Annotated in this window: 57 protein-coding genes (1 of these 57 cut by a window edge); 31 read left to right on the top strand and 26 right to left on the bottom strand. The window is 71.3% G+C overall.

Translation table 11 applies throughout. The features are described from left to right. On the top strand, positions 1-70 hold the 3' end of the coding sequence (gene phnE / locus ACFFGY_RS08770; RefSeq protein ID WP_377044096.1) for a phosphonate ABC transporter, permease protein PhnE. Its footprint begins 824 nt before the window's first position; 70 of the gene's 894 nt are visible here — the last part of the coding sequence; the start codon falls outside the window, past its left edge; its stop codon occupies positions 68-70. Continuing rightward, positions 67-927, top strand: a complete 861-nt coding sequence (gene phnE / locus ACFFGY_RS08765) for a phosphonate ABC transporter, permease protein PhnE (protein WP_377044095.1) — start codon at positions 67-69, stop codon at positions 925-927. Before phnE (ACFFGY_RS08770) ends, phnE (ACFFGY_RS08765) begins: the two co-directional genes overlap by 4 nt. A gap of 34 nt (positions 928-961) precedes the next feature. On the opposite strand, the gene ACFFGY_RS08760 is transcribed toward phnE (ACFFGY_RS08765), so the two are convergent. Further along, complete coding sequence (locus tag ACFFGY_RS08760) at positions 962-2,080, bottom strand: Gfo/Idh/MocA family protein (protein ID WP_377044094.1); 1,119 nt, start codon at positions 2,078-2,080, stop codon at positions 962-964. Positions 2,081-2,383: 303 nt separating this feature from the next. Beyond that, the gene (gene phnF, locus ACFFGY_RS08755) at positions 2,384-3,106 is read right to left on the bottom strand and encodes a phosphonate metabolism transcriptional regulator PhnF (RefSeq protein WP_377044093.1); all 723 of its coding nucleotides are present in this window, start codon (positions 3,104-3,106) and stop codon (positions 2,384-2,386) included. A gap of 84 nt (positions 3,107-3,190) precedes the next feature. On the opposite strand from phnF, the gene phnG reads away from it, so the two are divergent. The 10 genes from phnG (at position 3,191) to ACFFGY_RS08705 (ending at position 11,921) form a co-directional block, all read left to right on the top strand. Continuing rightward, the gene (gene phnG / locus ACFFGY_RS08750) at positions 3,191-3,661 is read left to right on the top strand and encodes a phosphonate C-P lyase system protein PhnG (protein WP_377044092.1); all 471 of its coding nucleotides are present in this window, start codon (positions 3,191-3,193) and stop codon (positions 3,659-3,661) included. Beyond that, a complete protein-coding gene (phnH, locus tag ACFFGY_RS08745) occupies positions 3,658-4,260 on the top strand; it encodes a phosphonate C-P lyase system protein PhnH (RefSeq protein ID WP_377044091.1) in 603 nt (200 codons plus the stop codon). Before phnG ends, phnH begins: the two co-directional genes overlap by 4 nt. A gap of 4 nt (positions 4,261-4,264) precedes the next feature. Continuing rightward, the gene (locus ACFFGY_RS08740; RefSeq protein WP_377044090.1) at positions 4,265-5,371 is read left to right on the top strand and encodes a carbon-phosphorus lyase complex subunit PhnI; all 1,107 of its coding nucleotides are present in this window, start codon (positions 4,265-4,267) and stop codon (positions 5,369-5,371) included. Then, the gene (locus ACFFGY_RS08735; protein ID WP_377044089.1) at positions 5,368-6,294 is read left to right on the top strand and encodes an alpha-D-ribose 1-methylphosphonate 5-phosphate C-P-lyase PhnJ; all 927 of its coding nucleotides are present in this window, start codon (positions 5,368-5,370) and stop codon (positions 6,292-6,294) included. The genes ACFFGY_RS08740 and ACFFGY_RS08735 overlap by 4 nt, the downstream gene beginning before the upstream one ends. Continuing rightward, positions 6,291-7,061: a phosphonate C-P lyase system protein PhnK gene (gene phnK, locus ACFFGY_RS08730; RefSeq protein WP_377044088.1), complete on the top strand. Its 771-nt coding sequence runs from the start codon at positions 6,291-6,293 to the stop codon at positions 7,059-7,061. Before ACFFGY_RS08735 ends, phnK begins: the two co-directional genes overlap by 4 nt. Continuing rightward, positions 7,058-7,765, top strand: a complete 708-nt coding sequence (phnL, locus tag ACFFGY_RS08725; protein ID WP_377044087.1) for a phosphonate C-P lyase system protein PhnL — start codon at positions 7,058-7,060, stop codon at positions 7,763-7,765. The genes phnK and phnL overlap by 4 nt, the downstream gene beginning before the upstream one ends. A 7-nt stretch (positions 7,766-7,772) precedes the next feature. Further along, a complete protein-coding gene (locus tag ACFFGY_RS08720; protein WP_377044086.1) occupies positions 7,773-8,930 on the top strand; it encodes an alpha-D-ribose 1-methylphosphonate 5-triphosphate diphosphatase in 1,158 nt (385 codons plus the stop codon). Continuing rightward, positions 8,923-9,537 carry a phosphonate metabolism protein/1,5-bisphosphokinase (PRPP-forming) PhnN gene (phnN, locus tag ACFFGY_RS08715; RefSeq protein WP_377044085.1) on the top strand — a complete coding sequence of 205 codons (615 nt, stop codon included), beginning with the start codon at positions 8,923-8,925 and terminating at the stop codon, positions 9,535-9,537. The genes ACFFGY_RS08720 and phnN overlap by 8 nt, the downstream gene beginning before the upstream one ends. 115 nt (positions 9,538-9,652) lie before the next feature. Next, positions 9,653-10,489: a creatininase family protein gene (locus ACFFGY_RS08710; protein WP_377044084.1), complete on the top strand. Its 837-nt coding sequence runs from the start codon at positions 9,653-9,655 to the stop codon at positions 10,487-10,489. A 223-nt stretch (positions 10,490-10,712) separates the two neighbouring features. Continuing rightward, the gene (locus tag ACFFGY_RS08705; protein WP_377044362.1) at positions 10,713-11,921 is read left to right on the top strand and encodes a YncE family protein; all 1,209 of its coding nucleotides are present in this window, start codon (positions 10,713-10,715) and stop codon (positions 11,919-11,921) included. A gap of 110 nt (positions 11,922-12,031) precedes the next feature. On the opposite strand, the gene ACFFGY_RS08700 is transcribed toward ACFFGY_RS08705, so the two are convergent. Continuing rightward, entirely contained in the window at positions 12,032-14,092 is a 2,061-nt protein-coding gene (locus ACFFGY_RS08700; protein WP_377044083.1) for a glycosyltransferase family 4 protein, read from the bottom strand. Between the two features lie 267 nt (positions 14,093-14,359). On the opposite strand from ACFFGY_RS08700, the gene ACFFGY_RS08695 reads away from it, so the two are divergent. Beyond that, entirely contained in the window at positions 14,360-15,784 is a 1,425-nt protein-coding gene (locus ACFFGY_RS08695) for a glycosyltransferase family 4 protein (protein ID WP_377044082.1), read from the top strand. Next, complete coding sequence (locus ACFFGY_RS08690) at positions 15,781-17,196, top strand: MFS transporter (RefSeq protein WP_377044081.1); 1,416 nt, start codon at positions 15,781-15,783, stop codon at positions 17,194-17,196. The genes ACFFGY_RS08695 and ACFFGY_RS08690 overlap by 4 nt, the downstream gene beginning before the upstream one ends. Positions 17,197-17,261: 65 nt before the next feature. On the opposite strand, the gene ACFFGY_RS08685 is transcribed toward ACFFGY_RS08690, so the two are convergent. Then, positions 17,262-17,588, bottom strand: a complete 327-nt coding sequence (locus tag ACFFGY_RS08685; RefSeq protein ID WP_377044080.1) for an antibiotic biosynthesis monooxygenase family protein — start codon at positions 17,586-17,588, stop codon at positions 17,262-17,264. A gap of 227 nt (positions 17,589-17,815) precedes the next feature. Here ACFFGY_RS08685 and ACFFGY_RS08680 point away from each other — a divergent pair, with 227 nt between their 5' ends. Continuing rightward, the gene (locus ACFFGY_RS08680) at positions 17,816-18,043 is read left to right on the top strand and encodes a hypothetical protein (protein WP_377044079.1); all 228 of its coding nucleotides are present in this window, start codon (positions 17,816-17,818) and stop codon (positions 18,041-18,043) included. 123 nt (positions 18,044-18,166) lie between these two features. Here ACFFGY_RS08680 and ACFFGY_RS08675 read toward each other — a convergent pair whose 3' ends face one another. Further along, positions 18,167-19,564 (bottom strand): ammonium transporter, encoded by a 1,398-nt coding sequence (locus ACFFGY_RS08675; RefSeq protein ID WP_377044078.1) that lies wholly within the window; start codon positions 19,562-19,564, stop codon positions 18,167-18,169. 20 nt (positions 19,565-19,584) lie between these two features. Further along, complete coding sequence (locus ACFFGY_RS08670; RefSeq protein WP_377044077.1) at positions 19,585-19,923, bottom strand: P-II family nitrogen regulator; 339 nt, start codon at positions 19,921-19,923, stop codon at positions 19,585-19,587. Positions 19,924-20,065: 142 nt separating this feature from the next. Between ACFFGY_RS08670 and ACFFGY_RS08665 the strand changes: the two genes are divergently transcribed. The 3 genes from ACFFGY_RS08665 (at position 20,066) to ACFFGY_RS08655 (ending at position 23,633) form a co-directional block, all read left to right on the top strand. Then, positions 20,066-21,325, top strand: a complete 1,260-nt coding sequence (locus tag ACFFGY_RS08665) for a UbiH/UbiF/VisC/COQ6 family ubiquinone biosynthesis hydroxylase (RefSeq protein WP_377044076.1) — start codon at positions 20,066-20,068, stop codon at positions 21,323-21,325. A 65-nt stretch (positions 21,326-21,390) separates the two neighbouring features. Further along, positions 21,391-22,689, top strand: coding sequence for an MFS transporter (locus ACFFGY_RS08660; RefSeq protein WP_377044075.1), 1,299 nt, complete (start codon positions 21,391-21,393; stop codon positions 22,687-22,689). After that, complete coding sequence (locus tag ACFFGY_RS08655; protein ID WP_377044074.1) at positions 22,686-23,633, top strand: amidohydrolase family protein; 948 nt, start codon at positions 22,686-22,688, stop codon at positions 23,631-23,633. Before ACFFGY_RS08660 ends, ACFFGY_RS08655 begins: the two co-directional genes overlap by 4 nt. Positions 23,634-23,778: 145 nt before the next feature. Here ACFFGY_RS08655 and ACFFGY_RS08650 read toward each other — a convergent pair whose 3' ends face one another. From ACFFGY_RS08650 to ACFFGY_RS08625, 6 genes are all read right to left on the bottom strand, one after another. Beyond that, complete coding sequence (locus ACFFGY_RS08650) at positions 23,779-24,492, bottom strand: EF-hand domain-containing protein (protein ID WP_377044073.1); 714 nt, start codon at positions 24,490-24,492, stop codon at positions 23,779-23,781. 233 nt (positions 24,493-24,725) lie between these two features. Continuing rightward, positions 24,726-25,550 carry a transporter substrate-binding domain-containing protein gene (locus tag ACFFGY_RS08645; RefSeq protein WP_377044072.1) on the bottom strand — a complete coding sequence of 275 codons (825 nt, stop codon included), beginning with the start codon at positions 25,548-25,550 and terminating at the stop codon, positions 24,726-24,728. 79 nt (positions 25,551-25,629) lie between these two features. Next, positions 25,630-26,520 (bottom strand): NAD(P)-dependent oxidoreductase, encoded by an 891-nt coding sequence (locus ACFFGY_RS08640; RefSeq protein WP_377044071.1) that lies wholly within the window; start codon positions 26,518-26,520, stop codon positions 25,630-25,632. Continuing rightward, positions 26,517-26,960 carry a ribose 5-phosphate isomerase B gene (gene rpiB, locus ACFFGY_RS08635; RefSeq protein WP_377044070.1) on the bottom strand — a complete coding sequence of 148 codons (444 nt, stop codon included), beginning with the start codon at positions 26,958-26,960 and terminating at the stop codon, positions 26,517-26,519. Before rpiB ends, ACFFGY_RS08640 begins: the two co-directional genes overlap by 4 nt. After that, positions 26,957-27,700, bottom strand: coding sequence for a FadR/GntR family transcriptional regulator (locus ACFFGY_RS08630; protein ID WP_377044069.1), 744 nt, complete (start codon positions 27,698-27,700; stop codon positions 26,957-26,959). Before ACFFGY_RS08630 ends, rpiB begins: the two co-directional genes overlap by 4 nt. Before the next feature lie 138 nt (positions 27,701-27,838). After that, positions 27,839-29,314 carry an MFS transporter gene (locus tag ACFFGY_RS08625; protein ID WP_377044068.1) on the bottom strand — a complete coding sequence of 492 codons (1,476 nt, stop codon included), beginning with the start codon at positions 29,312-29,314 and terminating at the stop codon, positions 27,839-27,841. Between the two features lie 151 nt (positions 29,315-29,465). Between ACFFGY_RS08625 and ACFFGY_RS08620 the strand changes: the two genes are divergently transcribed. After that, a complete protein-coding gene (locus ACFFGY_RS08620) occupies positions 29,466-30,389 on the top strand; it encodes an EamA family transporter (RefSeq protein ID WP_377044067.1) in 924 nt (307 codons plus the stop codon). Positions 30,390-30,653: 264 nt separating this feature from the next. Here ACFFGY_RS08620 and ACFFGY_RS08615 read toward each other — a convergent pair whose 3' ends face one another. Together ACFFGY_RS08615 and ACFFGY_RS08610 are read right to left on the bottom strand one after the other, a co-directional pair. Continuing rightward, positions 30,654-31,025, bottom strand: coding sequence for a hypothetical protein (locus tag ACFFGY_RS08615; protein WP_377044066.1), 372 nt, complete (start codon positions 31,023-31,025; stop codon positions 30,654-30,656). 166 nt (positions 31,026-31,191) lie between these two features. Continuing rightward, on the bottom strand, positions 31,192-31,506 hold the full coding sequence (locus ACFFGY_RS08610) for a hypothetical protein (protein WP_377044065.1): 315 nt from the start codon (positions 31,504-31,506) through the stop codon (positions 31,192-31,194). Positions 31,507-31,872: 366 nt separating this feature from the next. Here ACFFGY_RS08610 and hemW point away from each other — a divergent pair, with 366 nt between their 5' ends. The 5 genes from hemW (at position 31,873) to ACFFGY_RS08585 (ending at position 36,680) form a co-directional block, all read left to right on the top strand. Next, positions 31,873-33,156 (top strand): radical SAM family heme chaperone HemW, encoded by a 1,284-nt coding sequence (gene hemW, locus ACFFGY_RS08605; RefSeq protein ID WP_377044064.1) that lies wholly within the window; start codon positions 31,873-31,875, stop codon positions 33,154-33,156. A 158-nt stretch (positions 33,157-33,314) separates the two neighbouring features. Then, positions 33,315-33,854 (top strand): RNA polymerase sigma factor, encoded by a 540-nt coding sequence (locus ACFFGY_RS08600; protein WP_377044063.1) that lies wholly within the window; start codon positions 33,315-33,317, stop codon positions 33,852-33,854. Continuing rightward, a complete protein-coding gene (locus ACFFGY_RS08595; protein ID WP_377044062.1) occupies positions 33,851-34,603 on the top strand; it encodes an anti-sigma factor family protein in 753 nt (250 codons plus the stop codon). The genes ACFFGY_RS08600 and ACFFGY_RS08595 overlap by 4 nt, the downstream gene beginning before the upstream one ends. Before the next feature lie 103 nt (positions 34,604-34,706). Beyond that, positions 34,707-35,141, top strand: coding sequence for a DUF305 domain-containing protein (locus ACFFGY_RS08590; protein WP_377044061.1), 435 nt, complete (start codon positions 34,707-34,709; stop codon positions 35,139-35,141). A gap of 30 nt (positions 35,142-35,171) precedes the next feature. Beyond that, positions 35,172-36,680 carry a YncE family protein gene (locus tag ACFFGY_RS08585; protein ID WP_377044060.1) on the top strand — a complete coding sequence of 503 codons (1,509 nt, stop codon included), beginning with the start codon at positions 35,172-35,174 and terminating at the stop codon, positions 36,678-36,680. A gap of 45 nt (positions 36,681-36,725) precedes the next feature. Here the strand turns inward: ACFFGY_RS08585 and ACFFGY_RS08580 are convergent, their stop codons facing one another. The 3 genes from ACFFGY_RS08580 to ACFFGY_RS08570 form a co-directional block, all read right to left on the bottom strand. After that, positions 36,726-38,291, bottom strand: a complete 1,566-nt coding sequence (locus tag ACFFGY_RS08580) for a GMC family oxidoreductase (protein WP_377044059.1) — start codon at positions 38,289-38,291, stop codon at positions 36,726-36,728. A 5-nt stretch (positions 38,292-38,296) separates the two neighbouring features. Then, positions 38,297-39,871, bottom strand: a complete 1,575-nt coding sequence (locus ACFFGY_RS08575; protein ID WP_377044058.1) for an ABC transporter substrate-binding protein — start codon at positions 39,869-39,871, stop codon at positions 38,297-38,299. Positions 39,872-40,062: 191 nt separating this feature from the next. Beyond that, a complete protein-coding gene (locus ACFFGY_RS08570; protein WP_377044057.1) occupies positions 40,063-41,820 on the bottom strand; it encodes an ATP-binding protein in 1,758 nt (585 codons plus the stop codon). Positions 41,821-41,961: 141 nt separating this feature from the next. Here ACFFGY_RS08570 and ACFFGY_RS08565 point away from each other — a divergent pair, with 141 nt between their 5' ends. Further along, the gene (locus ACFFGY_RS08565; protein ID WP_377044056.1) at positions 41,962-42,147 is read left to right on the top strand and encodes a hypothetical protein; all 186 of its coding nucleotides are present in this window, start codon (positions 41,962-41,964) and stop codon (positions 42,145-42,147) included. Positions 42,148-42,294: 147 nt separating this feature from the next. On the opposite strand, the gene ACFFGY_RS08560 is transcribed toward ACFFGY_RS08565, so the two are convergent. Together ACFFGY_RS08560 and ACFFGY_RS08555 are read right to left on the bottom strand one after the other, a co-directional pair. Continuing rightward, positions 42,295-42,654 (bottom strand): hypothetical protein, encoded by a 360-nt coding sequence (locus ACFFGY_RS08560; protein WP_377044055.1) that lies wholly within the window; start codon positions 42,652-42,654, stop codon positions 42,295-42,297. A 303-nt stretch (positions 42,655-42,957) separates the two neighbouring features. Continuing rightward, positions 42,958-43,752, bottom strand: coding sequence for an aldolase (locus ACFFGY_RS08555; RefSeq protein WP_377044054.1), 795 nt, complete (start codon positions 43,750-43,752; stop codon positions 42,958-42,960). A gap of 233 nt (positions 43,753-43,985) precedes the next feature. On the opposite strand from ACFFGY_RS08555, the gene ACFFGY_RS08550 reads away from it, so the two are divergent. Continuing rightward, positions 43,986-47,303, top strand: coding sequence for a PAS domain S-box protein (locus tag ACFFGY_RS08550; RefSeq protein ID WP_377044053.1), 3,318 nt, complete (start codon positions 43,986-43,988; stop codon positions 47,301-47,303). Positions 47,304-47,893: 590 nt separating this feature from the next. On the opposite strand, the gene ACFFGY_RS08545 is transcribed toward ACFFGY_RS08550, so the two are convergent. Continuing rightward, positions 47,894-48,346 carry a hypothetical protein gene (locus ACFFGY_RS08545; protein WP_377044052.1) on the bottom strand — a complete coding sequence of 151 codons (453 nt, stop codon included), beginning with the start codon at positions 48,344-48,346 and terminating at the stop codon, positions 47,894-47,896. 262 nt (positions 48,347-48,608) lie between these two features. Then, the gene (locus ACFFGY_RS08540) at positions 48,609-48,860 is read right to left on the bottom strand and encodes a hypothetical protein (RefSeq protein ID WP_377044051.1); all 252 of its coding nucleotides are present in this window, start codon (positions 48,858-48,860) and stop codon (positions 48,609-48,611) included. Positions 48,861-49,149: 289 nt separating this feature from the next. Between ACFFGY_RS08540 and ACFFGY_RS08535 the strand changes: the two genes are divergently transcribed. The 3 genes from ACFFGY_RS08535 to ACFFGY_RS08525 all read left to right on the top strand — a co-directional run bounded on the left by ACFFGY_RS08535 (position 49,150) and on the right by ACFFGY_RS08525 (position 50,737). Further along, a complete protein-coding gene (locus ACFFGY_RS08535) occupies positions 49,150-49,848 on the top strand; it encodes a Crp/Fnr family transcriptional regulator (protein WP_377044050.1) in 699 nt (232 codons plus the stop codon). 135 nt (positions 49,849-49,983) lie between these two features. Next, positions 49,984-50,220 (top strand): DUF6894 family protein, encoded by a 237-nt coding sequence (locus ACFFGY_RS08530; protein ID WP_377044049.1) that lies wholly within the window; start codon positions 49,984-49,986, stop codon positions 50,218-50,220. A 274-nt stretch (positions 50,221-50,494) separates the two neighbouring features. Then, positions 50,495-50,737: a hypothetical protein gene (locus tag ACFFGY_RS08525; protein ID WP_377044048.1), complete on the top strand. Its 243-nt coding sequence runs from the start codon at positions 50,495-50,497 to the stop codon at positions 50,735-50,737. A gap of 13 nt (positions 50,738-50,750) precedes the next feature. On the opposite strand, the gene ACFFGY_RS08520 is transcribed toward ACFFGY_RS08525, so the two are convergent. The 3 genes from ACFFGY_RS08520 to ACFFGY_RS08510 all read right to left on the bottom strand — a co-directional run bounded on the left by ACFFGY_RS08520 (position 50,751) and on the right by ACFFGY_RS08510 (position 52,179). Beyond that, the gene (locus ACFFGY_RS08520) at positions 50,751-50,924 is read right to left on the bottom strand and encodes a helix-turn-helix domain-containing protein (protein ID WP_377044047.1); all 174 of its coding nucleotides are present in this window, start codon (positions 50,922-50,924) and stop codon (positions 50,751-50,753) included. A 181-nt stretch (positions 50,925-51,105) separates the two neighbouring features. Next, the gene (locus ACFFGY_RS08515) at positions 51,106-51,657 is read right to left on the bottom strand and encodes a glycoside hydrolase family 108 protein (RefSeq protein ID WP_377044046.1); all 552 of its coding nucleotides are present in this window, start codon (positions 51,655-51,657) and stop codon (positions 51,106-51,108) included. 3 nt (positions 51,658-51,660) lie between these two features. Further along, entirely contained in the window at positions 51,661-52,179 is a 519-nt protein-coding gene (locus ACFFGY_RS08510) for a hypothetical protein (RefSeq protein WP_377044045.1), read from the bottom strand. Positions 52,180-52,363: 184 nt separating this feature from the next. Between ACFFGY_RS08510 and ACFFGY_RS08505 the strand changes: the two genes are divergently transcribed. Both ACFFGY_RS08505 and ACFFGY_RS08500 read left to right on the top strand, forming a co-directional pair. Next, complete coding sequence (locus ACFFGY_RS08505; RefSeq protein ID WP_377044044.1) at positions 52,364-52,570, top strand: hypothetical protein; 207 nt, start codon at positions 52,364-52,366, stop codon at positions 52,568-52,570. 314 nt (positions 52,571-52,884) lie between these two features. Continuing rightward, complete coding sequence (locus ACFFGY_RS08500) at positions 52,885-53,112, top strand: hypothetical protein (RefSeq protein ID WP_377044043.1); 228 nt, start codon at positions 52,885-52,887, stop codon at positions 53,110-53,112. A 23-nt stretch (positions 53,113-53,135) separates the two neighbouring features. Here the strand turns inward: ACFFGY_RS08500 and ACFFGY_RS08495 are convergent, their stop codons facing one another. Next, complete coding sequence (locus ACFFGY_RS08495) at positions 53,136-53,654, bottom strand: hypothetical protein (RefSeq protein WP_377044042.1); 519 nt, start codon at positions 53,652-53,654, stop codon at positions 53,136-53,138. Continuing rightward, positions 53,638-53,968: hypothetical protein (locus tag ACFFGY_RS08490; RefSeq protein WP_377044041.1), on the bottom strand; the 331-nt coding region annotated here is incomplete at its 5' end. The genes ACFFGY_RS08490 and ACFFGY_RS08495, both read right to left, overlap by 17 nt.

Genomic DNA, 53,968 nt, shown 5'->3' with positions numbered 1-53,968 from the left:
CGTGATGCTGCTCGACATGCTGACCGAGAAGGTGCGCCACCGCCTGATCGGCACGGAGGCCCGGCGATGAACCTGCGCGCCACCGCCCTCGCCGAGTGCGAGAGCATCGCCGCCCGCCACCCGGCGGCCTTTCGCGCCCTGCCCGCCGGGCGGCGCGACGCCCTGATCATCACCACGCTGATGCTGGCGCTGCTGGCGCTGGGCATCTGGCGCCTGGGGATCGAGCCCTGGCGCCTGCTGTCGGGCTTCGGGCAGCTGCTGCACTTCCTGACACTGATGCTGCCGCCGGACCCGGGGTCCTGGACGGCCTTTTCCAGCATGCTGCGGCTGCTGGCGGAAACCGTGGCGATCGCCTTTCTCGGCACGCTGGTGAGCGCGGTGCTGGCCCTGCCGCTGGCGCTGCTGGCGGCGCGCAACACCACCGTGAACCGGCTGGTGCAGTTCCTGTCGCGCCGGGCGCTGGACGGCATCCGCGGCGTGGACGCGCTGATCTGGGCGCTGATCTGGATCAGCGTCGTGGGGCTCGGCCCCTTTGCCGGGGTGCTGGCGATCGCCACCTCGGACCTGGGCACTTTCGGCAAGATCTTCTCGGAAGCCATCGAGGCCGATGACGGCCGCGCCGAGGAAGGCCTGCGCGCCGCCGGCGGCAACCCGCTGCACCGCATCCGCTACGGCGTGCTGCCGCAGGTGGCGCCCGTGCTGGCCGGACAGATCCTCTACAACTTCGAGTCCAACACGCGCTCCTCCGCGATCATCGGCATCGTGGGGGCGGGCGGCATCGGGCTGATGCTGTCGGAGATGATCCGCACGCTGGAATGGCAGAGCGTGTCCGCCATCGTGCTGCTGATCCTGGTCACCGTGGGGATCATCGACGCCGTGTCGTCCCGCCTGCGCGCCGCCATGGCGGACGGGGCGCGGCACCGCTGAGCCGGTGGCGCCGCCGCGCCACCGAAACCGGTCGTCAGGTGCACCAGGGCTGCGCCTCGCCCGACACCGCCTCGCCCCGCGCGGCGGCCTCGGCGATCAGCAGCGCCAGGTAGGCGTCCTGCAGGCCCTCCGCGGCGTCGTAGGGACCGGCGCCGCCGCCGGCGTAGTCCGCCATGGCCCGCAGCATCGTGGCGCCCGCGATCTCGTCGTCGCTGAGCGTCACGCCCGGAAAGGGGTTGCGGAACAGCCAGCGCTCGCCCGCCAGCACGCCGCGATGGGAATAAGGCTCCGGATTGGTGTCCTGCCCCGCATCCATCCGTCGCAGCCGCAGCTGCACCGGCGTCGCGAAGTCGGTGATCCAGCGCGCCTCCACCCCGTCCAGTTCCCCCCGATCGCCGCGCACCAGCACGCGGGGCCCGCGGATCCAGGACCGGTACTGCTCGTTCGCGAAGTCGTGGATGCCCAGCCGGTCGCCGAAGTCGAGCTGCGCGATCACCTGCGTGGACTGGGTCACCCGGTACTCGCGCGGTGGCCCCTGCCGGTCGGGTCCCGCCACCAGGGGTGCGGCGAAGCGGCGGGCGGTGACGCGCGGCATCCGGAAGCCGGTGTCGAGGAAAGCGCGCAACAGGCTCATGCCGTGGTAGTCGTGCGCCAGCGACACCTGCGCGTGCTGCACCTCGCCCAGCAGGCCGGAGCGCGCCAGCGCCAGCCGCGCGGCGTTCATCGGCTGCAGCCGGTACTGCTCCGCCACCTGCAGCCGGGCGCCCCCGCGCACCAGGGCCCAGACCTCGTGCAGCCCCGCGAGGTCCTCGGCGGGCGGCGTTTCGGTCAGCACCGGCAGCCCGGCTGCCGCGACCTCGTGCAGCACCGGCAGCGCCTGGCCGCGCGACACGCAGACCACCACGAAGTCGGGCCGCCCGGCCGCCAGCAGGTCGGCGAGGTTGGGATGCACCGGGACGTTCCAGCGGTCCCGCAGCGCCTCGGCACGGTCGGGGTCGCGCACCACCACCCCGCTGGCCCGCAGCTCCCCCGGCAGGGCGCGCGCGAGGCGCAGGAAATACTGGGCCCGGAAGCCGCCGCCCACGACGGCGAAGCGCGCGGCGCTCACGCGGCCGGACCGCACGACGCGGAAACGCCCGTCGCCTTCCGGCATCGCCCCGTTCCGCGCTGCCCTGCCCGGCAACGCGCCGCCTGGTGCCACCAGGGGCACCCCCTTGGGCGTCCCCTTGGGCGCCGCCCTGCCCGACGCTGTTCCACCCAACGCTGTTCCACTCGGCGCCGTTCCCGCCGCGGCTGTTCTGGCTCCTGTCGCGTCATGGCCGCACGTCCTCCCCGCCGCCCGTGCTGCCCCTCTGGCGGGGGCTCAGCCGCGGCCGGCGGAGCATGCGCCGCGCGGGCCGCGTGGTCGAGGCGCCTCTGCCCGCTCCCCTGCCCGCCCCTCTACCCGCTGGGCCCCCTAGACCGAGAGCGTGACCCGATCAGCGGCGAAGCAGGACCGCGTGGCCTGGATGACCGCGCCCTCGGCATCGGTGTTGACGCTCTCGATCACCAGCACGGCGCGCCCGGGCGCCAGTGCCAGCTGCGCGGCCTCGGCCGGCTCGGCGATGCGCGCGCTGATCTGCGTGCTCCGGCGCAGGTAGTCCGTGACGCCGTGCGCCGCGTAGGCCCGGGTCAGGGAGCCCGTTTCGGCGTAGAGCCGGTCGAAGCCCGCGAAGCGCGGCAGCGGCAGGTAAGTGACCCCGGCCGAGATCGGCACCCCGTCGGCCTCGTGACGGGAATGCAGCGCCAGCACCGGCGTGCCGGGCGCCAGTTCCAGCGCCTCGGCCACCCAGGGCTCGGCGAGCACCGTATGGGCTTCCAGCAAGCGGCCCCAGGCTTCGCGCCCGGCGGCCGTGGCGATCTCGGAGAAGCGCGTCCGCGGCCCGATCGGGTAGCGCAGGGGTGCGGCCTCCACGAAGGTGCCGCTGCCCTGGGCGGAGCGCACCAGCCCGCGTTCCGTCAGGGCCGCCAGGGCGCGGCGCACGGTGTGGCGGTTCACGGCGAAGCGGGTGGCGAGCTGCGCCTCGGTGGCCAGCTTCGCGCCGGGCCTGAGAGCGCCGGTGGCGATCTCGGCTTCCAGCGCGTCGGCGATCTGTCGCCAGGCGATCAGGCCCTGGCCTCGTTGCAGCACGGCGTTCATGCGGCCCGCATCATCGAAATGTCACTTCCTAAATTTGTCTAGTTGTCTATACTACAATCATACCAGCAAGGGGCGCGAGGCCGCATGAGCAGCGGAACACGAGAAGCCGAGCCGGCGCCAGAGGACCGGCAGTCCGTGATGGCGCTTTGTGCCGAGGCGCTGGCCGAGGAGCTGCACGACGCCTTGCGGGCGGTGGGTTACCGCGGTCCCGTGCGCGACCTGCGGCGGCCCGAAACCGGGCTGGTGATGGTGCGCGGCCGGGCCGGCGGTGACGGGCGGCGCTTCAACCTGGGCGAGGCCACGGTGACCCGCGCCGCGGTGACGCTGGAGGAGGTCGGCACCGGCTTCGCCTACCATCTCGGCCGCGACGCCGCGCGGGCCCGGCTGGCCGCCACGCTCGACGCGCTGTGGCAGTCGCCGCAGCACCAGGCCGCCGTGGTGTCAGCCCTGGCCCCGGTGCGGCGCCGCCTGAGCGAGGAGCGCGCCCGTGCCGCCCGGCAGGCCGCCGCCACGCGGGTGGATTTCTTCACCATGGTACGGGGAGAGGACGCGTGAGCACCACCAGCACGCTGACCCAGGGCTTCACCGACCCGGTGCGCGACGCGCAAGCCGTGTTCCGCGCCGTGATGGAGGCCACCGCCCGCCCCGGCACGATCCAGGCGCTGCGGGGCGTGGCCGAGGCGCCGGCCCCGCTGACGCCGGAACTCGCGGCCGTGGCGCTGGCGCTGGCGGACCACGAGGCGCCGGTCTGGCTCGACCCCACCCTGGCGGAAGCGCCCGCGGTGGCGGCCTTCCTGCGCTTCCACACGGGCGCCCCGATCACCGCCGACCCGGCCGCCGCCAGCTTCGCGCTGCTGGCGGCCCCGGCCAGCTGCCCGCCGCACACTCTCTTCGCGCAAGGCACGCCGGATTATCCGGACCGCTCGGCCACGCTGGTGCTGGCGGTGGACCGGCTGGAAGCGGGCAGCGGCTGGCGGCTGGAAGGCCCCGGGATCGACGGGCAAGCCCGCCTCGTCGCCGCGCCCCTGCCGGGCGACATGCTCGGGCGCCTTGCGCGCAACCGGGCGCTGTTTCCGCGCGGGCTGGACCACCTCCTCGTAGCCACGGGCCGCGTGGCGGCGATCCCCCGCTCCACCGTCGTGACGGAGGGTTGATCGCATGTACGTGGCCGTGAAAGGCGGCGAGGCCGCCATCGAGAACGCCCACCGCGCCCTGGCCGATGCCAGGCGCGGCGATCGCGCGGTGCCCGAGATCGGGGTGGAGCAGGTCGAGGAACAGCTTCGCCTGGGCGTGGACCGCGTGATGACCGAGGGCTCGCTCTACGACCCGGGCCTCGCGGCGCTGGCGCTGAAGCAGGCGCGGGGCGACCTGATCGAGGCGGTGTTCCTGGTGCGGGCCTGCCGCACCACCCTGCCCCGCTTCGGCGCCTCCGAGGCGATCGACACCGAGCGGATGGCGGTGAAGCGCCGCGTGTCGGCCACCTACAAGGACCTGCCGGGCGGGCAGGTGCTGGGGCCGACCTTCGACTACACGCACCGCCTGCTGGACTTCACCCTGGCTGCCGGGCTGGAGCCGCCGGCTGCCGCCGAAGCGCCGGCCGACATCAACGAGCCGATGCCGCGCGTCACCTCGCTCCTGGGCGACGAAGGGCTGATCGAGCCGAGCGACCCGGATACCGATGCCCCCGTGCCCGACCTGACGCGCGAGCCGGTGGGCTTTCCCGCCAGCCGCGACCTGCGCCTGCAGGCGCTGGCGCGCGGCGACGAGGGCTTCGTGCTGGCGATGGGCTATTCCACCCAGCGCGGCTTCGGCCGCACCCACCCCTTCGTGGGCGAGATCCGCGTGGGCGAGGTGGAGGTCGAGTTCGTGCCGGAGGAGCTGGGCTTCGCCGTGCCGCTGGGCCGCATCACCGTCACCGAGTGCCAAATGGTGAACCAGTTCAAGGGTTCCGCCGAAGCACCGCCGCAGTTCACCCGCGGCTACGGGCTGAGCTTCGGCCAAGGCGAGCGCAAGGCCATGGCCATGGCGCTGGTGGACCGCGCCCTGCGTGCCAAGGAACTGGGCGAGGAAGCGCGCGGTCCGGCGCAGGACGAGGAGTTTGTGCTGTCGCACTGCGACAACCTCCAGGCCACGGGCTTCGTGGAGCACCTGAAGCTGCCGCACTACGTCGACTTCCAGGCTGAGCTGGAACTGGTGCGGCGCCTGCGCGCCGAGCACGCGGCGCAACGCCCGACACCCGACGCACACAGGGAGGCCGCGGAATGAGCGCCGCGCAGAACACCGCCGAGACCGGCGCCATGGGCGTGGCGGGCTACAACTTCGCCTACCTGGATGAGGGCACGAAGCGGATGATCCGCCGCGCCATCCTCAAGGCCATCGCCATCCCGGGCTACCAGGTGCCCTTCGCTTCGCGCGAGATGCCGATGCCCTATGGCTGGGGCACCGGCGGCGTGCAGGTGACGGCGGCGATCCTGGGGCCGGAGGACCGGCTGAAGGTGATCGACCAGGGTTCCGACGACACCACCAACGCGGTGTCGATCCGCAAGTTCTTCCAGCACACCGCCGGCGTCACCACCACCACGCGCACGGCGGACGCGACCATCATCCAGACGCGCCACCGCATCCCCGAGGCGCCGCTCCAGGCCGGGCAGGTGCTGGTGTACCAGGTGCCGATCCCGGAACCCTTGCGCTTCCTAGAGCCGCGCGAGACCGAGACGCGGCGCCTCCATGCCCTGGCGGAATACGGGCTGATGCACGTCAAGCTCTACGAGGACATCGCGCGGCACGGGCACATCGCCACGACCTACGCCTACCCGGTCGAGGTCGCGGGGCGCTACGTGATGGACCCTTCGCCCACGCCGAAGTTCGACAACCCGAAGATGGACCATTCGCCGGCGCTGCAGCTCTTCGGCGCGGGGCGCGAGCGGCGCATCTACGCCGTGCCGCCCTTCACCACGGTGCGCAGCCTCGACTTCGAGGACCATCCTTTCGCGGTGCAGCGTTTCGCGCAGCCCTGCGCGCTCTGCGGGGACCGGCACAGCTACCTCGACGAGGTGGTGCTGGACGATCGCGGGGGCCGGATGTTCGTATGCTCCGACACCGACCACTGCGAAACGCGCCGCGCGGAAGGGCATCGCGGCACACTCGGCGTCGAAGCACCCTACGCCCGCACGGGAGATGCCGCATGAGCGCGCTGCTTCGCGTCGAGGGGCTGAGCAAGCATTACGGCCGCCGCCTCGGCTGCGCCGATGTCAGCTTCGACCTGGAGGCCGGCGAGGTGCTGGCGGTGGTGGGCGAGTCCGGTTCCGGCAAGTCCACGCTGCTGAGCCTGCTGGCCGCCGAGCTTCAGCCCGATCGCGGGCAGGTGCTGTTCCGCGATGCCAATGGTGAGGAACGCGACCTTTTCGCCCTGGGCGAGGCCGAGCGGCGCCTGCTGCTGCGCACCGAGTGGGGCTTTATCCGCCAGGACGCGACGCAAGGGTTGCGCATGTCGGTCTCGGCCGGCGGCAACGTGGGCGAGCGGCTGATGGCCACCGGCGCCCGGCACTACGGCAAGATCCGCAGCACCGCGATCGACTGGCTGGGGCGGGTCGAGATCGACGCCGACCGCACCGACGACACGCCGCGCGCCTTTTCGGGCGGTATGCGGCAGCGGCTGCAGATCGCGCGCAACCTCGTCACCCACCCGCGACTGGTGCTGATGGATGAGCCGACCTCGGGCCTCGACGTGTCGGTGCAGGCGCGCCTGCTCGACCTCGTGCGCGGGCTGGTGGCCGAGCTCGGCCTCGCGGTGGTGATCGTGACGCACGACCTCGCGGTGGCACGCCTCCTGTCGCACCGGATGATCGTGATGAAGGAAGGGCGCGTGGTGGAAACCGGCCTGACCGACCAGGTGCTCGACGATCCGGCCGAGCCCTACACGCAACTCCTGGTCTCCTCGGTGCTCGCGGCATGAACCAAGATCCTCTCGTCACGCTGGACGGCGTGCGCAAAAGCTTCACCCTGCACCTGCGCGGCGGCACGGTTCTGCCGGTGGTGCGGGACGTGTCCTTCGCGGTGCTGCCCGGTGAATGCGTCGTGCTGGGCGGACCTTCGGGTGCGGGCAAATCCTCGATCCTGCGGATGATCCACGGCAACTATCGCTGCGACGGCGGTGCCATCCGCCTGCGCGACGGCGAGAACACGGTGGACGTCGCCACCGCCGATCCGCGCCGTATCCTGCGGCTGCGCCGCGACGTGATGAGTTACGTGTCGCAGTTCCTGCGCGTCATCCCGCGCGTCGGTGCGCTGGAGGTCGTGGCGGCGGCCGGGCGCGATGGCGGCCTCGACGCCGCCACCGCCACCGCGCGGGCCGAGGGACTGCTGGCGGAGCTCAACCTGCCCGACCGGCTGTGGCACCTGCCACCCGCCACCTTTTCAGGGGGCGAGCAGCAGCGCGTGAACATCGCGCGCGGCCTGATCGCCGACCGGCCCGTGCTGCTGCTGGATGAGCCCACCGCTTCGCTCGACGCGCGCAACCGCGCCGTGGTGGTGGACATGATCGCCCGCAAGCGCGCCGCCGGCACCGCCGTGATCGGCATCTTTCACGACGAGGACGTGCGCGAGGCCGTGGCCAGCCGCGTCGTCGACATTTCCCGCTTCGCTGCCCAGGCGGCCTGAGAACAGCATGCCCGACACACCCCACATCCTCCGCAATGCCCGCATCGTGCTGCCCGATGCGGTGATCCACGGCTGGCTCCGCATCGAGGACGGCGTGATCGCCGGTTTCAGCGAGGGCGACGCGCCCGCCGGCAACAGCCTCGACCTGCGCGGCGACCTGCTGATCCCGGGATTGGTGGAGCTGCACACCGACCACCTCGAAAGCCACTACGCGCCGCGGCCCAAGGTGCGCTGGCACCCGCTGGGCGCCGTGCTGGCCTACGACGCGCAGATCGCGGCGTCCGGCATCACCACCGTGTTCGACAGCCTGCGCGCCGGCACCGACATCGACGGCGGCGGGTTGGGCAGCGAGCTGCTGGCGCTGACGGAAGCGATCGACGAGGCGCGCCGGGGCGACCTGCTGCGCGCCGAGCACCGCACGCACCTGCGCTGCGAGATCCCCTCGCCCGACGTGGTGGAGGTGGTGCAGGACTACGCCGCCCGCTTCCCCGTGGACCTGATCTCGCTGATGGACCACACGCCGGGCCAGCGGCAGTTCCGCGACGTGGAGAAGTACTTCACCTACGCCCGCCGCTCCGGCAAGTCGCTGGAAGAGATCAAGGCGCTCACCGAACTTCGCATGACCACCGGCGCGGAGCGTGCCGAGCGGAACCGCCCGCAGCTGGTGGAGATCGTGCGCCGCCGCTCGATCCCGCTTGCCAGCCACGACGACACCACGGCGGGCGACGTGGAGCAGTCCGCTGCCGAAGGCGCCACGGTGGCGGAGTTCCCCACCACCGTCGAGGCCGCCGCCCGCAGCCGCGCCGGCGGCATCACGGTGATGATGGGCGCGCCCAACCTGATCCGCGGCGGCTCGCATTCCGGCAACGTCGCGGCCGAGGAGCTGGCGCGCGAAGGGCTGCTCGACATCCTGAGCTCCGACTACGTGCCGGCGAGCCTGCTGATGGCGGCCTTCCAGCTGCCGGCGCGGGTGCCGGGCATCAGCCTGCCGCAGGCGGTGGCCACCGTGACCGCCAACCCCGCCGCCGCCACCCGCCTGCACGACCGCGGCCGCATCGCCGCGGGCCTGCGCGCCGACCTCGCGCGGGTGCAGCTCGGCGGCACGGCAGAGATGCCGGTGCCGGTGGTGCGGCAGGTGTGGCGCGAGGGGCGGCGCATTGTCTGACGACGCTTCGTCCGCCGCGCCGATAAACGCCGCACCCTCCATCCCCGGCGCGCGGCACGGCGCCGCAACGGGCGGCTTCGTGCTGGTGGTCGGTCCGTCCGGGGCCGGCAAGGACACGGTGATCGCCGGAGCGCGCGCCGCGCTGGCGGGCGACGACCGCTTCGTCTTCGCCCGGCGCGTGGTGACCCGCCCGTCCTCCGCCTGGGAGGACCATGACAGCCTGTCGCCCGAGGCCTTCGGCGAGGCGCGAGCCGCTGGCCGCTTCGCGCTGGACTGGGACGCGCACGGGCTTTCCTACGCGCTTCCCGCGCAGACCCTGCTGGACGCGCGGGCGGGGCGGATCGTGGTGGCCAACGTGTCGCGCCAGGTGGTGCCCGGGGCCCGGTCGCGGCTGCCCGGCGTTTCGGTGGTGGAGGTCACGGCCGCGCCCGAAACGCTGGCCCGCCGCCTGGCCGGACGGGCCCGCGCGGAGGACGGCGACCTGCGCGTGCGCCTGCACCGATCCGCCACCCTGGCGCCGGTCGCGGCGGAACTGGTGATCCACAACGACGGCCGGCCGGAGGACGCGGTGGCGCTGCTGCTCGAACACCTGCGCGGGCGGCGCTAGGACGCCCCCGGGCGCGGGCCCATGTTGCGGCGCCGGACCGGTCGCCGCCGCCGCTGTCGCGCCCCGGCCGGCCGGTGTAGTAAGGCCGCCTTCCGTGTCCGGGACCCCGCCGCACATGACATCCGCCTCGTCGCGCCGTCACGCATCGCTGCTCCTCGCCCTGCTGCTCGCGGCGCCGCTGCTGGCCGCGCCGCCGGCCGCCGCGCAGGCGCCCGACACGGTGCGGATCGAGCAGCTGACCTGGACCGAGGTGCGCGACGCCACGCGCGCCGGGCGCACCACCGTGATCATCCCCGTCGGCGGCACCGAGCAGAGCGGCCCCTTTATCGCGGTGGGCAAGCACAATGCCCGCGCGGCGGTGCTGAGCGAGCGCATCGCGCGGCAGCTGGGCAATGCGCTGGTGGCGCCGGTGATCGCCTACGTGCCCGAGGGCAACACCAGCCCGCCCTCCTCGCACATGCGCTTTCCGGGCACGATCAGCATTCCCGCCGACGCCTTCGAGCGCATGGTGGAAGGGGCGGCCGAAAGCTTCGCCGCGCACGGCTTCACCGACGTGGTGCTGATCGGCGACCATGGCGGCTACCAGTCCAACCTGCGCCACGTCGCGGAAACGCTGAACCGGCGCTGGAACAACGGCCGCGCCCGGGCGCACTACATCAGCCAGTATTACGGCGCGATCGAAACGAGCTTCGCCCCGGCGCTGAAGGCGCGCGGCCTCGGCGCGGATATCGGCACCCATGCCGACCTGATGGACACGGCGCTGACGCTGGCCACCGCGCCCGACCTCGTCCGCAGCCGGGAGCTTCAGTCGGCCCCCAAGCCCGGCACGGCGGATGGCGTGTACGGCGGCGATCCCCGCCCTGCCACGGCCGAGCTCGGTCGCCTGGGCACCGAGGCCATCGTGGCACAAACGGTGGCGGCGATCCGCCAGGCCACCGCGAAGCGCCCCTGACGCCCCCGGGGGAGCATTCCCGAGGGCACGCCCGCGACCTGCGCCCGGGCGCACCCCCGCCCCCAGCCTTTCCTGGAACCGTCATCCCACCCGACGGCCCTGGACCCACCCTCATCGCTCGCTTACAGGAACGATCTGCATGATCCGACCGTCCGCATCCCTTTCGCCGCGTTTCCGCCACCCGTGGGGAAGCCTGGCCGCCGCGCTGCTGGGCACGGCCCTCATGCTGCCGGGGCTGGCCCTGGCGCAGGCCCCCGCGGCTCAGCCCCCGGCCGCCCAGGCTCCTGCGGCCCAGGCTCCGGCGCAGTCCCCTGCCCAGGCGCCCGCCGCCCCCTCGACCGGGGCCGAGCCCGCGCGGGTGGACACCGTGCCCGGCATGCCGCCGGTCACCGACCCGCGCAACATCTACAGCGACGTCACCGGGCCGGCGCTCGACCCGCGCGTGCGCTCCGACCTGTCGCGCGTTTACGTGCCCAACCTGCGCTCCAACGACGTCTACGTGATCGATCCGGAGACCATGAAGGTCGTGGACCGCTTCCCCGTCGGGCGCTCGCCGCAGCACGTCGTGCCATCCTGGGACCTGCGCACCCTCTGGGTCACCAACAATGCCGAGGGCAAGCCGGACGGCAGCCTGACGCCGATCGACGCCGCCACCGGCAAGCCGGGTGAGCCGGTGACGGTGGACGACCCGTACAACATGTACTTCACCCCCGACGGCAAGGCCGCGATCGTGGTGGCCGAGGCGCGGAAGCGGTTGGATTTCCGCGACCCGCACTCGATGGAGTTGCAGTCCTCGCTCGACACGCCCAACTGCCGCGGCATCAACCACGCCGACTTCTCAGCCGATGGGCGCTACGCCATCTTCACCTGCGAGTTCGGCGGGCAGCTGGTGAAGGTCGACCCGATCAACCGCACCGTGATCGGCTACCTCAAGCTGTCGCGCGGCGGCATGCCGCAGGACATCCGCGTCGGGCCGGACGGGCGCACCTTCTACGTGGCCGACATGATGGCCGACGGCATCTTCGTGATCGACGGCGACACGTTCAAGGAAACCGCTTTCATCCAGACCGGCATCGGCACCCACGGCCTGTATCCCAGCCGCGACGGCACCAAGCTCTACGTCGCCAACCGCGGCTCGCACTCGGTGCACGGCAAGCGCGGCGGTCCGGGCGGCGTGTCGGTGGTGGATTTCGCGACCGGCAAGGTGGTGGCCAACTGGCCGATCCCCGGCGGCGGCAGCCCCGACATGGGCAATGTCAGCGCCGACGGGAAGCTGCTGTGGCTGTCGGGCCGCTACGACGACGTGGTCTACGCCTTCAACACCACCGACGGATCGGTGCGGAAGATCCGCGTGGGCGCCGAGCCGCACGGGCTGACGGTCTGGCCGCTGCCCGGCCGCTACTCGCTGGGCCACACGGGTATCCTGCGCTGATCGGCGGGCGGGGCTGCGCCGCGGCGTAGCCCCACGGGGCCTGTGCGGCCCCGCGGTGGGCAACCCCGCGCCGGGGTGGCTCGGCGCTGGGTGGCCCCGCGCTGGGTGGCTCAGCGCTGGGTGGCGAAGACCAGCTCCTGCGCTTCCAGCAGCCGCAGCCGGTCCTCCGCCTGACCGACCCTGGCCAATCCCACGGAGCGCAGCGCCACCGGGGTTTCGCCCTCCAGCTCCAGTTCCAGCACCTCGCCGCCGGCCGGAAGTTCCAGCGCCGCCTCGGCGCCTTCGGGCGGCACCCGCAGCGTCACCGTGTCTTCCGCGCCGTCGCGCCAGGCGGTGAGCCGAAGGTCCGCGGCTCCGGCCACCGGGGTGATTTCCAGCACGACGCGCAGCGCCTCGTCCGGGGCCCGCAGGCCCAGCGTCGCGGTGCCGCTGAACAGCCGGCCCAACGGCGTGGCGGCACCCCAGCCCTCGCCGCGCGGCAGGGTGCCGGCAAGGCCCGCTTCCAGCGAAGGCCGGCGTCCGGGCGGCGGCGACAGGCGCACCCGCAGGCCCGGCGGCAGTTCCGGCATCGCCGCCGCGCCGGCCTCGCGCAGCAGCGAACGGGCGGCCTCCAGCATCGATGCCGCAACCGCGCCCCAGGGGCGGCAGCCGCCTTTGGCCTTGATCGCCGCCGCGGCGGGCGCGGGATCGGCGATCAGCGACAGCGCCTTGGCCACGAAATCCGGCTCTGAGTTGGGCGCGAAGAACACCGCCCCGCCGGCACCGCTTTCCAGCAGCGCCGAGTGCGCCGCCGCCAACACCGGCCGGCCCAGCGCCAGCGCCTCGCTCACCGGCAGGCCCCAGCCCTCGGCATGGCTGGCGCACACGGCGAAGCGGCAGTTCTCGGTCAGCGCACGCAGCGTGGCGTCGTCCACGTCATGGAGGATCATCACCCGCGCCTTGAGCTCGGGCGAAGCGTCGAGCAGCGCCATCGCGCCCTCCGCCCGCCAGCCCGGCCTGCCGACGCAGACCAGCACCGGGCAGGCGGGGCCCAGCTGCCGCAGGATGTTCAGCCAAGCCTGGAAGATCAGCGCGTGGTTCTTGCGCCCCTCGATCGTGCCGACGCACAGCACGTAGGACCGCTCGCGCAGCGCCGCCGGCACCTCGCCCGGAAGTTCCGGCGCGGCGGGAATGCCGTTCAGCGGCACCACGGCCACGGGCGGCAGCGGCAGTTCGGGCAGGTAGCGCCCGGCGAAGCGGCGCAGATCCGCGGCCGTCGCCTCGGAGTTGCACAGGATCGCGTCGGCCAGGATCGGCAGGGCCGAGAACCAGCGCGCGTATTGTTCCACCGTGGACGCGTTGCACCATTCGGGCACCGCCAGCGGCATGGCGTCGTGCAGCAGCGGCACGTGGCGCACCCCGGCGGCGCGCGCCGCGAGCAGCCGCGCAGAATACTGCGGCAGCACCCAGGCCGTGCCGGGGCAAAGGATCAGCGCGCCGGGCGCCAGCACGAGGTCCGGCGCGCGCGCCAGCCAGTCGCGCAGCAGCACCGCCGCTTCCTGCCAGATCTCCTCCGAAGCATCACTGCCGCTCGCCGACAGCCGGCGCAGCCGCTCCAGCAACGGCTTGGGCCATTCCCGCCAGCCGCCGCCCACGCCCTCCGCGCCAGCGGGCAGCATGGCGCAGAACACCACCGATTCGTCGGCCAGGAGGCCTGCCGCAACCTCGTACTGCACGCGCTGAATGCCCGAGGGTGCGCGCCGGTCGCCCAGGATCCACACCGCCAGGTCCGACAGGTCGAGCGCCACGCCGGTGACGCGGCGTACGGCCGGCGTGCTGCGGTGTGCCAGCGCGTGCCATTCCACCCAGGTGTCGGCCGCGGCCGGCTCGATCGCGCTGGCGCGGGCGTAGCGCGCCAGCGCCTCCGCCTCGCGGCCCAGGAGCTTCAGCGCGTGGCCCATCTGCAGGTGGATGTCGGCCTCGGTGTCGTCCAGCGCCTCGGCCTCGGCGTAGAGGGCCAGGGCCGCGGCGGGGTCGCCGGCTTCCTTGACCATGTGCCCGCGCTGCACGATGACGCCCCGGTCATCCGGGCGCAGCGCGAGGTATTCGCCGTAGAGCGCCGCGGCCGCGCTCCACTGGCGCGTGTCGCGGGCGGCATTGGCCTGGCTGAGGAGTTCGGCGGCGTCGGGCATGGGCGATGCGCACCATGCCCGCTGCGCCGCGTCAAGACGAAGGCTGGCCAGCCAAGGCGCTTTGCAGCCCACAAACGTTCCGGCGCCGCGCCGCGATCCCGTGCCCCGCGCTTCGCACCGGGCCGCTGGCTACCGGGGGTTGCGCCGAGCTCCTCCCGGCATCGCGCGTGGCGCCGCCGGTGCAGCGGAGGTCTGGCGGGGTACGGCGGGCGGATTTCTCCCGGCTGCGCGATATGCCGGGCCGCCGATCCGCTCTAGCCTTGGACCATGGCGCCCAGAATCACGATCGACGGATACAATCTCGGCCTGGAGCAGGGGACGGGCGTGGCGACCTACGCGCGCAACCTGTCCTTCCGGCTCGGCGCCATGGGCGCGGAGGTGGACGTGCTCTACGGCACCCGCGCCAGCCCGGCCAAGGACCCGCTGATCCGCGAGATCGCCTTCTTCGACGGCCGCGTCGGCGCGCCCAGCAAGCCCGGCCGCATGATCCGCACCTTCCGCCGGCTGGTGCTGCCGATGATCGGCAACAAGGCGGAGCCCGTGCCGATGACGGGTCGCGTCATCACCCGCACCTTCGACGCCCGCCTGCCGCACTACGACCGACTGTGGAACATCGAGGAGCTGTTCAGCCTTTCGGCCAACCACTTCAAGTGGCACTACGAGCGGCTGAAGGTGCGCCTGCCCGAGCGTCCCGACATCATGCACTGGACCTACCCGGTGCCGGTGGTCGCGCGGGGCACGCGCAACATCTACACGCTGCACGACCTGGTGCCGCTGCGCCTGCCCTACACCACGCTGGACCACAAGCGACGCTACCTGCGGCTCAACCGGCTGCTGGTGCGCGAGGCCGATCATATCGTGACGGTCAGCGAGGCTTCGCGGCAGGACATCATCAACCTGCTGGGCTGCCCGCCGGAGAAGGTCACCAACACCTACCAGTCGGTGGAGCTGCCGGCGAAGCTGGCGCGCAAGCCCGAGCCCGAGGCCCGCGACGACGTGATGGGCTCCTTCGGGCTGGAATGGAAAGGCTACTACCTGTTCTTCGGCGCCATCGAGCCCAAGAAGAACGTGGGCCGCATGATCGAGGCCTACCTCGCCTCGGGCACCGAGCTGCCGCTGGTGATCGTGGGCAAGCAGGCCTGGAAGAGCCAGGAGGAGCTGCGCCTCCTTTACGAGGACCACCAACGCTGGATGCTGCCGCAGGGTGGCGGCGAGCCCCAGACGCTGATGCAGCGCAAGCTGCGCGACCGCATCGTGCTGCTGGACTACGCCCCCTTCCGCCTGCTGCTCAGCCTGATCCGCGGCGCCCGGGCGGCGCTGTTCCCCTCGCTCTACGAGGGCTTCGGCCTGCCGGCGCTGGAGGCGATGAGCCTGGGCACGCCGGTGCTGACCTCCAACACCTCCTCGCTGCCCGAGGTCGTGGGCGACGCGGCGGTGACGGTGGACCCCTACGACGTGCGCGCCATCACCGAGGGCATCCGCGCGCTGGATGGGCAGCCGGAACTGCGCGAGCACCTGGCCATGGTGGGGCCGCAGCGCGCGGCCCTGTTCTCGGCCGAACACTACGAGCGCCGCCTCACCGATCTCTACGCCCGCCTCGGCGTCCGGCTCGACGGCGCCCCTGCCCGGGCGGGGGCAGCGGCCGCACCGGCCGCGGCGTCGCGGACCCTGGCATCCGGCAGGGCCGCATGACCGCCGGCCCCGCCCGGACGCAGGCGGACCACCGGCCCGCCATCCAGGAGGAATTCCACCCCGACGGGCTGCCCATGCCGCAGCGCTTCTGGGCAGCCCTCGCGGTGGCGGTGTCGGTGATGATGGCGGTGCTGGACGGGGCCATCGCCAACGTCGCCCTGCCCACCCTGTCGCAGGAGCTGCAGGTCGCGCCCTCGACCTCGATCTGGGTGGTCAACGCCTATCAGCTGGCGATCACCGTCACGCTGCTGCCGCTGGCGGCGCTGAGCGAGATCGTGGGCTATCGCCGGGTCTACGTGGTGGGGGTGGCGGTGTTCGTGCTGGGCTCGGCCGCCTGCGCGCTGTCGGGCTCGATGACGGCGCTGACGCTGTCGCGCGTGGTGCAGGGCCTGGGCGCCTCGGGCATCATGTCCACCAACGCGGCGCTGATCCGCTTCACCTATCCCCGCGCCATGCTGGGCCGCGGCATCGGCGTCAACGCGCTGGTGGTGGCGACCTCCTCGGCGCTGGGCCCCACGATCGCGGGCGGCATCCTGCTGGTGGCGAGCTGGCCCTGGCTCTTCGCGGTGAACGTGCCGATCGGGCTGGCGGCGCTGTTCCTGGGCTGGCGCAGCCTGCCCCTCAGCCCGCTCGCGAAGCGCCGCTTCGACTGGGTCAGCGCCCTGCTCTGCGCCGCGACCTTCGGCACGCTGATCACCGGGCTCGACAGCATCAGCTACGGCGGCTCGCTCACGGAAACCGTGGCGCAGTTCGCCGTGACCCTGCTGGCCGGCGGGTGGCTGCTGTCGCGGCAGGTCTCGGCCTCGGCGCCGCTGCTGCCGGTGGACCTGATGCGGATCCCCATCTTCGCCCTGTCGGTGGGAACCTCGGTCTGCTCCTTCCTGGCGCAGATGCTGGCCTATGCCTCGCTGCCCTTCCTGCTGCAGAACGGTGTCGGGCTGTCGGCGGTTCAGACGGGGCTGATGATGACGCCCTGGCCGCTGGCCACCGCCGTGGTGGCGCCGATCTCCGGCCGGCTGGCGGACCGCTACAGTCCCGGGCTGCTCGGGGGCGCGGGGCTGGCGCTGTTCGCGCTGGGGCTGCTGTCCCTGGCCTTCCTGCCGTCGGCGCCCGCGGCCTGGGACATCGGCTGGCGGATGGCCCTGGCCGGCGCCGGCTTCGGCCTGTTCCAGAGCCCCAACAACCGCGCCATGCTGGGCTCCGCCCCGCGGGAGCGTTCGGGCGGCGCCGGCGGGATGCTGGCCACAGCGCGCCTGCTCGGCCAAACGGTCGGCGCGGCGCTGGTGGCGCTGGTGCTGGCCCGCTTCGGCGCCGTGGGCCCGACCACGGCGCTGCTGCTGGGCGCCGGTGCCGCCGCCCTGGCGGCCGTGGTCAGCATGCTGCGGCTGCTGCCCTCCACCGCCCACCGCTGAAGGGTCGGGGCTGAAGGGTCCAGGACTGAAGGACCGGGGAACCTCCCCCGGTCCGGGCCGGATGCTCAGCGCCCCGGGTCGGCGCTGATGGCCTGCACCGGCTCGAACCCTTCGAACTGCGGCGGCCCGAGGTAGAGCGGCTTGGTGCCGCCGGCGCTGCGGTGCGCGGCGCGAAAGGCGTCCGAGCGCGTCCAGTTCTCGAAATCCCCCCGGCTCGCCCAGACTGTATGCGAGGCATACAGCACGTGGTCCTCCGCCGCCGGGCCGCGCAGCAGGTGGAACTCCACGAAGCCCGGCACCTCGCGCAGGCGGGAGTCGCGGGAACGCCAGACCTCCTCGAACTCGGCCTCCGAGCCAGGAAGAACCTTGAAGCGGTTCATGGCGATGAACATGCGGCGTTATCCCTCGGCTGCGATCCGTCGCCCAAGCTGAGGGGCAGGCGAGGCGCTGCCAAGCAGGCCGCAGCAGTTGCTCACGAAGATGTCGGCCCTCCAGACGTTCCGATTAACGGAACATCAACCATAAGCTGTGTTCATCATTGCAACCGCAACGTCGCCACGGCGTCATGAAATCGCTGATGCGGACGTTTTCAAAGAACAGGCACGACCAGGGAACAGCGATGGCAACCAAGGATTGGACCGGTACACCGCCCGAGGAATGGCGCGCGGTGGAAGCGTGGCACTGGATCAAGCTCAACCCGCACGTGCACCACGCCGGTTCCAAGCCGGTTCCCCTGCTCTGGCAGCCCGAGGACGGCGTCTGGACCAACGAGGGATTGTGGGACCAGGAACGCATCGAGGTTTCCGCCCAGGACATCCAGGGCCGTTACCTGGAGCCGCTCCGCTAAGAGCTTAGCGTAGGTTGCCGGCGGTCCTGACCGGCCGGCAGATGGCAGCGGACATGAAGAAGGCGCCGGCGGATCCCTCCGCCGGCGCCTTTTCCCGTCGCCCCGCCTGGTGCGCGGCCCGGATTACTCCAGGCGCTCACCATGGAGCACGATGTCGAGGCCTTCGCGCTCTTCCTCGGTGGTGACGCGCAGGCCGATCACCACGTCGATCACCTTCAGGATGATCCAGGTCGCGACCGCGGTGTAGATAAAGGTCGCCGCCACCGCGTAGAACTGGATCAGCAGTTGCGCCGCCGAGCCCGAGGTACCGTCCGGCAGCGCCGTGGTGGCCGAGAGCGGGCCGTAGGCGAAGACACCGGTCAGCAGGGCGCCCACGATGCCGCACAGCCCGTGCACGCCGAAGGCGTCGAGGCTGTCGTCGTAGCCACACCAGTGCTTCAGCGCGGTCGCGCCCCAGAAGCCGGTCAGGCCCGCCACCACGCCGATGATCAGGCCCGGCATCGGCAGCACGAAGCCCGAGGCCGGGGTGATGGCCACGAGGCCCGCCACCGCGCCCGAGATCGCGCCCAGCACCGACGGCTTGCCCTTGATGGCCCACTCGGCGAAGACCCAGGCCAGCGCCGCCGCGGCGGCCGCCACCTGCGTCACCAGCATGGCCATGCCCGCGCGCCCGCCGGCGCCCCCGGCCGAACCCGCGTTGAAGCCGAACCAGCCCACCCAGAGCAGCGAGGCGCCGATCACGGCCAGCCCGAGGTTGAAGGGCGACATGTTGTCGTGGCCCAGGCCCACGCGCTTGCCCAGCACCACCGCGCCGACCAGGCCCGCGACGCCGGCGTTGATGTGCACCACCGTGCCGCCGGCGAAATCCAGCGCGCCCAGCGCGAAGATCCAGCCATTGGGATGCCACACCCAGTGCGCGATCGGCGAATACACGATCAGCGACCAGAGGATCGTGAACACCACCAGCGCCGAGAACTTCATGCGGTCGGCCCAGGCGCCGGTGACCAGCGCCGGGGTGATGATCGCGAAGGTCATCTGGAACATCAGGAACACGGTTTCGGGGATGGTGAAGGCCACCGCCGCGTCGCCCGAGCCCAGCGTGAAGGGGCTGTTCCAGTTCTCGGCCACGTTGCTGAGCAGGAACTTCGACAGGTCGCCCACGTAGGCATTGCCCTCGCCGAAGGCCAGCGAGTAGCCCGCCACCATCCACACGATCGTCACGATCGCCGTGATGGCGAAGGACTGCATCATGGTCGCCAGCACGTTCTTCTTGCGCACCATGCCGGCGTAGAACAGCGCCAGGCCCGGCACCGTCATCATCAGCACCAGCGCGGTGCTGGTCAGCATCCAGGCCGTGTCGCCCGTGTCGGGCGTGGCGGGCGCCGCCGTCGGTGCCGGCGTGGCGTCCACCGCGCCGGGCGTCCCCTGCGCCAGCGCCGGCAGGGCCAGCATCAGCATCGGCAGCGCCGCGCAGCCAAGTGCTGCGGCGCGTCGCAGACGCGCCTTGGTCAACTCACTCATCTGTCCCCTCAAGGCCCCCTTCAGATCGCCGCGTCGTCGGTTTCACCGGTGCGGATGCGCATGGCGCGCTCAACATCCATCACGAAGATCTTGCCATCCCCGATCTTGCCGGTCCGGGCCGTGTTGGCGATCGCCTCGACGACCGCGTCCACTAGGTCGGCCGGCACCGCAACCTCGATCTTGAGCTTCGGCAGGAAGCTGACGTGGTACTCCGCGCCGCGATAGATCTCGGTCTGGCCTTTCTGCCGCCCGAAACCCTTGACCTCCGTCACCGTCAGCCCCTGCACTCCCAGCGGCGTCAGTGCCTCGCGCACCTCGTCCAGCTTGAAGGGCTTGATAATCGCCATGACCAGCTTCATGCGCCGCGGCCCCCTGTTCCTCCGCCGGGGCGGCAATGCGAAGCCCATGCCACGCCCGCGTGCATGGCCTGCGGCCTCTTCCACGTAACGGATTGTTCTCACCCCCTGCCCAAATCCTGTGCATTGCGGCAGGATAGGCGGCATGAGCAAGCGCATCGAGGTAGAGGTCTGCGTCGTCGGCGCGGGCCCGGTGGGGGCCACGCTGGCGGCGACGCTGGCGGCGGCGGGGATCGAGACGGCGGTGGTGGACACGGCGCCCCTGCCGCCAATGGAGATGCCGGAATTCGACGGCCGCGCCTACGCCATCGCCGCGACGTCGCGCAACCTGCTGGTGGCGGCGGGCGTGTGGGACCGGCTGCCGGACTTCCCTTGCCCGATCCGCGAGATCCGCGTCAGCGACGGCCGCCCGGGTGAGCCGCCCTCGCCGCTGCACCTCCACTTCTCGGCCGATGAGCTGGGCGAGGAAGCCTTCGGCTGGATGGTGGAAGCCCGCTCGCTGCGCGTGGCGCTGAACGCCGCGCTGCCGAGCCTGCCGCACCTGCAGGTCTTTGCCCCGGCCCGCCCGGCGGTGGAGCGCGCGCCTGAGGGCGCCACCGTGACGCTGGAGGACGGCACGGCCATCGCCGCGCGGCTGGTGGTGGGCGCGGAAGGCCGCCGCTCCCCGCTGCGCGAGGCGGCCGGCATCGGCACCACGCGGTTCGACTACGGCCAGACCGGCATGGTGATGGCGGTGGCCCATGCGCGGCCGCACCGGGGCGTGGCGCTGGAACACTTCCTGCCCAACGGTCCCTTCGCGCAGCTGCCGCTGGCCGGCACGGCGCAGCATCCCCATGCCTCGGCCATCGTGTGGTCCGACCGCACCGCGCTGGCGCAGCGCTTCCTCGCCATGGACGACGCGGCCCTGTCGCGGGAGGTCGCGCGTCGCCTGGGCCCGCAGCTGGGCGCGGTGCAGGTGATCGGCCGCCGCTGGTCCTATCCCCTCAGCGCCCTGCAGGCGCAGCGCTTCACCGACACCCGCCTCGCCCTGGTGGGCGACGCGGCGCACGGCATCCACCCCATCGCCGGCCAGGGGCTGAACCTCGGCTTCCGCGACGTGGCGGCGCTGGCGCAGTGCGTGATCGAGGCCTGCCACGCCGGCACCGACCCCGGTGGCCCGGAGGCACTGGCCCGGTATCAGGCGGCCAGGCGCCCCGACGCGCTGCTGATGCTGGGCGCCACCCACGCGCTGGAGCGCCTCTTCGGCAATGACCTGCCCCCCGTGCGCATCGCCCGGCGGCTGGGCATCGCGGCGGTGCACCGGGTTCCGTCGCTCAAGCGCTTCTTCGCCCGCCGCGCGATGGGCTTCGGCGGCGGCGCCCTGTCCGGGCTGCTGGAAGGACGCGGACTGCTTCCCGCCGGGTAAGTGGCGACTCCCCGTTGAGCGAAGAAGTCTGTATTCATACATAAGACTTCTTCGGGGAGAGAACCATGCAGTCCAGCATTGGCGGCCACCAGGAACGCAGCGGGGTTCGCTGGCGGATCTTCGCGATCATCGGCCTCCTCACGGTGATCAACCTCGCCGACCGGACGACGCTCTCGGTGGGCATGCCGACCCTGGCGCGCGAGCTCGACCTCTCGCCCACCATGCAGGGGCTGATCCTCAGCTCCTTCTTCTGGACCTACGCGCTGCTCCAGGTGCCCGGCGGCTACCTGATCGACCGGCTGGGGCCGAGCCGCGTGATCACCGCCTCCACCCTGCTGTGGGGCGTGTTCCAGACCGCGGCCGCCTTCGCCACCGGCGGGCTGTCGCTGCTGCTCACCCGGCTGGGGCTGGGCGCGGCCGAGGCGCCGCTGTTTCCGGCGGGCGGCAAGCTGAACGCGCTGTGGCTCTCAGGACGCGAGCGCGGGCGTGGGGCGGTGCTGATGGACAGCGGCTCCTACCTCGGCGCGGGCCTGGGCGGCGGCGCCATCGCCTGGCTGATCTTCACCTTTGATTCCTGGCGCATCGCCTTCGCCGTCGCCGGGCTGGTGACCATCGGTGCCGGCCTGCTGGCCTGGTGGTACCTCCATGACGACCCGGCGCGTCACCCTTCGGTCAGCGCCGCCGAGCTCGAGCATATCCGCGCGCCCGTTCCCGGGATCGCCAGCGCGGTGCCGCCCGGCACGCCGATCGACCCGCGCGCGGTGGCGCCGGTGATGGCCGGCCGCTTCGGCTGGGCCATGATGAACTTCGGCCTGATCACCTGGGGACCGAGCTACCTGGCCCAGGCCCGCGGCTTCGACCTGAAGCAGATGGGCGGCGCCATGGTGGTGATCTTCCTGTGCGGCTTCCTGGGCTCGCTCGCGGCGGGCTTCGGCGCCGACGCGCTGCAGCGGCGCGGGCTGTCGCGTACCGTGGTGCTGAAGTCGATGCTGGGCCTTTCGGGCCTGGGCGTGCTCTCGGCTTTCCTGCTGCTGCCGACCATCGCCGATCCGGTGGCCGCGGTGGCGCTGCTGTCGTGCACCACCTTCCTGCTCTGCTTCGGCAGCCTGTACTGGAGCTTCCCCGCCCTGCTGGCGCCGGCCGATCGCATCGGCGTGGTGGGCGGGTTGATGAACATGGCGGGCAGCGTCGGCGGCATCGCGGTGCCGATCGTGGTGGGCGCCATCATTCAGGCCACCGGCAGCTACACCACCGCACTGCACTTCTTCGCGGGCTGCGCCGCGCTCTACGTGGCCGGCACGCTGCTGGTGCCCCTGGCGCGCGGCGACGTGCAGGCCCGGGCCGCCCGCGCGGTGCGGGCATGAGCGCCGCCTCCGGCAGCGGCAGCGGAACCCCGCCGCTCTACGACGGCCCCGTGGTGGATGCCCACCACCACGTCTGGGACCCGCGCAACAACCGCTACCCCTGGCTACGGCCCGAGGTGTCGATCCCGTTCCGCTACGGCGACTACAGCTCGATCAAGCGCCCCTACCTGCCCGACGACTACCGCCGCGACGCCGCCGAACAGAACATCCGCGCCACGGTCTACATGGAAGCGGAATGGGACCCGGAGGACCCGATCGGCGAAACCCGCTTCGTCACCGCGCTGGCCGAGGAGCACGGGCTGCCCGACGCCATGGTGGCACAGGCCTGGCTGCACCACCCGGACGTCGCGGCCGTGCTGGCGGCGCAGGCCCGCTTCCCGCTGGTGCGCAGCGTCCGCCACAAGCCGGGCGGCGCTTCCTCGCCCGATGCCGCCGCGGCAGGCGAGCGCACGCTGATGTCGGATGATCGCTGGCAACAGGGCTACGCGCTGCTGGAAGCGCACGGGCTGCACTTCGACCTGCAAACGCCGTGGTGGAACCTCCACGAGGCCGAACATCTGGCGCGCGACTTCCCCCGCACGCGCATCATCCTCAACCACACCGGCCTGCCGGCGGACCGCTCCGAGCCCGCGCTGCGTGCCTGGCACCGGGCGATGAGCGCGCTCGCCGAACACGCCAACGTCGCGGTGAAGATGTCCGGCCTCGGCCGCCCCGACCATCCCTGGACGCCCGAGGACAACCGCTGGATCGTGCGCGAAACCGTGGCGATGTTCGGGCCCCAGCGCGCCATGTTCGCCAGCAACTTCCCGGTGGACGGGCTTTGCGCCACGCTGCCCACCATCTTCAACGGCTTCCGCGCGATCGTGGAGGACCTGCCGGCGGAGGATCAGCACCAGCTCTTCCACCGCACGGCCGAGGCGATCTACCGGCTCGACCCGGTCTAGGGGTGTTCGCGAACAGCCCGGCTCATCGCGGGCACTCCCGCGCGGCAAGCGCCAGCCCGCCGGTTCCGCGGCGCCCGGCCGGAAAGCCCAGGCGGTCTTCGCGAGGCATCCGGAAAGGCCGGCATTTTGCCCACCCTGTTCCCGTTCACGCGCTGAGAAGCGTGCTCGATGCCGATTGCGTGGTGCTGGCGGACATGTAGTTCTGCAGCGCCTTCTGCACCAGCGCGGCCAGGGCGTCGGACATGCTGCCGCCATCGGTCGAGGAAGACAGCAGGCTCGACGCGCTGGTGTCGTCATCCTCGCTTGCCGCGGTTCCGTCCGGCGCTCCACCAGGAGGCGGTCCACCAGGGGGGGGTCCACCGGGCGGAGGGCCGCCGGCCCCGCGCGGCCCGCCCGCGCCCTGCGTGCCACCGGCAGCCTGGAACTCGCTGGCGCTCAGGCTGCCGTCGCCATCCGTGTCGAGGCTGGCGAACAGGTCGTCCGACGCGCTGCTGCTGCCGGAGGTTGTTGAGGCTTCCTGCCCGGACAGGAGGGCGGACATGGAATCCGAGGAAAAGCCCCCTTGCGGCGGTGGTCCCGGCGGCCGTCCTCCGGAGCGTCCTGCCTCGAGTTCCGCCGAGGTGACGCTGCCATCGTCGTCGGTGTCGAGCGAGGCAAAAACTTCCGCGGCGCGGTTCGTGGCGGTCGTGCTCCCGGCAGAGCTTGCCGGGGAGGTGTCGGATGTACCGGGGGCCATGGACTCGAATTCATCCAGGCTGAGGTCGCCGCTGCTGTCCTGATCAGCGCGGGAGAACATCTTCTCCCGCATCTGTTTCATCTGCTCCAGCGCCTGCGCGCTGGAGGAGGATGAAACCTGCATGGTGTTATCCTTCATGGAAGACGACGTGCCGGACCGTGCCCGGCGCGGCCCCGCACGGGCGGGGCAGGATCACCCACGCGAAAACCGGGCCATGCCCGAGTTCCGCGAAAACCGGGCCCCGTCCTGGTCCAGCCGGCCGAGACGCCGCCTCGCCCGAAGCCCGGACCGGATCTGTCCCCTACACCCGGCGGGAAGAATGCACGGGCGGCAACCGCGCGCCGACCGGCCCGTCGTCAACGCACTTCAGGAGGTCTCAGCGACGCCGGCAGGTCGACGTTGTAGTACTTCTTGTAGATCTCGTTGAGCTTGCCGTTCTGCAGGTTCGCCAGGATCCACTCGTTGAGCTTTGCGACGAGCCGGGCCTCGCCTTTGCGCACGCCGATCGCGATGTCGAAATTGTCCAGCACGAACTTTGGCGCGAAGTTCAGCGCCGGGTTCTTCTGCGCCACGGTGTTCACCAGCGCCACGGAGGAGGCCATCAGCAGCGCCTGCCCGCTGGCCGCCGCCGTCACCAGCGTCGCGTCATCGTCGTAGCGGCTCACGGTGAAGCCGTTGGCGGAGGCGAGGCCGGACAGCTTCGTGTCCTGTGTGGTGCCGCGGGTCACGGCAACCGTCATGCCCTTCAGCGCCTCGAGGCTGTTCACGGTGGTGCTGCCAGGACCGGCCACCACGGACTGCAGGATCGTGTAGGCGCGGCTGAAATCGATGGTCCTGGCCCGCTCCGGCGTGACCGACAGGGTCGAGATGATGATGTCGGCCTTGCCGGTCAGGATATTGGGGATCCGGGTCGCGCCGATCGTGGGGATAAGCTCGTATTGCAGCCCCCAGTCCTTGGCCAGGAGCTGTCCGGTTTCCACGTCGGAGCCGCTGGGGCGCATCTGCGCGTCCAGCAGCCCGGCGGGCGGGATCGCCACGTCGGTCGAGATCCTGATCCTGCCGCTCTTGGTGATGTCGTCGAGCTGATCCGCCCTGGCGGGTGACGAAATCCCCAGGCCGACCAGGCCGGCCGAGACCGTCAGGCCGCCCAAGAGGGTTCGCCTCGTGACCAATGCCGTCATGCTTGTTTCCTCCGTTTGTTTTCTTGGGCGTCGTGAACTCTGCCTGGCACGGCCGACGCGGAACCGTGGTTGCGGCGGCTCAGCCGCTGCGCTGGTTGGTCATGCGGTCGTAGACCTTGAACAGCGCCTGGTTGCCGTTGCTGCCTTCGCCGTGCGCCTTGGCGTCCAGGTACTGCGCCGACACCAGCGCGAGGCCCGGCAGCGGCACCGCCAGCGACGTCGCCAGCTCCCCCACCAGGCGCAGGTCCTTGAGCTGCAGGTCGATGCGGAAGCCGGCGTCGGTGTCGCCCGCGATCATGGCGGGGCCCAGGCGGTCGAGCATCCAGCTCGCGGCCGAGCCGCCGAGCAGCACCTCGCGCATCTGCTCGAGGTTCACGCCCGAGGCGCGCGCGAGGGCCAGCGCCTCGCACACGGACTGGATGTTGATGCCGACCATGAGCTGGTTGCACAGCTTCACCGTCTGCCCCGCGCCGCTGTCGCCGACGTGGTTGATGGTGGTGCCCATCGCGGCCAGCACCGGCCTGGCGCGCGCGAAGGCGCCGGCCTCGCCGCCCGCCATGATCGTCAGCGTGCCGCTCTTGGCGCCCTGCGGCCCGCCGGAGACGGGCGCGTCGATCAGGTCGATCCCCTCCGCCGCCAGCGTCGCGCTTAAGCTGCGCACGGCCTGCGGCGAGATCGTGCTCATGTCGACGATCAGCCTGCCCGCCGGCGGGTTGGCGCGCAGCCCACCTTCGCCCAGGATCACGCCCTCCACGTCCGGCGTGTCCGGCAGCATGGTGACCACCACCGCCGCCCCGCTGGCGGCCTCGGCGATGCTGCGCGCCGCGCGGGCGCCCGAGGCCACGGCCTCCTCGACGGCGGCCGGCACCACGTCGAAGGCCTGAATGGTGTGTCCGGCCTTCACGAGGTTGCGCACCATCTCCCGGCCCATGGTGCCCAGGCCGATGAAGCCGACGACCACGCCGCTCATGCTTCGGATTCCATGGCGTGCAGCTTCTCCACCCGCCGCACGAAATCCTCGCTGCGGTCGAACTCGGCCGCCATGAAGGTCGCCACCAGGTCGCGGGCGAGCCAGGGGCCGACGATCTGCGCGCCGATGCACATGACGTTGACGTCGTCGTGCTCCACGGCCTGATGCGCGGAATGCACGTCGTGGCACACGGCGGCGCGGATGCCGCGGATCTTGTTGGCGGCGATGGCGGCGCCGACACCGGTGCCGCAGACCATCAGGCCGCGCGACCCGCCCTGGCGCACCGCGCCGCACACGGCCTTGGCGACGTCGGGGAAATCCACCGGCGCCGGGTCGTGGCTGCCCATGTCCTGCACCTCGTGTCCGAGGCTGCGCAGGTGTTCCGCCAGCTCCACCTTCAGGTGGTAGCCGGCATGATCGCTGCCGATGATGATGTTCATGCTTTCGCGTCCTGTTGGCTGTGTTGGCCGGAGCGGCCGCGACGGCGGTAGTCGTCGCCGATCGCGAAGTGTTCGCGCAGCACCTCGTCGGCGCGGCGTGGATCGCCGGCGGCGAGGGCGTCGAAGATCAGGCGGTGGTGGCTGATCAGGTAGGCCCGGCCGTCCTCGACCTCCGTCATGGTTTCCCGGCGGTGCCGGTGGGAGCGGAGGAGCAGCGGCGTGATCGCGGCGTAGAGCGTGCCCAGCGTGTCCGACGCCGCCGCGTCGACGATGGCCTGGTGGAAGCGGTGATCGGCCAGCCCGCCCGCATCCGGGTCGGCGATGGTGGCGACGACGTCCTCCAGGGCGGCGCGGAGCCGGTCGAAATCGGCCAGGGTCGCGCGGGCGCAGGCCAGGCGGATGGCCTGGCACTCGATGGCGATGCGGGCCTGCATCACGTCCTCGACCAGCGCGCCGTGCTGCGAGGCGGCAAAGGCGAAGAAGTCGCCCAGGATGGAAGCGTCGGGCCGGCGCACCACGGTGCCGGCACCCTGCCGGATCTCCACCACGCCCAGCATCGCCAGCGCCCGCAGCGCTTCCCGCAGGGTGGGGCGGCTGACGCCCACCCGCAGGCAGAGCTCCCGCTCACCCAGCAGCCGCTCGCCCGGGCTGATGGCGCCGCTGAGCAGCTGTTCGCGCAGGAACAGGAAGACCTTGTCGAACCCGCCCTGCTCGGAGGCCTCAGGCCTCGTGATCGCCATTGCTGCCCTATTGGTCTGTTCGTGGTCTGACCAGTAAGGATCGTAACGGTGCCGTGTCAAGCCTACCCTGCCCCGGGGCTAACCTCGGGTGACCCGGGCCCCGACAAGGATTGGCGCCGGGCCGCCCCCGGCCCGCTGTCAGGCGCCGGCGCTCGACAGCGGCGCTGCCACATCCTCCAGCGAACGGCGCTCGGCCGCGAAGCCCAGCCGCCATTCCGTCGCGGCGGCGATCAGCATCAGCAAGGCGCCCAGCATGTAGCCCCACATGATGTTCTCGCGCGCCCCGCCCTCGATCAGTGCGCCGAACAGCGCCGGCCCCGCGACGCCGCCGATGCCGGTGCCGATGGCGTAGAACACCGCGATGCCCATGGCGCGCATCTCCAGCGGGAAGCTTTCGCCCACCGTCAGGTAGGCGGCCGAGGCCGCGGCGGAGGCGAAGAAGAAGATCACCGTCCAGGCCGCCGTCTGCCCCACCGCCGACATCCACCCTTGCGCGAAGGCGTAGCCGGTGGCGGCCATCAGCAGGCCCGCCAGCGCGTAGGTCGCGGTGATCATCACCCGCCGCCCGATGCTGTCGAAGAGATGCCCCAGCACGAGCGGCCCCAGCAGGTTGCCCAGCGCGAAGGGCAGCATGAACCAGCCGATATCGCCCGATGGAATGCCGTAGAAGCGCGTCAGCACCAGCGCGTAGGTGAAGAAGATCGCGTTGTAGCAGAAGGCCTGGCAGGCCATCAGCACCAGCGCCAGCACGGAGCGCCGCGGGTAGGTGCGGAACATGGTGGTGGCCGCCTCGCGGATCGTGGTGTGGCCTCGCCGGTTCAACCGGATCGGCCGCCCCTCGACCGGCGGCAGCGGCCCGCGGTCGGCCTCCACCCGCGCCTCGATGTCGCGGACGATGCGCTCGGCCTCCTCGGGCCGACCGTGCGTCATCAGCCAGCGCGGGCTTTCCGGGATCCATTGCCGCAGCAGCAGCACGATCGCCGAGAGAGCGCCGCCGATGCAGAAGGCCATGCGCCAGCCGAGCTCCGGGTCGATCACCGCCGGGTCGAGCAGCACCACAGCCCCCAGCGCGCCGAAGGCCGCCCCCGCCCAGAAGGTGCCGTTCACCGAAAGGTCGGTGACGCCCCGCCGGCGCGCCGGGATCAGCTCCTGGATGGTGGAGTTCACCGCCGCGTACTCGCCGCCGATGCCGGCGCCGGTGAGGAAGCGGAACAGGGCGAAGCTCCAGAAATCCCAGCTCAGCCCGGTGGCGATGGTCGCCACCAGGTAAACCAGCAGGGTCACGGTAAACAGCTTCTTGCGCCCCAGGCTGTCGGTCAGCCGGCCGAAGAACAGCGCCCCGAACACGGCGCCCAGCAGGTAGGCCGAGGCGGTCAGCCCCACCTGGGTTTCCGTCAGCCGCAGCCGCGGGCTGTCGTGGATGGCGCCCGCCAGCGAGCCCACCAGCGTCACCTCCAGCCCGTCGAGGATCCAAGTGATGCCGAGCGCCACCACCACCAGCCAGTGGAAGCGCGACCAGGGCAGGCGGTCGAGCCGCGCCGGGACGTCGGTCTCGAAGGCGGTCCCGCCCGTTGCGATGTCAGGCCGTGTTCCGGCCGCGTTCGGCTCCCTCAACTCCCAGCTCCTCCCGGCCCGTCGCCTCGCGGGTCATTGTCATGAACCGTTACCCGGGATGGAAGGCATGAGGCCCGCAAAGGTTCCCCTCGCCCACGCGGGCGGCTAGAGCCGAAGGAACCGCCCCCCTCTTTCGACGCAGGTTGTTCGCGTGATCACGTCCCCCTTCTGGCTGCCTGCGACCCTGGGTGCCGCCGCCTTCCAGTCCTGGCGCACGGCCCTGCAGCAGCGGCTGCGCGGCTCCATGTCGGTCAACGCGGCGGGGCTGGTGCGCTACCTTTACGGCGCCCCCACCGCCGCCGTGCTGCTTGCCATCCTGTTGCTGGTGGAAGGCCGCGGCGTGCCGCTGCCGGAGGAGCTGGGCTGGTTCTTCGTCTGGGCGCTGCTCGGCGGCATCACGCAGATCCTGGGCACCAACCTGCTGATCCTGTCCTTCGGCTACCGCAACTTCGTGGTCGGCACCGCCTACAGCAAGACCGATGCCATGCAGGGCTCGGTCCTGGGGCTGCTGTTCCTGGGCGAGGCGCTGCGCCCGCTGGCCTGGGCCGGCGTGGCGGTCAGCCTGGTCGGCGTGCTGGTGCTGTCGCTGACCGGCAAGTCCACCGGCCTCGGCGGGTTGCTGCGGGCGATCGGGCAACCGGCGGCGCTGTGCGGCCTGGGCGCCGGGCTGGGCTTTGCCGCCACCGGCATGTTCACCAAGCTCACCGCCGCGACCCTGCCCGCCGACACCGACGCGCTGCGCCGCGCCCTGACGACGCTGGTGGCGATGAACCTCCTCCAGTCGGTCATGCAGGGCGCCTGGATGCTGTGGCGGGAGCCCGCGCAGCTGCGCGCCGTGTTCACCGGCTGGCGCGTGGCGCTGCCGGTGGGCGTGCTCTCGGCCATGGGGTCGGCCTGCTGGTTCACCGGCTTCGTGCTGGCGCCGCTGGGACTGGTGCGGGCGGTGGGGCAGGTCGAGATCCTGCTCACCATGACGCTGGGCCGCTTCTACCTGCGCGAAAGCTTCACGGCGGCCGAGGTCGGGGGAGCCGTGACCGTGGTGGCGGGCGTGCTGCTGGTGCTGCTCGGCGCCTGAGCCCAGAACCAGGCACCGGAGGCAGGGGTCCCGCCCCGACACGAGGAGGACCGTGCACGTGGGCGGGGCGACGCCGGTTCCACCCCGCCAGAACCCACGCGGCGGGTGACGTTCAGCCCCGGCCCGCTGCGCCGACCCAGAAGCCCGGATCGGTGATCCGCCCGAAAAGCCGGGCCGGAAGCCCGACCCGAGCGTCCGAACTGGCGATCCAGACCGGAAGCCAGACGCGGCGGCGCGAACCGGCCGCGCCGCCGCGCCGCCCCCTCAGCCCGCGGCGGGCTCGGGCTCGTCGGGCAGGAAGTTGGCGAAGCGGCGGGAATCCTCCTCGCTCAGCGACATGCCGAGCCAGCCGAGGCCCGGGTGCAGCAGCCCGAGCTGCAGCCTCTCGTTCTCGCCGCGCGCCAGCAGCCAGCGCATGCCCGGATGCGTGCGCGCCGGCGTGCCGCCGCTGGCGCTGACACCCTCATGCGGCGGCAACATGGTGGCGCGCAGGTCGATCAGGTGCTGCAGCAGCGAGTCCAGCTGCTGCGTCGACAGCCGCAGGCTCCAGCTGCCCGTCTGCCCTTCCGGCGCTTCGGACGGCGTCAGCTCGATGCCCGCGCGGTCTTCCGTGACCGAAACCTTCAACCCAGACATTCCGTCTCCTTTACAACCCGTGAGCGTGCTTCGTGCCGTTCCGGCCGCAGGCTGAACGGGCCGGACCTTCCTGCGCTGCACCGCCCCAGGGATTTTCCACAGGGTCCATCCCCCACGGCGCCGAGGGAGGCAAATCCTGCCGTACCCGGCAGGATGCGCCGGCCCGTCAGAACAGTTCCTCGCACCCCGCTGCCACGAACCGTGCCTCGGCCGCCCGCATCAGCGCGAGATAGTTGTCCAGTTCGGCCGGGGCGAACAGACCTCCGCCGCCCCGCCCCTCGCCGCCCAGGTCCGCCAAGCGGAGTGGCGGATGCTCCCGCCGCAGCTGCTCCACCACGCCGCGCTGCCGCAGCCGCTCGTTGTCCAGACCGTAGCAGCGCTGTGCCAGCACGCCGTCCGCGAGGGCTTCCGCGGCACCCGCCGGGGCGGCCGCCAGCGCCGCGAGGAGGCCGGCCAGCGGCAGAAGAAGGAAGCGCGCCATCGCGTGCAAACTCCGGGTGCGGAAAACCGGAACAGGACCGCGCCCCGTTCCGGAAGGCACGCCACGCTGCCTCGCGCGGCGCCCTCGGACGCTCCGGTCGCAAGCCCTGTGCCAGCCCGTATCTCCGTCGGGGGCGGTCAAAACTGCCGCCCCGGCCCGATCCCCCGCCTGCCGCCGCACCCGACGAGGGGGATATCGGGGTCGGCCACGGGTGCATCGCGGGACCGGAAGGTCCATATGCCGCCCCGAACCTGCCGTGCCTTCCGGCCAACCGGACCTTATCTGCCCGTGCCCGACGACCTTCCGCTCCGTAGCCTGCCGCCCCACGACCCTTCAGCCGGCACGTCCCGCCGTCTCCCAGGCGACATGCCCCACGGCCTCGCGGCCGACACGCCCCGCGGCCTCGCGGCCGACACGCCCCGCGGCCTCGCGGCCGACACGTCCCGCGGCCTCGCGGCCGACGAACCCCTTGCCCTCTACGTGCACTGGCCCTTCTGCGCCTCGAAGTGCCCTTACTGCGACTTCAACAGCCACGTCCGCGACCGCGTGGACGCCGCGCGCTTCGGCCGGGCCCTGCGCACGGAGCTGGCGGCAGAAGCGGCCAGGGCCAATTCGGGCGCCAATTCGGGGGCCAACGCGGGCACGGGCGGGCGCCGCCGTCTCGCCTCGGTGTTCTTCGGCGGCGGCACGCCCTCGCTGATGCCGCCCGAGGTGGTGGCGGGCCTCATCGCCGATACCAGGGCGCTGTTCGAGGCCGACCCCGACATCGAGATCACGCTGGAAGCCAACCCCACCTCGGTGGAGGCCGCGAAGCTGCGTGCCTTCCGCGAGGCCGGGGTGAACCGCCTGTCGCTGGGCGTGCAGTCGCTCGACGACGCGGCGCTGCGCTTCCTGGGGCGCCACCACTCGGCCGCCGAGGCGCGGGCGGCGCTGGAACACGCCCGCGCCACCTTTCCGCGCCTGAGCTTCGACCTGATCTACGCCCGGCCCGAACAGGACGAGGCCTCCTGGCGGGCCGAGCTGCGCCAGGCGCTGTCGCTGGCCGCCGACCACCTGTCGCTCTACCAGCTCACGATCGAGCCGGGCACGCGCTTCGCCACCGAGCACGCCCGCGGCGCCTTCCGCCTGCCCGACGAGGAACCGGCCGCCCGCATGTACCTGGCCACCGCCGAGGAAGCGGCGCGCCACGGCCTCCTGCCCTACGAGGTGTCGAACTACGCGGTGCCCGGCGCCGAAAGCCGGCACAACCTCGCCTACTGGCGCTACGGCGACTACCTCGGCATCGGCGCCGGGGCGCATCAGCGGCTGACGGTGGCGGGGCAGTTGCTGGCCGCCCGCCGGCACCGCGCCCCGGAAGCCTGGCTCGACCTCGTGGAACAACAGAACCATGCCCGGACCAGTGAGGAAGCGCTGGAGCCGCGGGAGCGGGCGCGCGAAGCCCTGCTGATGGGCCTGCGCCTGCGCGAAGGCGTCGATCCCGCGCGGCTCAGCCAACGCGCCGCGATGCCCTTCAGCGAGATGGTGGAAGCGCCGATCCTGGAGGCCTGCCTGGAAGAGGACTACCTGCGCTGGATGCCGGACGGGCGTCTGGTCGCCACCGACGAGGGCCGCCTGCGCCTCGACGCCCTGCTGCCTGCCCTGCTGCGCTGAGGACCGCCCGGGCGGCGAACGGCCCCCACGCCCGCCGCGACCCTCCCCGCGAAATTTTGCGCCCCCGCCGGGAATAGATCGGCGCCGGCCGGCGTCACACCTTCACGACCGCTTCCCCGCGCGCATCGTCGGGGCAAGCCCGGAGAGTGAGGTGGCGCATGGCCGCGATCGACGACGAGGAACTCCGCGCCCTGCTGCCGCAGCTTCGGCGCTTCGCGCTGCACCTGACGCGCGAGCCGGCGGCGGCGGACGACCTCGTCCAGGCCGGGCTGGAACGCGCCCTGTCGCGCTGGTCGAGCCGGCGCGGCGAAGGCACCCTCCGCGCCTGGCTCTTCACCATCCTGTACCGGCAGTTCCTGAACGAGCAGCGGCGCTCCCGCCGTTTCGCGCGGCTGCTCGCCTTCTTCACCGGCGCGGAAAAGGACGATCCGGAACAGGACACCGTGTCGCCGGAACACGTGGCGCTGGCGCGCTCCGGCCTGGAAGCGCTCGATCGGCTTCCAGTGGAGCAGCGCGCCCTGCTGCTGCTGGTGAGCGTCGAGGGCCTGAGCTACCGCGAGGCCGCCGAGGCGCTCGGCGTTCCGATCGGCACCGTGATGTCCCGCCTGTCGCGTGCCCGCACCGCCCTGCACCGCGCCGTCGAGGGTGAAACCGCCAACCCCGCGCTGCCCACCTCCGCGCTAAAGGTCGTGTCATGACCAGCTCCATGATCCCCGACGAAGCCCGGCTGCACCGCTACGTCGACGGCCAGCTCGACCCGGTCGAGCGGCAGGAGGTCGAGAGCTTTCTCGCCCGCTCCCCGGATTGGGCCGCCAGGGTCGCGGGCTGGAAGCGCGACGCCGAGAGCCTTCGCTGCGGCGCGCCCCGGCTGCCGCACAACCCCGCCCTGGAGCCTGCTGCGATACGCCGCCGGCTGCGCGCACGCGGGCGGCAGCGCCTGGCGGTGGCGGCGATGCTGCTGCTCACCGCCGGCCTCGGCGGCACCGCGGGCTGGACGATGCGCGACCGCTCCTTCGCCGCCGCCAACCCGCCCATGGCCGACGCGGTGCAGGCCTACCGCGTCTTCGCGGCCTCACGCTCCAACGCCGTGGAGGTGAGCACCACCGCGGGTGACGGGATGCAGTCCTGGCTCGCCAGCAATCTCGGCCGCGGCGGGGTGGCGCTGCCCGACCTGTCGGGCTTCGGCCTGCGCCTCGTGGGCGGGCGGCTGCTGGCGACCGAGGACGGGCCGGCGGCGATGGTGCTCTTCGAGGACGGGCAGGCCCGGCGCGTCGCCTATTACGTGCGCCCCGGTGCGCCCTTCGACACCGATGCCATGGCGGAGCGCCGCGACGGCGGGCTGCTGGCCCGCTATTGGTCGCATGGCGGCCGCCGCTACGCCGTGGTCGCGCCGGCCGACGACGCGCAGGCGGCGGAGATCGCCCGCATCCTGCGCGCCACGAGCTGACGCGCGGTGCCTTCGATTTTTCTCCGCACCCGCCCGGAATAAACGCGCCGCGCCAGGCCTCTCACATCGGTTCCGCAAGCAGCGGCACCTGATCGGAGGATGGATGCGCAGCACACGAGAACCCCGGCGCCGGACGGGCCTGTTGCCGGGCGCCGCACTTCTCGGCGGCCTGCTTCTCGGCGCCGGTACCGTGCGGGCGGCCGATCCGCCCGCGCCGGCGGAAGCGGCCTTCCTGCACGAAAACGCTGAGGCCATGGACCGCATGATGGCCGGCATGGAGGTGCCGCCGAGCGGCAGCGTCGACCGCGACTTCGTGGCGATGATGACCGCGCACCACCAGGGCGCCATCGACATGGCGCAGGCGCAGCTGCGCCACGGCGGCAACGAGCAGCTCCGTCGCATCGCGCAGGAAATCATCGTCGAGCAGCAGCAGGAAATTGCGGCGATGCAGCTGGCGCTCGGCCAGTCGCCGCCGCCCTCCGCCCCGGCGCCCGATCAGCGGGCCGACCTCGCGACGCACCACCACGACCATCCCTGAACTCGAACCACACCGGAACGCAGTCCCGACATGACCCGTACGCTTCGCCTCGCCGCCCTGCTCGCTTCCGTGGCGCTGCCCGCCTTCGCAGGCCAGGCCCCCGCCGGCTCGGACGCGCCCGACATTCCCGTCAGCCACCATGACCGCGTCTACGCGGCCGAGCAGTTCTCCAACACGCTCTCGGTGATCGATCCTGCCGACAACCGCCTGCTCGGCGTGCTGCGCCTGGGCGATCCCGCACCGGGCAACCTCAGCCCGCTCTACCGCGGTCAGCTCCTGGTGCACGGCATGGGCTTCTCGCCCGACCACCGCACCCTGGCGGTGGTGTCGATCGGCTCCAACTCCGTCAGCTTCATCGACACCGCCACCAACGCGGTGAAGCACGTCACCTATGTCGGCCGTTCCCCGCACGAGGCCTTCTTCACGCCCGACGGCAAGGAAATCTGGGTCACGGTGCGCGGCGAGAACTACGTCTCGGTGATCGACGCCAGCACCTTCGAGGAGAAGACCCGCATCACCGTGCCGGCGGGCCCCGGCATGACGATCTTCTCGCCCGACGGGCAGTACGGTTACGTGTGTTCCTCCTTCAACCCGGAAACCGTGGTGATCAGCACCGCCGACCACGGGATCGTCGGCCGCGTGAAGCAGGACAGCCCCTTCTGCCCCAACATCGCCGCCAATCCCGACGGCAGCCAGGTCTGGCTGACGCTGAAGGATACCGGCCGCGTGATGGTGTTCAACGCGAAGCCGCCCTTCAACGTCCTGCATTCGATGGAAACGGGGCCGATCACCAACCACGTCAACATCGTCCGCAACGCCCATGGCAGCTTCGCCTACATCACCGTGGGCGGCCGCAACGAGGTGCAGGTCTACCGCACCGACGACTTCTCGCGCGTCGCGACGATCCCGGTCGGCGCGCTGCCGCACGGGCTGTGGCCCTCGGGCGACGGCACGCGCGTCTATGTCGGGCTGGAGAACGCCGATGCCATGGTGGCGATCGACACGCTCACCAACACGGTTATCGGCAGCGTGCCGATCGGGCAGGCGCCGCAGGCCGTCGCCTACGTGCCCGACGCGGTGCCGGACGGCGACGGCATGCAGGACCTGCAGCCGCTGGGCGTCGCGGGGCAGGCAGCGCATCTGAGCCTCGCGTCCACGGGCAGTTCCACGGGCAGCCCCATGGGCAGCCCCATGGGCAGCCCCATGGGCAGCCACGTCGCGGCCAAGAACAGCACCCCGGCCCCGACCAGCGTGACGCTGTTCGACCAGGGGCTGATCCAGGTGCTGCAGGCGTCCGTCACCGGGCTCGAACCCAAGAAGCCCTACGTGCTGGCGATCGCCAGCAAGGCGGATGGCAGCGGCACGCTGGAGCCGCTGTCGAGCTTCACCACCAACCCGGCGGGCTCGGCCATCGTGAACGCGCTGGGCCCGATCCGCCAGGTCGTGCAGGGCCAGGCCCATGAGGAGCGCCGCTACCTCGTGGTGGCGCCGGGCACGGGCGCGGAACACGGCGCGCCCGTGCAGGTGCAGGCCCACTGAGCCGCCGCGCCGCCGCGTCACCCGGCGCGGCGGCGCTTCTTCCGATCAGGCGGCCCGCATCCGCCGCGCCAGGTTCTCGCCGATCATCACGCAGGTGAAGTGCAGGTTGGCGCGGCAGTCCGTCGGCATGATCGAGGCATCCGCCACGCGCAAGCCCTCGACACCGCGCACCCGCAGGTCCGGGTCCACCACGCCGCGCGGGTCCTCGTGCGCGGTCATGCGGCAGGTGCCGGCGGCGTGCTGGATGTCGCCCGCCTGTTCCAGCATGATCCGGTCGAGTTCCGCATCCGGCAGCGCCGCGGCCGCCTCCATGCTCAGCCCGGTATCGCCGAAGGTGATGCGCTCGCAGATGTCGCGGATCGCGGGCTCCGCCACCAGCCGCGCCAGCCGCCGCACGCCGTCGCGCATCCGCTCCCGGTCGCGCGGATCATCGAGCATGTTTTCCTCCACCACCGGGTTCGCGTCCGGATCGGCGGAGGTGAGTTCGAGGAACCCGCGCGAAAAAGCGTCGTAGACCGACACGCCGATCGCGCCCTCTGCGCCCGGCTCCGGCCCGACCGAGCCGCGATGGTTGTAGGCGATCATGATCATGTCGCGCTCGCCGCCGCCGGCGAGATGGCTGCTGTAGGTCAGGCAGCAGTTGGTGTGCCGCGCATCCGCCCCCTGCGCCCGGTGCTCGGGCTTCAGCGCCAGCGTGGCGCGCAGGATCGGGTGGTCCATCAGGTGCCGTCCGACATGCGGCTGGTCCACCAGCACAGGGATGCCCAGCCGTTCCAGCTGCGCCGCCGGGCCGATGCCAGAGCGCATGAGGATCGCCGGGCTGTGGATCGCGCCCGAACACAGCACGACCTCGCGCGCAGAAATCTCGGTCCAGCCCTCGCCCTCGAAGCGCACGCGGACGCCCGTGGCGCGGGTGCCGTCGAACAGCACGCGGTCCACCGTGGCGCCGCCGCGGATCACGAGGTTCGGGCGGTCACGCGCGGGTTCCAAGTAGCCGTCGTTGGTGGTGACGCGCAAACCGTCGCGCAGGTTGATCGGGTTGGTGGAAATCCCCTCGCCGTCCGGCGCGTTCAGGTCCGCCTTCCAGCGATAGCCCTGTTCCAGCGCCGCGTCGCGCATCGCCCGGTCCACCGCGCCCCAGCGCTCGGGCGGCATGCGGAACACCGGCAGCGGCCCGCCCTGCCGGATACCGGGCGCGGTACCGGTTTCCGCATCGTCCTCAATCTTGTCGAACAACGGCAGCACATCGGCCGCCGACCAGCCCTCGCAGCCCGCCTCGGCCCAGCTGTCGAAGGCGGCCGGCACGCCGCGGATGGCGATCTGCGCGTTCACGGTGGAGGAGCCGCCCAGCGCCCGGCCGCGCCAGTAGAACTTCGGCTCCTGCGCCTTGGTCCGGCGCGTCATCAGCCCGGGCCACTGCCATTCGGCCTGGTGCTTCGGGTCGTGCATGAAGGGAATGATGTTGGCCGAGCGCAGCGCGTGCGGGGCATCCGCGGCGCGCCAGTCGCGCCCGGCCTCCAGCAGCAGCACGCGGCGGTTCGCGTCCTCGCTCAGCCGCGCGGCCAGCGGGGCGCCGGCGGAACCGGCCCCCACCACGATCACGTCGAACATGCGGCTCAATCCTTCTCGATGTTCCAGAACAAGGGGATCGCCGAGGCGATCACGCCGTGCAGCGAGGCGCGGTAGGCGGCCGGCTGCGCGAACTGCCCGAAGGGGATCCCCAGGCCCTGCTCGTAAACGATGCTCTGTATCTGCCCGGCCACCTCGCGCTGCGCGTCGCGCGTGGGCGCGCGGGCGAAGCGGTCGAACAGTGGCACCAGACGCTGGTCGCACATGAAGCCCGCCGTGTTGGCCTGGGTGCAGTTGAAGTTGATCACCGAATTGGTCAGCGGCGAGCTCAGGTCGAGGCCCAGCGCGTGGACGCCGTACACGCTCCACCCCGTGCGGCTGGTGCGACGCTGCAGCAGCGTCGCCCAGTCCATCACCTGCGCGTCGACGTTGAAGCCCGCGCGCTTCAACCGGTCCGCCAGGATCTGCGAGGCCACGCGCGGCGCTTCCAGGTCGTTGGCTATCATCACCACCACCGGCGTGCCGTCGTAATGCGCCGCCTGCAGCGCCGCCTTCGCCTTCTCGATGGAAGGGTCGTGCAGCAGCTCCGTGCCGACATGCGTCTCGTACGGGGAGCCGCAGATGAAGAAGGCGTCGCAGTTCTGCCCGTACCGCTTATCGAGCCCGAGGCCCGCTAGCACCTCCCGCTGGTCCACCAGCTGCAGCAGCACGCGCCGGATCGCCGGATCGTCGAAGGGCTTGGCCGCGGTGTTGATGCGGTAATGGCCGGTGAACATGTGCGGCCCGGTGAAGTCGATGATCTTCAGGTTGCTGTCCGCGCCCAGCACCGGCAGCAGGTCGAAGGGCGCGTACTGCATGTAGTCGATCTCACCCTGCTGCAGGGCCGAGGCCGCGGTGGCGCCATCGGGCACCACCCGGATGTCGAGGGCATCCACCTTCGCGGCGTGGCTACCGGCCAGGAAATCCGGCGGCTCGCTCCGTGCCACGTAGTCCGGGTTGCGCCGCAGCAGCATGTGGTCGCCGGGCCGGTGATCCGCCTTGCTGTAGATGAAGGGGCCGGAGCCCACGATCTCCGTCAGCTGCGTGGTGCCGGGTGTGGCGGCCAGGCGCGCCGGCATGATGAAGGGCGCCGGGCTCGAGGTCGTGCCCAGCGTGTCCAGCACCAGCCCGTAGGGTTCCTTCAGCACCAGCCGGAAACCGCGTTCGCCCGTGGGTTCCAGCGAGGCCGCGACCGCCATCAGCCGCCCGCCCAGTGCCGAGCGCGTGGCCCAGCGGCGCAGCGAGGCCACCACGTCCGCCCCCGTCACCGGCGCGCCGTCGTGGAAGCGCAGGCCCTCGCGCAGCGTGAAGTCCCAGGTGAGGCGGTCGTCCGAAACCTTCCAGTCGCCCACCATCTGCGGCCGGAACTCGCCCTTGCTGTCGGGCGCGAACAGCGTGTCGAACACCGCGTAGCCGAAGGTGCGCGTGATGTAGGCACCGGTGAAGTACGGGTCGAGCGTGACGACCTCGGCTTCCAGCACCGCCGTCAGGGTCTTGGCGCGCGCCTCACCCGAGGGCAGCAGCGAGGGCGCCACGAGGGCCGCCGCCGCCAGAAGGGTCCATCGCCACCGTCGCGTTGCCATACCGTCACCCACCGTCCAGAAACGGTGGAGCAGCTTGCAAGAGCGGTGCCAGCGACGGCAGGCCCTCCAGGACGGCCGATCAGAACGAGGCACCGGGACACCCCGCCCCGGACGCTGCGGGCCGCGATGCGCAGGACGCGCCGCGCGGAGGCCGTGCCCGGCCGCCCGCCGGGCGCCGCCCGGACAGGCTCTCAGGCGGCCTCGGGTTCCGCCACCGCCACCTGCGCCTGCCGGAAGGCGGCGCGTGCGTCCGCCAGCCCGCCGTGGATGTCGTCCGCCGCCAGCGTCAGCGCCTCGGGCGACAAGGCCTGCCGCAGGTGGTGGTCGTTCCATTCCGCCGGCCGGCCGCGCTTGTTCAGCCCGTGCACCAGGGCGCGCGCGACGCGCAGCACCGTGGCGCGCTCCGCCGCCTCGGTCGCCGCGGCGTCGAGCGCCGGATCGGGCTCGGTGCCTTCCAGCAGCAGCGAGGCCAGCAGCGGAATCGCCCCGTAGCGCATGTTGACGTGCAGCTGGTGGCTCTCGGGATAGTAGCAGGCGGCGCGGTGCGCGAGGCCCGCATCCGCCACCGCCGCCTCGTCGCGCAGCAGGAACAAGGCGGGGGCGTTTTCCAGCACGATCGGACGGGCCGGCGCGGGCGGTTTCGGCGCACCGGGCGGCGCGGGCTCGGCCGGCGCCGCGGCGGTGTTGGCGGGCACCGGCGGCGGGGCGTCGGCGGTGCGCGGGCGCGGCGGGCGGCGGCGCACCACGCCCAGCGTCTGGATCAGCTCCTCCATCTCGCTCTGCACCTCGGCCGCCAGCGCGGCCCCCGGCGAGCCGCCGGCCAGGATCTCCCGCAGCCAGTCCGGCTGGTGCTGCGCCACCTGGGGCGCGAAATCGATGAGGCGCAGCTGCGCCTGCGCGCCTTCGCGGTAGCGCAGGAACTCGCGGTAGCCCTCGGCCTGCGCCGGATAGCCGGCCGGCAGTTCCACCAGCACGGAGATGTGGCGCGCCGAGACGGGGATGCCGAAGGAGGGCGCCTCACGCCGCCACTGCGCCCCGCGCGAGGGGCCGTACATCTCGTCGCGGAACACCACCGCGGCCAGGCCCTCGGCGTTCTCCGGACCCGTGACCTGGCTGCGGTTGCGGCCGGCACGGTCCGGGTCGGCGGGGTCGTAGCCGTAGTGGATCACGAGCCCCTCGGGCGTGGAAACGGCCTCGTAGCGCCCGCCCTCGAAGGATGGCAGCGCCCGCAGCCGCTCCTCCAGAGGGCGGAAGCGGTGCTCGGCTCCCGTGGGGGGCAGCGGCGGCACGCCGGGGCGCAGCACCACCTCCGCGCCCTCGGGAAAGCGGAAGTAGCGTCCGCCGATCGTGTCGAGCAGCCAGGAGGGTGCCGAGCGCGGCCGCCCGGCATAAGGATCACCCGCGGTGTCCTGCGCCGGGTCCTGGCCCAGCAGCACCACCTCGGTCCAGTCCGCGCCGGTGTCGCGCCCCTCGGCGCGCGCGGCCTCCGTGACCTCCAGGATCTCGGTGGGCGTGCCGTCGGGCCCGGGCTGCAGCACGCGGCCGTAGGTGCCGCCGCGCTTGCCCAGCATCACCTCGTGCACCACCCCGTCGCGGCAGGAGCGGTAGCGCATCCCGTGCTGGTTGGAGGGCAGCGAGGCGACCTTGGCGCCCATGCCGAAATTGGCGTCGAGGCCGGTCTGCTTGTTGATCGAGGCGGCGATGTCGCACATGCGGTAGAGCTGTTCCGCATCCAGGCCGCGCCCGCCGTTCCACAGCGTCAGCTTGCGCGCACCCTCCAGCGGCAGCACCGAGAACTCCACCCGCCGCGCACCCGCCGCGACGCCCGCCGAGGCTTCCAGGGCGTTCTGCAGCAGTTCCCGGATCATCATGGTCCTGGGGCAGCGCTCGATGGTGGCGGCCACCAGGAAGTCCTCGTCGCCCACGCGCAGTCGCGTCACGGTGCTCATGCAGTTACGTCCTTCTGCTGCGGCGCAGCATAGCAGTCCTCGCGCAGCGGCTTGGCAAGGAAAAGTAACCGGCCGGCCGGCGGAGGATTCCGGCCCTTCTCCCTGGCGCCCGGCCCCAATTCGTGCGATGGCGCATCGATCATGCTACGGATCGTTCTGCGCCCGGTCGCCGCGGTGGCCCTTATCCTGCTGGCCGGACAGCTGCTGCTGACGGGCGTGGTGAGGAGTCCCGTGGCGGGCGACACGCTGGCCTACGGCGTGCTCTTCGCCGTCGAGGACGCGGCGCTGCTGGACCAGATCCAGCGCATGGGCCCGCACCGCGAGTAGCGCCGGGGCGGTTCATCCCGCCCTCGCCGGAGACCCCGCAGCATCCCCACGGCGGGCGGATCGTTCCATCCGCCCCCACGACCTCCATGCCGTTACGCTTTCCCAGGCAACCCGTCGCAAAGGGCGGCCACGGGAACGCGGCGCGGCTCAGTGCCGGTTGCGCGTGAGGGCCGCGGCGCAGAGGAGGTCGAGCACGGTGATCCCCACCACCGCGCCCACCGCCAGCCCGACGTTGCGCCTCTCGCGTCGGCCGAAGGTCGAGGCGCGGCCCAGGATCGCGAGGTCCATGACGTCGCCGCCCACCCGCGCCCAGAGCGGCCCCGCCGCGGCGGGGCAGTACAGGATGGCGGCGCCGGTCGCGACCTCCCGGGCGCCCAGGCCGCGCATCAGCCCGCCGCGGCGCGGAAGGCCCAACTGCCGCGCCAGGCTGGAGCCGAACAACAGCTGCGTCGTGCCCAGCGCGATGCTGAACCACCCCAGAAAACGTGCCAGCCCAACAGCTCGCATCGGTCGACCTCCCGTTCCGTCGTGAACTCCGACAACGGGTGCAACGCCCGGAAACCGGCACGGTTCGCGCGGCGCCGCGTCCGGCGCGGGCCCGACGGCGCACGGCCGGCCGGGATGTCGCCCGCGGTTGAGCGCCGGCCCATCCGGCATCGGCGGGCAGCATCGGACGGGCAGCACCGGGCGCAGCGCCCCCGGGAGGAAGCGCCGGGTGAGGCAGAGCCCATAGACAGCGCCCAGAGACAGCGCCGTAGGGCAGCGTCAGCAGGGCCGGGTCGGCCGGGCGCCGTTCAGCCCGGGGCGGCCTCAGGCGGCGAAGCCGGGCTCCTCGCGCGCCAGGATGCGCTTGGCGCTTTCCAGGTGCAGCCGCGCGCTCTCGGCCCGGCCGGAGGCTTCCTGCGCCGCAACCAGGCGGGCGATCTCCTCCGGCACGATCTTGAGCGGCCGGCCGGAGCCCATCGCCAGCAGCTGCGCCTGCGCCGCGCGCTCGAGGTAGTAAAGATCGTCCCAGGCCTCGGCCACGTTATCGCCCAGCACCATGACGCCGTGGTTGCGCAGGAACACGATGTCGGCCTCGCCCAGGGTCGCGGCGATCCGGTCGCCCTCGCGCGCGTCGAGGGCGAGGCCGTTGTAGTTCTCGTCCACCGCGACGCGGCCGAAGAAGCGCAGCGCCGTTTGCCCGGACCAGAGCAGCGGCGGCCCGTCCGTCATCGCCAGCGCCGTGGCATAGGGCATGTGGGTGTGAAAGGCGGCGCGGGCGCGCGGCACGGCGTGGTGCAGCCGGGCGTGGATGTGAAAGGCGGTGGCCTCGGGCTGGCCGTCGCCTTCCAGGACGTTGCCACCGAAGTCGCACAACAGCAGCGAGGAGGCGGTGACCTCGGCAAAGGCCATGCCGTAGGGGTTCACCAGGAACAGGTCCGGCCGCCCCGGCACCACGGCGGAAAAGTGGTTGCAGATCCCCTCCTGCAGCCCGTTGCGCGCGGCCATGCGGAAGCAGGCGGCGAGGTCGATGCGCAGCTGCCGCAGCACCGCGGCCTCGGGCGGGTCGTTGCGGCGCGGGGCCGTCGCGTGGGTGGCGGTGGGGGAGATCGGATGGGCCAAGGCGCGCTCCTGCACAGGCGGGTGCCGGAAACACTGCCCGCCGGCGGCCGGCTTGCCAACGCGCGGCGTGGCGGGAGCGCCGGAGCCCGGTGGGACAGCGGGGCACGGGGCACGGGGCACGGGGCACGGGGGCGTCCCGCCAGGAACCCGCGCTTATCAAGGCGGACCCGTCATGCCATATCCGGCACCGCTGGCACGTCTCGTCTGCCACCCCGGCAGGAGACCAGGCCGCCATGACCGAACAGGACAACAAGCCGATCTGGACCGAGGAAGAGCGGCTGGCCGCGCTGCACCGGACCGGGCTCCTGGACACCCCGCCCGAAGAGGTCTTCGACGACCTCGTTCGGCTGGCGGCCGACCTCGCCGGCGTTCCCATGGCGGCCGTGCACCTGGTGGCCGAAACGCGCCAGTGGGGCAAGGCGGAGATCGGCCTCGGCCTGCGTGAGCTGCCGCGCGACATCGCCTTCTGCCCGGTGGCCATGCAGGACCCGGACGGGCTGGAAGTGCCCGACGCCGCCCTCGACCCGCGCTTCGCGGACAACCCGCTCGTCACCGGCGCGCCCGGCATCCGCTTCTACGCCGGCATGCCGATCCTGGCCGAGGGGCTGCCGGTGGGCGCACTGTGCGTCATCGATACCCAGCCCCGCGAGACCGGCCTGACCGAGCGGCAGCGCTTCGCCCTCAAGGCCCTGGCCACGCAGGTGAGCCGAGAAATCGCGCTGCGGCGGGCCCTGGCCGAACGGGACCGCAGCGACGCGCTCCAGCGGCAGACCCTGGACAGCGCGACGGACTTCGCCATCGTCAGCAGCGACCTCGCGGGGCGCGTCACCGGCTGGAACACCGGGGCCATCAACATCCTCGGCTGGAGCGAGGCGGAGATGCTCGGCCAGACCACGGAGCGCATCTTCACCGCCGAGGACCGCGCCGCGGGCGTGCCGGAGCAGGAGATCCTCAAGACCCTGCGCGACGGCCGGGCCAGCGACGAGCGCTGGCACCGGCGCCGGGACGGCGCCCAATTCTGGGCCAGCGGCGAGATGATGCTGCTGCGCGACAAGCAGGGCCAGCACGTCGGCTTCCTCAAGGTGCTGCGCGACCGCACCGAGCAGCACCTGGCGGGCGAGGCGCTGGAGGTGCTCAACGAACGCCTCCGCCAGGCGCAGCGGGCGACGCGCGACGCGATCTGGGACTGGGACCTGCGCACCGGCACCGTGCTGTGGAACGAGGCGCTGGAGGCGTCCTACGGCTGGCCCGCGGCGCAGGTGGAGCCGACGGAGAGCTGGTGGGTCGCGCGCCTCCATCCCGACGACCGGGCGCGCATCCAGCGCAGCATCCACGCCGTGATCAACGGCGAGGAGATGGACTGGACCGGGGAATACCGCTTCGAGCGGGCCGACGGCAGCTACGCCGAGGTGCTGGACCGCGGCGCGGTGATCCGCGACCGCGAAGGGCAGCCGCTGCGCATGCTCGGCGCCATGTTCGACCAGACCGAGCGCCGGCAGGCCGACACGGCGCTGCGCGAAAGCGAGGCGCGCTTCCGCACCCTGTTCAACTCGATGGACGAGGGGTTCTGCGTCATCGAGTTCATCGACGGACCGCACGGCCCTTTGAGCGACTACGTCCATATCGAGGCCAATCCCGGCTACGAGCGGCACACCGGCATCCCCGACGTCGTCGGCCGGACGCTGCGCGACATCGCGCCCGACGAGGCGGAAGGCTGGCTCGAGCTCTACGGCGGCGTGCTGCGCAGCGGCCAGCCGATCCGCTTCGAGCGCGAGTTCGTCGCGGTGGGACGCCACATCGAGGTTTCGGCCGTGCGCGTCGAACCGCCGGGCCGCAAGCAGGTGTCGGTGCTGTTTCGCGACGTCACGGCGCGCAGGCGGGCGGAAACCGCGCTGCGCGAGAGCGAGGCGCTGGCCTGGGAAAACATCCAGCGCGTGCAGCTGGCGCTCGCCGCCGGCGCGATCGTGGGCACCTGGTTCTGGGACCTGCCCACCGACCGCTTCACGGTGGACGAGGCCTTCGCGCAAACCTTCGGGCTCGATCCCGCGCTCGGGCGCAGCGGCCTCAGCCTCGCGCAGGTGGTCGCCACCGTCCATCCCGACGACAAGCCGGCGCTGTCCGCCGCGATGGGCGAGGCGATCGCCCGCGGCGGCGCCTATGCCCACCAGTACCGCGTGCGGCGCGCCGACGGGACCTATGGCTGGATCGAGGCGAACGGCCGCGTCGACCACGCACCCGACGGCACGCCGCTGAGCTTTCCGGGCGTGCTGATCGACGTGGAGGAACGGCGCGCGGTGGAAGCCGAGCGCGACCGGGTCGCGGCCGAGCTGCGCGCCCTGAACGAGACGCTGGAACAGCGCATCGCCGAACGCACGGCCGAGCTGCTGCGCGCCGAGGACGCGCTGCGGCAGTCCCAGAAGATGGAGGCCGTGGGCCAGCTCACCGGCGGCATCGCGCACGACTTCAACAACCTGCTGACGGGCATCATCGGGGCGCTGGACCTGCTGGGCACGCGGGTGACGCAGGGCCGCCTCCAGGACGTGGACCGCTACGTCAACGCGGCGCAGGGCGCGGCCAGGCGGGCGGCCGCCCTGACGCACCGGCTGCTCGCCTTCTCGCGCCGGCAGACGCTCGACCCCAAGCCCACCGACGTGAACCGGCTGGCGGCGGGCATGGAGGACATGGTGCGCCGCACGGTGGGGCCCGCCATCGCCATGGAGGTCGCCGGCGCGGAAGCGCTGTGGCCGATCCTGGTGGATCCGTCGCAGCTGGAAAACGCGCTGCTCAACCTGTGCATCAACGCGCGCGACGCCATGCCCGAGGGTGGGCGGCTGCGGATCGAGACCGCCAATCGCTGGCTGGACGAGCGCAGCGCGCGGGAGATGGACCTTCCGGCCGGGCAGTACGTGTCGCTCTGCGTGTCCGACACCGGCACCGGCATGACGCCCGACGTGATCGCCAAGGCCTTCGATCCCTTCTTCACCACCAAGCCGCTGGGCCAGGGCACGGGATTGGGCCTGAGCATGATCTACGGCTTCGCGCGGCAGTCGGGCGGGCAGGTCCGCATCCTTTCCGAGGTGGGGCTGGGCAGCAGCGTGTCGCTCTACCTGCCGCGGCACCTGGGCGAGGCCGACATGGCCGAGGCCGTGCCGGAACCGGCCGAGGCGCGGCGCGCCGGCCGGGGCGAAACCGTGCTGGTGGTGGACGACGAGCCCACCGTGCGGATGCTGGTGATCGAGGTGCTGGAGGAACTGGGCTACGCCGCGATCGAGGCGGGCGACGGCGCCGCCGGTCTCAAGGTGCTGGAATCCGACGTCCGGATCGACCTGCTGGTGACCGATGTCGGCCTGCCGGGCGGCATGAACGGGCGGCAGATGGCGGATGCGGCGCGGGTCAGGCGCCCCGGGCTGAAGATCCTGTTCATCACCGGCTACGCCGAGAACGCGGTGGTCGGGAACGGCCACCTGGAGCCGGGCATGCACGTGATGACCAAGCCCTTCGCCATGGAAGCGCTCGCCAACCGCATCCGGGAGCTGATCGCGGCGGACTGACCGGCTCCCCCGGCCTGGGCGGGGATGTCGTACCGATCCGGCACGCGGTTCAGCGTAACCACGGGCTTCCTGGTCGGTGTCGCTCCTGGTCAGGTCGATCCCGGAGGCATTCCCAAGGCGGTCGGCACCTTCCGCTGACCACCGGAGCGGACCGGCAACACCTTTGACGCCCCCGGCGTTAGGGCTTCGCTGGTGCGCGACAGCGGACATGCCCCGGAAAGCCGGAGCTGGGATCTTCCGGAGCTCCTGCGGGGACGAAGCGAAGGAGCGGGACGTCATGGCACAGGGTCAGGGCAACAAGGACGGCTGACCCGAAGGTGGCCGGAAATGGCGGATTTCCGCCATTTCTTGCGCGCTGAATTGCGCCCGTACCCGGCTTTATACCCGGAAAATCAGATGCTTGGCGGTGGGCATCCTCTGCGTTCCCATGATGCAGCGAGGCGCCCGGCCACGCTATAAGGGTGCGTCAGCGGCTCTGCCTCGGCATCCGCCTCAAGTCCCCGAAAGGAGCGGCGGACTGATCACCCGCTCAAATTGCCCGCCCGCTAGCGGCAGCCGCCCGGTACTTACCCTACCGGGCGGTTTTGCGTTCAGGGCTTCTTTCCTGTTACCAACGCGACTGTCACAAGTACGATCGTGCTGCCGCCCAGTATCGAAGCGACAGCGTCATGGCCGTACAGCGCGAGGGCGACCGACGCGCCAAGAGTGGCGAAAGCATATCCCGCACCGAGAAGGCGGCCGATCAGCTGCTCGTTGAACTGGTAACGGGGCGCCTCAAGGATGGCCCTTCGCTCCGCCGCAGCATTCTCCTCAGCCATGCGCATGATCCGCTCAGGGAAGTCGGCCTGAACCTGCCCGTAGCCCGCCAGCTCCGTGTAGTGCGGGATCGGCCCCTCGTGGAGCTCAGTGGTGTGAAGGGTGATGTGGGGCTGGGGCAGCCCGGCGGACGGCGCCTGCGTGCTGACCCGTGGTGGTGGCGCGTACTCGCCTGGCGCGGCTTCAACCGCGGCGCGGGTCGCTTTGCCGCTGCGCGACCTCTTCATGGGCGCGCCCCAGAGCGAGCCGCAGAGAGCCGCCGACGCGTGACCAAGCCGCCTCGCTGATCGCGCCGGGTGCGGGCACCGGGTAGGCTCCAGCCGGACCACCGAAGGCCATCAGCGTACCCGCCATAGAGAGGATATGCACAGCCCGATCTCTCAGGCGCGGAAGCGTCCGATTTTCGCTGGGTTTGCGCATGTGCGAATTGATGGTGCGGTTGCCCTTGGCGGTCAAGGCAAAGCATGGCGAAAGGGGATCGCGTCCCCGTCATGCCTCCGGCGGCTCCGTCGCCGCGTTGAACCGCTTCACCGCCTCATCGACCATCTCAGCGTCCCAGCGCATCAGTTGGTCCACCATCGCTTCCGGGCCGCTCGCAACCAGTCCTCGGATCACCGTGTCCGCGCCGGCCATCCAGGCCATCCGCAGCCAGGTCAGGTTGTTCTCATCCAGATCGTGGCCGGCGTAAGTGGTCGCGGCGTAGGCCTGCCACTGCTCTTCCAGGGTCGGTTCGGTTGTCACTAAGGCCTCGGGCGGGTGGCGCTCTGGTCAGCATGCCACCCACTCCGCCGGTCAGGAAGCCAGCCGCACCGCGTCCTGTGCGGCCGTCCACTTCGCTCCTAAGCCTTCGGGTGCGGCTTCCCCGGGCGCCAGTTGCGCTGGTAGTACGCCCAGCCCTGGTCCCGGTCGGTCGGCAGCGCGCTGGCTGGCCCTTATCAAATCGGCGTAGACGTCCAAGGAGAATTACGCGCAACGTGGAATAGCGCCAAGTCGCAGCGGGGACACAGTGGAAGCAAGGTCCAGCCCGCTGGTGCTGAAGCTGGCGCATGGTGCCGTGCTCACGCCCGAAGACCGCAGCATACTAGAAGACTTGGCTCGTGAAACCCGCCCGGTCGGCGCACGCCGGGAGCTGGTCGCGGAGGGTGAGCGCCCCGACTACGTCCACTTGGTGGTGGAGGGCTTCGCCTGCCGCTACAAGATGTTGCCCGATGGGGGGCGGCAGATCATGGCGCTGTTGCTGCCCGGCGACTTCTGCGATCTGCATGTGGCGATCCTGCACAAGATGGACCACAGCGTCGGCACTCTCACCAAGTGCAGGGTTGCCCGGCTCAGTCGGGCCACGATTACGAACCTGGTCTCTGTCAGCCCGACCGTCACGCGTGCCCTGTGGTGGGCCACGCTGGTGGATGAGGCGGTGCTGCGTGCGTGGATCGTAAGCATGGGCCGACGGCCGGCCGACAAGCATCTCGCGCACCTGCTTTGCGAACTGCTGCTGCGCCTGCAAGCGGTGGAACTAGCCACCACCGATAGCTGCGACCTCCCGCTGACGCAGCAGGATCTGGCTGACATCCTCGGGCTCACCCCGGTGCATGTGAACCGCATGCTGCAGCAGCTACGGGCCGAGGGGCTGGTAACGATGGTCAACAGGCGCCTGATCATTCGCGACTTCCAGCGACTGCGCGACTTCGCCGGGTTCAATCCCAAGTACCTCCATATGGAGCCGAACTAGGGAGCGAGAGGCTGCGAGTGCGTTGAGGGATACCGGCCTACTCTGTCTTCCAGGTCTCGAAGCGCGGTCCCAGAGCCTGCCATGCAACCTAACCTGTGAGGGCGCACCGGTCGGGCAGATCTGCCATGAGAGTGCATGCCACTTTATTATTTCGATACTATCGCAGGTTCAGGCCTAATCCGAGACGCCATCGGCATGGACTACCCTGACGATGGTACCGCCCGGCGCGAAGCCATCGCTGCCCTGCCGAACATAGCCGCGGACGAGTTGCCCGACGGGGATCTCCGCATCTTCAGCGTCATCGTGAGGAACGATAAGGAACGGGCGATCTTCATCGCCGACCTGACCCTCACCGGCAGATGGCTCCGGTAGATCTACCCGGTCACCTTCACCGCCTCCTGCACCACCGGTCACTTCGCCTCCCAGGTCTCCGGGTGCAGCTTTCCCGGGTGCCAGCAACGCAGGATCAGGCCCAGTCCTGGCCCTTAGAGGCGGAATGGCGGGCTCATGTAACTGCATCCATCCCGCACTTTGTGCGATTGACGGAACATTCCCGCGAGCACAACCTGCGGTGATCCAACTATTACTCTGGACGAGCATGGCTGGGCTAGAACTCTGGACGACACGTGACCTTCTTCCAGGGGGCGTGACGCTGATATTGTTCAATGAAGGCGGTCGGGTTCTGGCCGAGATCATCGGGCCAGATGGCTATGAGGACGCGGTCAGGGTAATGCCGGAGGCAATCCTGCAGGCGCTCAAGCGCACCATCGACCGGGACGACATTGCGATCCTCGACGACGAAGGATTGTGGCAGGAGAAGTGGGGAACGCTGCGCGGTAGCAGGCAGACGCCTGAGCCGAGATCACCGAGGTCGCGCCAGCCAATCTAGTGTCAGCCCCAGCCTAGTTTCCACGACGCCAAGTGAAGTCGCCGGCGCGCACAACCTCGCCTCGCGTTTCGGCGGCTGCGAGCGCACGCAGCAACACGCTCTTACGCAATCCTGTCTGCTCGGCGAGTTCAGACAAGCTGAGTGGCAGATCATGCCCCTGAAACTGGATCAGGAGCAGAATACGCACGTGCTCGGCTTCTACCCTCGCGGAGTAGTGCCCCCTTGAGTTTTCTTCATCTCTCACGGCGAGGGCCTTACATCCTGAACGGGCGGTCTAGGACGTTACTGCACTCAGTTACGCTGCACTGCACACAGAAATCAGCACACACGAGGGTGAGTACCGTACGACCGTGTCTGTGGCACCACGCCTAAACGTTAACAACGCGGTTCGCGATCCAGCCGTACACAAAGTCCTCTTGGCTCACGTCGCCCTCCGCCAGACCGATGTAGAACTCGCACTGCAAGCCGATTAGCGCTTCCAGCAGCACCCTCCGACCCTGCGCGCCGCGGCGCTGGATGAATGAGTTCATCGCCGCCCGTGTCATGGCGCCGCACACGCCGTCGACCTTCAGGTCGGCCCAGAGGCTGCCCCGCCCATTCATGACGTTGAGGATGCGCTGCAGGAACTGCCCTGCCCTGCCCGTCCCCATATTGATGCCGATCTCCAGCATCTTCTCGCCCACGCCCGGATCGATGGCGTCGATCTGGTCGAACATCGGCTGGCGCCAGTAGTAGAGGCCGTAGATGTCGAGGGCTGTGGCGCGCGGCATGGTGGCCATCGGGCCAGTGTAGCCCGCCGCCCGGGCGCGAGCGGCGGTGATGCCCCAGATGGTCTCTCCGCCGCGATCGGCCGGGTTGTTGCTGTAGCCGCCCTCCTTGGCGACCTGCGGCTCGATCAGAGCCAGGAAACGCGCGTCCATGGCTCAGGCCCCCGCACCGATGGCGGAGACCGGGATGCCGGCTGGCTTCAGCAGTCCCGTCAACTTCGACAGCGCCGCCGCGGCGGCCGCGAGATCCGGCACCGTGCCACCGGAGGCCGCGGCAGCCTGCGCCGCAGCAGCCACCTGCGCCGGCAGCACCTCGGCCGCCTTGCCCAGGATGATCTGCTCAACGCCCGAGGCGTTGCCGCCAATCTTCGCCAGCGTCTCCTTGACGTTGGCCGCCATGGTGGCGACCAGTGCATCCTTGGCCGCCTGGATCGCCGCCGAGGCAGCGGGATCGGACATGATAACGGTGGCGAGCTGTGCGCCGGCACGGCCGCCGATCTCCGCCAGGCGCTGCAGGGCTGTGGCCTTGGCCGTTTCGTCGTTTGCGGTGGCCTTGGTCCAGGCCCATTTGATCAGGGCCACGGCCGCGGCCGGAATGGAGAGAGCAAGCGAGGTGACGAGCGCCACCAGCGCTGGCTGAAGCACTGGCAGCGCCAGCGCCCAGAGCGTGGACATGAGGTCTCCTTCACCGCGGCAGAGCGCGGCGTTCGGTTCCAGGGATGAGGGTTTGCCGGGGAGCCGCCCGGCGGCGGTTCGAAGCGACCGATCAAACGCGGTCTTAACCTTGGTTGTTCACACGCATTCGTGAGCAATGTAGAAAGGCGCTATGAGCCAACCATCGAGGGGAGACGCAAGCAGCTTGGAGTTGCTGCTCCGATGCGCGAACGAAACCTTTGTTCTGGAGCATGCAGCGGCGATGGCCACCAAGCGCATTCCGCTGCGAGGCGGTGACGAGTACGACGCGCTGACGAAGGCAAAGCGCGTTCACATCTGGCGTGCTGGGGACCGGGCGAAGATCAAGCGCCGGTACTGGAAACGCTTCCGGCGGCAGCCCCTCGGAGACTGACCTGCGGCGGGTTATTCGACCGGAGGCAGGAACGGCTCTTCCATTCCAGGCTACCCGCCGGCGACCACACACCTTCTGGTTGTGCGGAGGCGAGAAACCTGCCTACGCTGGATCAGTCGCGGCGGCAGGCAGGCTCACTCTGCGCAGGGGGAGATGGTCGCCGGTCGGAAGGGCAGCAACTTGTCCGACGTTCAGCCTCGCTGCCTGAGCCCGCGACCACTCACCTCACGTTAACTTATGTAACATCTCAACCGTCAGTTGATGGTGCTTCAGAGCGGCTGGTGATCGCATCCCCCCTCTCTGGAGGGTTGTGCATGCAAGGTTGGCAGTCGCTTGATGAGGCACCATTCGAAACCAAGGTGTGGATCCTCGACCGCAAACTCGGTGTTACGATCGGCATCCGAACCTCGGACGTCAGTGCGCCATGGGTCTTCGCTAATCCTAATTGCGGCCAAGCCGAGCCGATGGGCTGGACGCCGCTCAATGCAGAACGGGAACCGGAGAACATCACTCGGCTGGTGGCGGGATCGGCTCCTCCATAGCCGACAGAGTGTTAGGCAGCCGGCTACTCGCCGGCCCCGGCCTTCCGCGGCTCGACGTCACGCAGCGGTGGCACCGGCGGCGGCGGCACCGGGTCGGCGCTTTCGTCCAGCGCCTGGCGCAGCCTTTCCTGGGTCACAGCACCAGCCAGGAAGCCCTTCACCATGGCACGCAGGGCGATCAGCGCGCTGACCACGTTGAGGTGTGCGTGCCGCCGCTCGTGCGCCAGCGTCTCCATGCCGCGCGCCAGGTCCCAGCCGAGGTCGCGGTCCTCCTCGCACTCGTCCAGGCGCTTCTCGGCTTCCCGGGCACGGGTGGCGGCGCGGTCCCCTTCGGTCCTCAGGTTCTCCACCAGGCGCTGCCGCTCGGCGTTGAGTGCCTGATCATCGGCACGGTCGTCGCCGCGATTGTCGGAGCGGCCCTTCATGCGCCGGTCCCAGACACCGAACAGCAGGCCGCCGAGGCCAACGACACCACCGCCAGCCAGCCCCTGCAGGGCCAGCGTCACCAGGCGTTCCCAGTCCATGTCACCAGTCGCGGGCATGCCGCGCCACCACGAAGAAGTTGGGAACAGCCCAGCCGCAGGCGAGCCCGAGGAGGGGCGCCCACGGGTAGATCGGGAACACCATGCGCACGATGAAGCCAATCCAGAGCAGCTGGCCGAAGGCCGAGGCGGCGCGCAGGAAGCGGATGTTCAGGATCAGCCCCGCCAGCTGCACGATGCCGCCGGCGGCGCTGACGGCCAGCCACCACCAGCCCGGCAGCAGGTCGGTCAGCAGGTCGAGGCTGCGGATCTCCTCCGGCGTCTTCCCGCCCATCAGGATGAAGAAGCAGTAGAGCAGCACCGCCACGGCCGAG

Origin of the sequence: Roseomonas elaeocarpi, assembly GCF_042433915.1 — a bacterium.
Classification (GTDB): domain Bacteria; phylum Pseudomonadota; class Alphaproteobacteria; order Acetobacterales; family Acetobacteraceae; genus Roseomonas; species Roseomonas elaeocarpi.
Note: the sequence above shows the minus strand (reverse complement) of the source record. Positions and strands in the feature narration are given on the sequence as shown.

What these genes read in the sequence shown, in the direction of transcription:
- phnE (WP_377044095.1), top strand. Translation starts at nt 67, where the DNA reads ATGAACCTGCGCGCCACCGCCCTCGCCGAGTGCGAGAGCATCGCCGCC.
- ACFFGY_RS08760 (WP_377044094.1), bottom strand. Translation starts at nt 2,080, where the DNA reads ATGCCGGAAGGCGACGGGCGTTTCCGCGTCGTGCGGTCCGGCCGCGTG.
- phnF (WP_377044093.1), bottom strand. Translation starts at nt 3,106, where the DNA reads ATGAACGCCGTGCTGCAACGAGGCCAGGGCCTGATCGCCTGGCGACAG.
- phnG (WP_377044092.1), top strand. Translation starts at nt 3,191, where the DNA reads ATGAGCAGCGGAACACGAGAAGCCGAGCCGGCGCCAGAGGACCGGCAG.
- ACFFGY_RS08740 (WP_377044090.1), top strand. Translation starts at nt 4,265, where the DNA reads ATGTACGTGGCCGTGAAAGGCGGCGAGGCCGCCATCGAGAACGCCCAC.
- ACFFGY_RS08735 (WP_377044089.1), top strand. Translation starts at nt 5,368, where the DNA reads ATGAGCGCCGCGCAGAACACCGCCGAGACCGGCGCCATGGGCGTGGCG.
- phnK (WP_377044088.1), top strand. Translation starts at nt 6,291, where the DNA reads ATGAGCGCGCTGCTTCGCGTCGAGGGGCTGAGCAAGCATTACGGCCGC.
- phnL (WP_377044087.1), top strand. Translation starts at nt 7,058, where the DNA reads ATGAACCAAGATCCTCTCGTCACGCTGGACGGCGTGCGCAAAAGCTTC.
- ACFFGY_RS08720 (WP_377044086.1), top strand. Translation starts at nt 7,773, where the DNA reads ATGCCCGACACACCCCACATCCTCCGCAATGCCCGCATCGTGCTGCCC.
- ACFFGY_RS08710 (WP_377044084.1), top strand. Translation starts at nt 9,653, where the DNA reads ATGACATCCGCCTCGTCGCGCCGTCACGCATCGCTGCTCCTCGCCCTG.
- ACFFGY_RS08705 (WP_377044362.1), top strand. Translation starts at nt 10,713, where the DNA reads ATGCTGCCGGGGCTGGCCCTGGCGCAGGCCCCCGCGGCTCAGCCCCCG.
- ACFFGY_RS08700 (WP_377044083.1), bottom strand. Translation starts at nt 14,092, where the DNA reads ATGCCCGACGCCGCCGAACTCCTCAGCCAGGCCAATGCCGCCCGCGAC.
- ACFFGY_RS08695 (WP_377044082.1), top strand. Translation starts at nt 14,360, where the DNA reads ATGGCGCCCAGAATCACGATCGACGGATACAATCTCGGCCTGGAGCAG.
- ACFFGY_RS08690 (WP_377044081.1), top strand. Translation starts at nt 15,781, where the DNA reads ATGACCGCCGGCCCCGCCCGGACGCAGGCGGACCACCGGCCCGCCATC.
- ACFFGY_RS08685 (WP_377044080.1), bottom strand. Translation starts at nt 17,588, where the DNA reads ATGTTCATCGCCATGAACCGCTTCAAGGTTCTTCCTGGCTCGGAGGCC.
- ACFFGY_RS08680 (WP_377044079.1), top strand. Translation starts at nt 17,816, where the DNA reads ATGGCAACCAAGGATTGGACCGGTACACCGCCCGAGGAATGGCGCGCG.
- ACFFGY_RS08675 (WP_377044078.1), bottom strand. Translation starts at nt 19,564, where the DNA reads ATGAGTGAGTTGACCAAGGCGCGTCTGCGACGCGCCGCAGCACTTGGC.
- ACFFGY_RS08670 (WP_377044077.1), bottom strand. Translation starts at nt 19,923, where the DNA reads ATGAAGCTGGTCATGGCGATTATCAAGCCCTTCAAGCTGGACGAGGTG.
- ACFFGY_RS08665 (WP_377044076.1), top strand. Translation starts at nt 20,066, where the DNA reads ATGAGCAAGCGCATCGAGGTAGAGGTCTGCGTCGTCGGCGCGGGCCCG.
- ACFFGY_RS08660 (WP_377044075.1), top strand. Translation starts at nt 21,391, where the DNA reads ATGCAGTCCAGCATTGGCGGCCACCAGGAACGCAGCGGGGTTCGCTGG.
- ACFFGY_RS08655 (WP_377044074.1), top strand. Translation starts at nt 22,686, where the DNA reads ATGAGCGCCGCCTCCGGCAGCGGCAGCGGAACCCCGCCGCTCTACGAC.
- ACFFGY_RS08650 (WP_377044073.1), bottom strand. Translation starts at nt 24,492, where the DNA reads ATGCAGGTTTCATCCTCCTCCAGCGCGCAGGCGCTGGAGCAGATGAAA.
- ACFFGY_RS08645 (WP_377044072.1), bottom strand. Translation starts at nt 25,550, where the DNA reads ATGACGGCATTGGTCACGAGGCGAACCCTCTTGGGCGGCCTGACGGTC.
- ACFFGY_RS08640 (WP_377044071.1), bottom strand. Translation starts at nt 26,520, where the DNA reads ATGAGCGGCGTGGTCGTCGGCTTCATCGGCCTGGGCACCATGGGCCGG.
- rpiB (WP_377044070.1), bottom strand. Translation starts at nt 26,960, where the DNA reads ATGAACATCATCATCGGCAGCGATCATGCCGGCTACCACCTGAAGGTG.
- ACFFGY_RS08630 (WP_377044069.1), bottom strand. Translation starts at nt 27,700, where the DNA reads ATGGCGATCACGAGGCCTGAGGCCTCCGAGCAGGGCGGGTTCGACAAG.
- ACFFGY_RS08615 (WP_377044066.1), bottom strand. Translation starts at nt 31,025, where the DNA reads ATGTCTGGGTTGAAGGTTTCGGTCACGGAAGACCGCGCGGGCATCGAG.
- ACFFGY_RS08610 (WP_377044065.1), bottom strand. Translation starts at nt 31,506, where the DNA reads ATGGCGCGCTTCCTTCTTCTGCCGCTGGCCGGCCTCCTCGCGGCGCTG.
- hemW (WP_377044064.1), top strand. Translation starts at nt 31,873, where the DNA reads ATGCCCCACGGCCTCGCGGCCGACACGCCCCGCGGCCTCGCGGCCGAC.
- ACFFGY_RS08600 (WP_377044063.1), top strand. Translation starts at nt 33,315, where the DNA reads ATGGCCGCGATCGACGACGAGGAACTCCGCGCCCTGCTGCCGCAGCTT.
- ACFFGY_RS08595 (WP_377044062.1), top strand. Translation starts at nt 33,851, where the DNA reads ATGACCAGCTCCATGATCCCCGACGAAGCCCGGCTGCACCGCTACGTC.
- ACFFGY_RS08590 (WP_377044061.1), top strand. Translation starts at nt 34,707, where the DNA reads ATGCGCAGCACACGAGAACCCCGGCGCCGGACGGGCCTGTTGCCGGGC.
- ACFFGY_RS08585 (WP_377044060.1), top strand. Translation starts at nt 35,172, where the DNA reads ATGACCCGTACGCTTCGCCTCGCCGCCCTGCTCGCTTCCGTGGCGCTG.
- ACFFGY_RS08580 (WP_377044059.1), bottom strand. Translation starts at nt 38,291, where the DNA reads ATGTTCGACGTGATCGTGGTGGGGGCCGGTTCCGCCGGCGCCCCGCTG.
- ACFFGY_RS08575 (WP_377044058.1), bottom strand. Translation starts at nt 39,871, where the DNA reads ATGGCAACGCGACGGTGGCGATGGACCCTTCTGGCGGCGGCGGCCCTC.
- ACFFGY_RS08570 (WP_377044057.1), bottom strand. Translation starts at nt 41,820, where the DNA reads ATGAGCACCGTGACGCGACTGCGCGTGGGCGACGAGGACTTCCTGGTG.
- ACFFGY_RS08565 (WP_377044056.1), top strand. Translation starts at nt 41,962, where the DNA reads ATGCTACGGATCGTTCTGCGCCCGGTCGCCGCGGTGGCCCTTATCCTG.
- ACFFGY_RS08560 (WP_377044055.1), bottom strand. Translation starts at nt 42,654, where the DNA reads ATGCGAGCTGTTGGGCTGGCACGTTTTCTGGGGTGGTTCAGCATCGCG.
- ACFFGY_RS08550 (WP_377044053.1), top strand. Translation starts at nt 43,986, where the DNA reads ATGACCGAACAGGACAACAAGCCGATCTGGACCGAGGAAGAGCGGCTG.
- ACFFGY_RS08545 (WP_377044052.1), bottom strand. Translation starts at nt 48,346, where the DNA reads ATGAAGAGGTCGCGCAGCGGCAAAGCGACCCGCGCCGCGGTTGAAGCC.
- ACFFGY_RS08530 (WP_377044049.1), top strand. Translation starts at nt 49,984, where the DNA reads ATGCCACTTTATTATTTCGATACTATCGCAGGTTCAGGCCTAATCCGA.
- ACFFGY_RS08515 (WP_377044046.1), bottom strand. Translation starts at nt 51,657, where the DNA reads ATGGACGCGCGTTTCCTGGCTCTGATCGAGCCGCAGGTCGCCAAGGAG.
- ACFFGY_RS08510 (WP_377044045.1), bottom strand. Translation starts at nt 52,179, where the DNA reads ATGTCCACGCTCTGGGCGCTGGCGCTGCCAGTGCTTCAGCCAGCGCTG.
- ACFFGY_RS08500 (WP_377044043.1), top strand. Translation starts at nt 52,885, where the DNA reads ATGCAAGGTTGGCAGTCGCTTGATGAGGCACCATTCGAAACCAAGGTG.
- ACFFGY_RS08495 (WP_377044042.1), bottom strand. Translation starts at nt 53,654, where the DNA reads ATGCCCGCGACTGGTGACATGGACTGGGAACGCCTGGTGACGCTGGCC.